Origin of the sequence: Laspinema palackyanum D2c (genome assembly GCF_025370875.1) — a bacterium.
GTDB classification, from domain to species: domain Bacteria; phylum Cyanobacteriota; class Cyanobacteriia; order Cyanobacteriales; family Laspinemataceae; genus Laspinema; species Laspinema palackyanum.
In genome coordinates this window covers 230,687-287,394 of sequence record NZ_JAMXFD010000005.1, presented here as the reverse complement: position 1 = coordinate 287,394, position 56,708 = coordinate 230,687, and the positions used below count along the sequence as shown (strand labels likewise).

General features: G+C 47.8%; 58 protein-coding genes and 1 riboswitch (1 of these 59 cut by a window edge). Of the genes, 26 read left to right on the top strand and 32 right to left on the bottom strand.

What is annotated here, in order from left to right; genetic code table 11:
* Positions 1-324 carry the 5' portion of a hypothetical protein gene (locus NG795_RS09430; protein ID WP_367288403.1) on the bottom strand. It extends 66 nt beyond the left edge of the window, so 324 of the gene's 390 nt are visible here — the first part of the coding sequence; it begins with the start codon at positions 322-324; the stop codon falls past the left edge of the window.
* 680 nt (positions 325-1,004) lie between these two features.
* Here NG795_RS09430 and queA point away from each other — a divergent pair.
* Positions 1,005-2,180, top strand: coding sequence for a tRNA preQ1(34) S-adenosylmethionine ribosyltransferase-isomerase QueA (gene queA / locus NG795_RS09425; protein WP_367288402.1), 1,176 nt, complete (start codon positions 1,005-1,007; stop codon positions 2,178-2,180).
* Between the two features lie 112 nt (positions 2,181-2,292).
* Here queA and rpmF read toward each other — a convergent pair whose 3' ends face one another.
* Positions 2,293-2,472: a 50S ribosomal protein L32 gene (gene rpmF / locus NG795_RS09420; RefSeq protein WP_015151487.1), complete on the bottom strand. Its 180-nt coding sequence runs from the start codon at positions 2,470-2,472 to the stop codon at positions 2,293-2,295.
* A gap of 138 nt (positions 2,473-2,610) precedes the next feature.
* Positions 2,611-3,450, bottom strand: a complete 840-nt coding sequence (locus tag NG795_RS09415; RefSeq protein ID WP_367288401.1) for an Npun_R2479 family HD domain-containing metalloprotein — start codon at positions 3,448-3,450, stop codon at positions 2,611-2,613.
* A 474-nt stretch (positions 3,451-3,924) separates the two neighbouring features.
* Between NG795_RS09415 and NG795_RS09410 the strand changes: the two genes are divergently transcribed.
* The 3 genes from NG795_RS09410 to NG795_RS09400 all read left to right on the top strand — a co-directional run bounded on the left by NG795_RS09410 (position 3,925) and on the right by NG795_RS09400 (position 5,487).
* Positions 3,925-4,125, top strand: coding sequence for a hypothetical protein (locus NG795_RS09410; protein WP_015151489.1), 201 nt, complete (start codon positions 3,925-3,927; stop codon positions 4,123-4,125).
* A 355-nt stretch (positions 4,126-4,480) separates the two neighbouring features.
* A complete protein-coding gene (gene psb28, locus NG795_RS09405; protein WP_367288400.1) occupies positions 4,481-4,936 on the top strand; it encodes a photosystem II reaction center protein Psb28 in 456 nt (151 codons plus the stop codon).
* A 212-nt stretch (positions 4,937-5,148) separates the two neighbouring features.
* A complete protein-coding gene (locus tag NG795_RS09400) occupies positions 5,149-5,487 on the top strand; it encodes a P-II family nitrogen regulator (protein WP_015151491.1) in 339 nt (112 codons plus the stop codon).
* A 90-nt stretch (positions 5,488-5,577) separates the two neighbouring features.
* Here the strand turns inward: NG795_RS09400 and rdgB are convergent, their stop codons facing one another.
* Complete coding sequence (gene rdgB / locus NG795_RS09395) at positions 5,578-6,183, bottom strand: RdgB/HAM1 family non-canonical purine NTP pyrophosphatase (protein ID WP_367288399.1); 606 nt, start codon at positions 6,181-6,183, stop codon at positions 5,578-5,580.
* A 133-nt stretch (positions 6,184-6,316) separates the two neighbouring features.
* Positions 6,317-7,789: a phosphoglucomutase/phosphomannomutase family protein gene (locus tag NG795_RS09390; protein WP_367288398.1), complete on the bottom strand. Its 1,473-nt coding sequence runs from the start codon at positions 7,787-7,789 to the stop codon at positions 6,317-6,319.
* A gap of 444 nt (positions 7,790-8,233) precedes the next feature.
* Between NG795_RS09390 and NG795_RS09385 the strand changes: the two genes are divergently transcribed.
* Entirely contained in the window at positions 8,234-9,406 is a 1,173-nt protein-coding gene (locus NG795_RS09385) for a calcium-binding protein (protein ID WP_367288397.1), read from the top strand.
* Between the two features lie 292 nt (positions 9,407-9,698).
* Here the strand turns inward: NG795_RS09385 and NG795_RS09380 are convergent, their stop codons facing one another.
* The gene (locus NG795_RS09380) at positions 9,699-10,046 is read right to left on the bottom strand and encodes a hypothetical protein (RefSeq protein WP_367288396.1); all 348 of its coding nucleotides are present in this window, start codon (positions 10,044-10,046) and stop codon (positions 9,699-9,701) included.
* Positions 10,047-10,517: 471 nt separating this feature from the next.
* Here NG795_RS09380 and NG795_RS09375 point away from each other — a divergent pair, with 471 nt between their 5' ends.
* Positions 10,518-10,673: a hypothetical protein gene (locus NG795_RS09375; RefSeq protein ID WP_367288395.1), complete on the top strand. Its 156-nt coding sequence runs from the start codon at positions 10,518-10,520 to the stop codon at positions 10,671-10,673.
* A 418-nt stretch (positions 10,674-11,091) separates the two neighbouring features.
* A complete protein-coding gene (locus NG795_RS09370) occupies positions 11,092-11,919 on the top strand; it encodes a photosystem II manganese-stabilizing polypeptide (protein WP_367288394.1) in 828 nt (275 codons plus the stop codon).
* A gap of 18 nt (positions 11,920-11,937) precedes the next feature.
* On the opposite strand, the gene NG795_RS09365 is transcribed toward NG795_RS09370, so the two are convergent.
* Complete coding sequence (locus NG795_RS09365) at positions 11,938-12,186, bottom strand: hypothetical protein (RefSeq protein ID WP_367288393.1); 249 nt, start codon at positions 12,184-12,186, stop codon at positions 11,938-11,940.
* 175 nt (positions 12,187-12,361) lie between these two features.
* Between NG795_RS09365 and NG795_RS09360 the strand changes: the two genes are divergently transcribed.
* From NG795_RS09360 to NG795_RS09340, 5 genes are all read left to right on the top strand, one after another.
* Positions 12,362-14,569 carry a protein kinase domain-containing protein gene (locus NG795_RS09360; protein ID WP_367288392.1) on the top strand — a complete coding sequence of 736 codons (2,208 nt, stop codon included), beginning with the start codon at positions 12,362-12,364 and terminating at the stop codon, positions 14,567-14,569.
* A gap of 215 nt (positions 14,570-14,784) precedes the next feature.
* Positions 14,785-15,438 (top strand): hypothetical protein, encoded by a 654-nt coding sequence (locus NG795_RS09355; protein ID WP_367288391.1) that lies wholly within the window; start codon positions 14,785-14,787, stop codon positions 15,436-15,438.
* Between the two features lie 57 nt (positions 15,439-15,495).
* Positions 15,496-16,107, top strand: a complete 612-nt coding sequence (locus NG795_RS09350) for a DUF1822 family protein (protein WP_367288390.1) — start codon at positions 15,496-15,498, stop codon at positions 16,105-16,107.
* A gap of 150 nt (positions 16,108-16,257) precedes the next feature.
* Positions 16,258-17,040, top strand: a complete 783-nt coding sequence (locus tag NG795_RS09345) for a TspO-related membrane protein (RefSeq protein ID WP_367288389.1) — start codon at positions 16,258-16,260, stop codon at positions 17,038-17,040.
* Between the two features lie 31 nt (positions 17,041-17,071).
* A complete protein-coding gene (locus NG795_RS09340) occupies positions 17,072-18,481 on the top strand; it encodes an MATE family efflux transporter (RefSeq protein WP_367288388.1) in 1,410 nt (469 codons plus the stop codon).
* Here the strand turns inward: NG795_RS09340 and NG795_RS09335 are convergent.
* On the bottom strand, positions 18,478-19,047 hold the full coding sequence (locus tag NG795_RS09335) for a Uma2 family endonuclease (RefSeq protein WP_367288387.1): 570 nt from the start codon (positions 19,045-19,047) through the stop codon (positions 18,478-18,480). The two genes, NG795_RS09340 and NG795_RS09335, sit on opposite strands and share 4 nt — an antisense overlap.
* Before the next feature lie 456 nt (positions 19,048-19,503).
* On the opposite strand from NG795_RS09335, the gene NG795_RS09330 reads away from it, so the two are divergent.
* Together NG795_RS09330 and NG795_RS09325 are read left to right on the top strand one after the other, a co-directional pair.
* Positions 19,504-19,728 carry a hypothetical protein gene (locus tag NG795_RS09330; protein ID WP_367288386.1) on the top strand — a complete coding sequence of 75 codons (225 nt, stop codon included), beginning with the start codon at positions 19,504-19,506 and terminating at the stop codon, positions 19,726-19,728.
* Positions 19,729-19,815: 87 nt separating this feature from the next.
* Positions 19,816-19,889, top strand: a riboswitch (Glutamine riboswitch).
* A gap of 32 nt (positions 19,890-19,921) precedes the next feature.
* Positions 19,922-20,128: a hypothetical protein gene (locus tag NG795_RS09325; RefSeq protein ID WP_367288385.1), complete on the top strand. Its 207-nt coding sequence runs from the start codon at positions 19,922-19,924 to the stop codon at positions 20,126-20,128.
* 245 nt (positions 20,129-20,373) lie between these two features.
* Here the strand turns inward: NG795_RS09325 and NG795_RS09320 are convergent, their stop codons facing one another.
* The 16 genes from NG795_RS09320 to trmD all read right to left on the bottom strand — a co-directional run bounded on the left by NG795_RS09320 (position 20,374) and on the right by trmD (position 35,567).
* Positions 20,374-22,020, bottom strand: a complete 1,647-nt coding sequence (locus NG795_RS09320; RefSeq protein ID WP_367288384.1) for a hypothetical protein — start codon at positions 22,018-22,020, stop codon at positions 20,374-20,376.
* Positions 22,017-22,391 carry a hypothetical protein gene (locus NG795_RS09315; RefSeq protein WP_367288383.1) on the bottom strand — a complete coding sequence of 125 codons (375 nt, stop codon included), beginning with the start codon at positions 22,389-22,391 and terminating at the stop codon, positions 22,017-22,019. Before NG795_RS09315 ends, NG795_RS09320 begins: the two co-directional genes overlap by 4 nt.
* A 59-nt stretch (positions 22,392-22,450) precedes the next feature.
* Entirely contained in the window at positions 22,451-22,852 is a 402-nt protein-coding gene (gene vapC / locus NG795_RS09310; protein WP_367288382.1) for a type II toxin-antitoxin system tRNA(fMet)-specific endonuclease VapC, read from the bottom strand.
* Positions 22,849-23,088 (bottom strand): hypothetical protein, encoded by a 240-nt coding sequence (locus NG795_RS09305; RefSeq protein ID WP_367288381.1) that lies wholly within the window; start codon positions 23,086-23,088, stop codon positions 22,849-22,851. Before NG795_RS09305 ends, vapC begins: the two co-directional genes overlap by 4 nt.
* 139 nt (positions 23,089-23,227) lie before the next feature.
* Positions 23,228-23,479 carry a UPF0175 family protein gene (locus tag NG795_RS09300; protein WP_006616897.1) on the bottom strand — a complete coding sequence of 84 codons (252 nt, stop codon included), beginning with the start codon at positions 23,477-23,479 and terminating at the stop codon, positions 23,228-23,230.
* A gap of 142 nt (positions 23,480-23,621) precedes the next feature.
* Positions 23,622-24,545, bottom strand: a complete 924-nt coding sequence (locus tag NG795_RS09295; RefSeq protein WP_367288380.1) for a DUF4435 domain-containing protein — start codon at positions 24,543-24,545, stop codon at positions 23,622-23,624.
* Between the two features lie 2 nt (positions 24,546-24,547).
* Positions 24,548-25,816: an AAA family ATPase gene (locus NG795_RS09290; RefSeq protein ID WP_367288379.1), complete on the bottom strand. Its 1,269-nt coding sequence runs from the start codon at positions 25,814-25,816 to the stop codon at positions 24,548-24,550.
* A gap of 47 nt (positions 25,817-25,863) precedes the next feature.
* Complete coding sequence (locus tag NG795_RS09285) at positions 25,864-29,655, bottom strand: CHAT domain-containing protein (protein ID WP_367288378.1); 3,792 nt, start codon at positions 29,653-29,655, stop codon at positions 25,864-25,866.
* 129 nt (positions 29,656-29,784) lie between these two features.
* Complete coding sequence (locus NG795_RS09280) at positions 29,785-29,985, bottom strand: PIN domain-containing protein (RefSeq protein WP_367288377.1); 201 nt, start codon at positions 29,983-29,985, stop codon at positions 29,785-29,787.
* Between the two features lie 168 nt (positions 29,986-30,153).
* The gene (locus tag NG795_RS09275) at positions 30,154-30,459 is read right to left on the bottom strand and encodes a helix-turn-helix domain-containing protein (RefSeq protein WP_367288376.1); all 306 of its coding nucleotides are present in this window, start codon (positions 30,457-30,459) and stop codon (positions 30,154-30,156) included.
* Between the two features lie 14 nt (positions 30,460-30,473).
* Complete coding sequence (locus NG795_RS09270; protein ID WP_367288375.1) at positions 30,474-30,767, bottom strand: type II toxin-antitoxin system HigB family toxin; 294 nt, start codon at positions 30,765-30,767, stop codon at positions 30,474-30,476.
* Between the two features lie 112 nt (positions 30,768-30,879).
* Positions 30,880-31,173, bottom strand: coding sequence for a hypothetical protein (locus NG795_RS09265; RefSeq protein WP_367288374.1), 294 nt, complete (start codon positions 31,171-31,173; stop codon positions 30,880-30,882).
* Positions 31,174-31,454: 281 nt separating this feature from the next.
* Complete coding sequence (locus NG795_RS09260) at positions 31,455-32,393, bottom strand: hypothetical protein (RefSeq protein WP_367288373.1); 939 nt, start codon at positions 32,391-32,393, stop codon at positions 31,455-31,457.
* Positions 32,394-32,562: 169 nt separating this feature from the next.
* The gene (locus NG795_RS09255; RefSeq protein ID WP_367288372.1) at positions 32,563-33,153 is read right to left on the bottom strand and encodes a DUF1517 domain-containing protein; all 591 of its coding nucleotides are present in this window, start codon (positions 33,151-33,153) and stop codon (positions 32,563-32,565) included.
* Positions 33,154-33,463: 310 nt separating this feature from the next.
* Complete coding sequence (locus tag NG795_RS09250) at positions 33,464-34,816, bottom strand: DUF1517 domain-containing protein (protein ID WP_367288371.1); 1,353 nt, start codon at positions 34,814-34,816, stop codon at positions 33,464-33,466.
* A gap of 28 nt (positions 34,817-34,844) precedes the next feature.
* A complete protein-coding gene (trmD, locus tag NG795_RS09245; protein WP_367288370.1) occupies positions 34,845-35,567 on the bottom strand; it encodes a tRNA (guanosine(37)-N1)-methyltransferase TrmD in 723 nt (240 codons plus the stop codon).
* A 514-nt stretch (positions 35,568-36,081) separates the two neighbouring features.
* Between trmD and NG795_RS09240 the strand changes: the two genes are divergently transcribed.
* From NG795_RS09240 to NG795_RS09210, 7 genes are all read left to right on the top strand, one after another.
* Positions 36,082-36,933, top strand: coding sequence for a cyanophycinase (locus tag NG795_RS09240; protein WP_367288369.1), 852 nt, complete (start codon positions 36,082-36,084; stop codon positions 36,931-36,933).
* Positions 36,934-37,217: 284 nt separating this feature from the next.
* Positions 37,218-39,911 carry a cyanophycin synthetase gene (cphA, locus tag NG795_RS09235; RefSeq protein ID WP_367288368.1) on the top strand — a complete coding sequence of 898 codons (2,694 nt, stop codon included), beginning with the start codon at positions 37,218-37,220 and terminating at the stop codon, positions 39,909-39,911.
* 172 nt (positions 39,912-40,083) lie between these two features.
* Positions 40,084-40,683, top strand: a complete 600-nt coding sequence (locus NG795_RS09230) for a hypothetical protein (protein WP_367288367.1) — start codon at positions 40,084-40,086, stop codon at positions 40,681-40,683.
* A gap of 266 nt (positions 40,684-40,949) precedes the next feature.
* Positions 40,950-41,687 (top strand): phycocyanobilin:ferredoxin oxidoreductase, encoded by a 738-nt coding sequence (locus tag NG795_RS09225; protein WP_367288366.1) that lies wholly within the window; start codon positions 40,950-40,952, stop codon positions 41,685-41,687.
* A gap of 6 nt (positions 41,688-41,693) precedes the next feature.
* Positions 41,694-41,975, top strand: coding sequence for an acylphosphatase (locus NG795_RS09220; protein WP_367288365.1), 282 nt, complete (start codon positions 41,694-41,696; stop codon positions 41,973-41,975).
* A gap of 145 nt (positions 41,976-42,120) precedes the next feature.
* Positions 42,121-42,360: a hypothetical protein gene (locus NG795_RS09215; RefSeq protein ID WP_367288364.1), complete on the top strand. Its 240-nt coding sequence runs from the start codon at positions 42,121-42,123 to the stop codon at positions 42,358-42,360.
* Positions 42,361-42,417: 57 nt separating this feature from the next.
* Positions 42,418-43,050 carry a Uma2 family endonuclease gene (locus NG795_RS09210; RefSeq protein ID WP_367288363.1) on the top strand — a complete coding sequence of 211 codons (633 nt, stop codon included), beginning with the start codon at positions 42,418-42,420 and terminating at the stop codon, positions 43,048-43,050.
* 81 nt (positions 43,051-43,131) lie between these two features.
* On the opposite strand, the gene NG795_RS09205 is transcribed toward NG795_RS09210, so the two are convergent.
* From NG795_RS09205 to NG795_RS09180, 6 genes are all read right to left on the bottom strand, one after another.
* On the bottom strand, positions 43,132-43,677 hold the full coding sequence (locus NG795_RS09205) for a DUF29 family protein (RefSeq protein WP_367288362.1): 546 nt from the start codon (positions 43,675-43,677) through the stop codon (positions 43,132-43,134).
* Positions 43,678-43,728: 51 nt separating this feature from the next.
* Positions 43,729-44,991 (bottom strand): SufS family cysteine desulfurase, encoded by a 1,263-nt coding sequence (locus tag NG795_RS09200; protein ID WP_367288361.1) that lies wholly within the window; start codon positions 44,989-44,991, stop codon positions 43,729-43,731.
* A 302-nt stretch (positions 44,992-45,293) separates the two neighbouring features.
* The gene (gene sufD, locus NG795_RS09195) at positions 45,294-46,667 is read right to left on the bottom strand and encodes a Fe-S cluster assembly protein SufD (RefSeq protein ID WP_367288360.1); all 1,374 of its coding nucleotides are present in this window, start codon (positions 46,665-46,667) and stop codon (positions 45,294-45,296) included.
* Complete coding sequence (sufC, locus tag NG795_RS09190) at positions 46,667-47,455, bottom strand: Fe-S cluster assembly ATPase SufC (RefSeq protein WP_367288359.1); 789 nt, start codon at positions 47,453-47,455, stop codon at positions 46,667-46,669. Before sufC ends, sufD begins: the two co-directional genes overlap by 1 nt.
* 106 nt (positions 47,456-47,561) lie before the next feature.
* Entirely contained in the window at positions 47,562-49,001 is a 1,440-nt protein-coding gene (gene sufB / locus NG795_RS09185) for a Fe-S cluster assembly protein SufB (protein WP_367288358.1), read from the bottom strand.
* Between the two features lie 227 nt (positions 49,002-49,228).
* A complete protein-coding gene (locus NG795_RS09180) occupies positions 49,229-49,591 on the bottom strand; it encodes a ferredoxin-thioredoxin reductase catalytic domain-containing protein (RefSeq protein WP_367288357.1) in 363 nt (120 codons plus the stop codon).
* A 360-nt stretch (positions 49,592-49,951) separates the two neighbouring features.
* On the opposite strand from NG795_RS09180, the gene sufR reads away from it, so the two are divergent.
* The 5 genes from sufR to NG795_RS09155 all read left to right on the top strand — a co-directional run bounded on the left by sufR (position 49,952) and on the right by NG795_RS09155 (position 54,845).
* Positions 49,952-50,629 carry an iron-sulfur cluster biosynthesis transcriptional regulator SufR gene (gene sufR, locus NG795_RS09175; protein ID WP_367288356.1) on the top strand — a complete coding sequence of 226 codons (678 nt, stop codon included), beginning with the start codon at positions 49,952-49,954 and terminating at the stop codon, positions 50,627-50,629.
* A 97-nt stretch (positions 50,630-50,726) separates the two neighbouring features.
* Positions 50,727-50,981 carry an NDH complex assembly factor CRR9 gene (locus tag NG795_RS09170; RefSeq protein ID WP_367288355.1) on the top strand — a complete coding sequence of 85 codons (255 nt, stop codon included), beginning with the start codon at positions 50,727-50,729 and terminating at the stop codon, positions 50,979-50,981.
* A 768-nt stretch (positions 50,982-51,749) separates the two neighbouring features.
* Positions 51,750-52,895 (top strand): Re/Si-specific NAD(P)(+) transhydrogenase subunit alpha, encoded by a 1,146-nt coding sequence (locus tag NG795_RS09165; RefSeq protein ID WP_367288354.1) that lies wholly within the window; start codon positions 51,750-51,752, stop codon positions 52,893-52,895.
* A 253-nt stretch (positions 52,896-53,148) separates the two neighbouring features.
* Complete coding sequence (locus NG795_RS09160) at positions 53,149-53,442, top strand: NAD(P) transhydrogenase subunit alpha part 2 (RefSeq protein WP_015151532.1); 294 nt, start codon at positions 53,149-53,151, stop codon at positions 53,440-53,442.
* Positions 53,439-54,845: an NAD(P)(+) transhydrogenase (Re/Si-specific) subunit beta gene (locus tag NG795_RS09155; RefSeq protein WP_367288353.1), complete on the top strand. Its 1,407-nt coding sequence runs from the start codon at positions 53,439-53,441 to the stop codon at positions 54,843-54,845. Before NG795_RS09160 ends, NG795_RS09155 begins: the two co-directional genes overlap by 4 nt.
* 84 nt (positions 54,846-54,929) lie before the next feature.
* Here NG795_RS09155 and NG795_RS09150 read toward each other — a convergent pair whose 3' ends face one another.
* On the bottom strand, positions 54,930-55,541 hold the full coding sequence (locus NG795_RS09150; RefSeq protein ID WP_367288352.1) for a hypothetical protein: 612 nt from the start codon (positions 55,539-55,541) through the stop codon (positions 54,930-54,932).
* Positions 55,538-56,692, bottom strand: a complete 1,155-nt coding sequence (locus NG795_RS09145; RefSeq protein ID WP_367288351.1) for an AAA family ATPase — start codon at positions 56,690-56,692, stop codon at positions 55,538-55,540. Before NG795_RS09145 ends, NG795_RS09150 begins: the two co-directional genes overlap by 4 nt.
* Positions 56,693-56,708 lie beyond the last annotated feature (16 nt).

The window sequence follows — 56,708 nt, the reverse complement described above, 5'->3', positions numbered from 1 at the left end:
ACTCAAATCAGGATGACCGTGAGACACAACCGCAATCTGATAGCGGCGCATCACCTCAATGGGAGACTGTTCATTTTCCAAGGCCCAGAGCGCCATTTGCAAGCGGATACTCGGTTGGCCGGGGATTCCTAATTCATTCATAAAGGCTCGAAAATCCCCATCCTGCTGCCGTTTGAGGGGCTGATTCATTTTCACCCGCACAATCCATCCATCGATTTGATGAATCACGCTCAGAAAGCGAACCGGCAGATTCGCGCTTGTGTTAAGATATTCCGCAACTCTTAGGGTTAGACTGGCATTCGCCAGGTGATAGAGGTAATCCATCTTCACCAATTTCCGTATTCTTGGACAATAATGAGTCATCTGGTTTGTCCGGTGGGTTAGTTGATTGCTTGTTGGCTCAGGAACCTAGTTTTCCCCATCCCTAGCAAAGCGTTAATAACTCTAGCCCTTGGACTTGGTAGCGCCAGGGAAAACTTGGCTACATGAGTTCAGGCCGTTGCCAGGAAAGGAATCCAGATGCTTTGCGTTCTCATGGAATTTAAAAGAGACCCAACTGAAGTAGGGAAGAATTGAACCTTCTGAGAGATGTGACTTTAGAGGAGGTCTTCGGTGGGAAAAATCCGGAGATTTTGCCAACTTTGTTTAGGGTTTGATCGGCTTTGATCCAATTCACCCCTGTCCTGTTCATCCTTCGATCTCATAACTATCAAAGCTCCATCTTCTATTGTGGCGATCGCCTGGTTTTTCTAACATGGGTAAGATCCCTCTGATGATATGGGGAAGTCTACCCAAGTTCTTACACTTACCCAGGGATTACCTTTCTTTAAACGTTTCTTAAGCTATCTTAGGTATTTATCCCCAGGTTTCTCTAATCCCTTCACTCCCCTTTTATTCAATTTAGCCAATTTTAAAAATAAAAGTTAAATTCGCCAAACTTTACATTATAATTTTCTATCTTAGCACAGATTCAACCGAATAAATCCCTTTTTGGGATGACAAGTATGTTCCCTAACGAAATCGATTCTGAGAGCCTAACAGCCCCGGTCAATACCCTCAACGGCCCAACCCACAGTAATACCGGGGGCGATCGCACCCTATCCGGATATGACTACGACCTGCCGTTCGACCGCATCGCTCAGAATCCGGTCACCCCTCGGGATAGTTCTCGGTTGCTCGTGGTGGATTCACCCACCAGTCACCAGCATCGGAGATTCCGAGACCTCCCAGAACTTCTAGAACCCGGTGACTTACTGGTTCTCAACAATACTCGGGTGATGCCCGCTAGACTCTACGGTTATAAATCCACGGGTACCCCTGTTGAGGTCCTGCTGTTAGAAGAACAAGAGGAGAACCAGTGGCTCGGATTAGTCAAACCGGGGCGGCGGTTAAAACCTGGGGCGCTGATTCAGTTTCCTGCGCCAGACCATCCAGAGGGCGAACCTCTCTCAAACTCCACATTGTCGGCTACTGTGTTAGCGACTGATGACGGGACTGGGGGGAGAATCTTACAATTTGAAGCGACACCGGGGACGTCCGTCCGGGAGTTACTGGAGTCTTATGGACAGGTGCCGTTACCGCCTTATATTACCCAATCTGTCGCTTCACCGGACCAATATCAAACGGTTTATGCCGAAGAGTCGGGATCCGCAGCCGCACCCACTGCGGGGTTGCACTTTACGGAAGAATTGCTCGATCGCCTGGAAGCCCAGGGAATAAATCGGGCCTTTGTTACCTTGCACGTCGGAGTTGGCACTTTTCGCCCGGTGGAAGTTGAGGATGTCACCCGCCATCAAATGCATGAAGAGTGGGTGCAAGTACCGCCGGAAACCGTGGAAAAAATCCGCGAGACGAAAGCGCGGGGGGGTCGAGTGATTGCGGTGGGGACCACCGGGGTGCGATCGCTGGAAGGTGCAGCAGTCTCCGGGGAATTGCAGCCGTTTTGTGGCAAGACGGATTTATTTATCTATCCGGGATATCAGTGGCGGGTCGTTGATGGATTGATTACCAATTTTCATCTACCGCGCTCAAGTTTGCTGATGTTGGTGAGTGCATTAATAGGGCGCGATCGCCTGTTGGGGTTGTATCGGGAGGCGATCGCGCAGGAGTATCGCTTTTATTCCTTTGGGGACGCGATGATCATTTTGCCTGCTGCCAAGACTGGCGTTTCAGCCTCCTAAAAAATTAAGCATCAAGCACTTGACAAATGACAATGCTTCATGCTTGATTTTTGCCCTGAACTGATAGCAAGACGCGATCGCCCGCGTCTTGACCATCAACGAACCCCTACCTTTAGGATTCTTCGTCCTCGTCATCTTCGTCAGAAGGATAGACAAAACCCGTAGAACGTCCGGTCAATACCGACTTGCCGAGGGACAGGGCTTTTTGAGCTTGCAAAGCTGCTTTGTTCTTCCAAGTCGCTTTGCGTTTATCGCGCTTGGATTTCGAGGTTTTCTTCTTGGGAACCGCCATAACCTGAATGACTCAAATTTTTGACAACCTTTCCATTTTAAGCCATAATCTTGACTCTGCGATCGCACCGCGAGTTGTTTGCTGCGTTCTGGGGTAAAAAATTTTCACACCCTACCCAGGTTTTCCACTGGATCCTCATCAGTGCAAATTTTCATGCTCGATCACAAACACATTGGCATAGAGATTGGCTAAAACCTGTTGTCCCTGTTGGGTCAACCCTAGGTAAGGTAGGGCCTCCTGAATGTAAGGATAAACGCTTTCCCAATAAACCCGAGGATATTTAGCCCGCAGATCCCCAGGGTTTTCGTACCCCAGTTTTGCATTCATGCCTATTTCTTCAAACTCATAGAACAGGGCACTAATTTTTTTCAAATATCTGGGATCGCTGAGTTGGCCGACTAGGGCCGCCGCCCGCACCAGTGCCGGATAAGTGCCAGATTCCTGAGAATCCTCAACGATCGGCATGGGAAACCGCGTCAGTTCAATATTCCGCTTGAGGGCTTCGGCATCAATCAGTTTATGACCGCCAAAGCGCTCTTGAATAAACAACTTATCGCGATCGACTCGATAGGGAGTCAAACTGGCAGAGGTCGCCCCTTCCGGGAGAGTTACCGTTTCGCCATTGCAACCCGTGGCATAGATCCCGGCAGCGGTTTGATCCTGTTTGCAAACCCCTTTGACATAGCCGATATCGTGGCAGACCAGAGAAATGATAAAGTGCAGCCAATCTTCACAAGAAACGCCCCCCTCACGGATGTGTTTCCCCCGCAAGATCTCTTGTCCCACTAACGTGATGTTAATGGTGTGTTCGATATTGTGGTACAAGGCATCGGTATTTGCCAGGTTCTCTAGGGCCATGTGGCCCGCCCAACCGATAATATCCGCATAGTCTGGTTTCAAACCCCCGTATGTCCGGGCATAGCCTGCTTTAAGCTGGCGCACGAAGTCATCAATCAAGATTTCCGTGGTATTAAACATATCCCCTTCTGCCTGTTATTATTTGCGCTTGGTTACCCTGGAGGGGCCAAAAACGCCGAGTAGACCGCCAACGTTGCTCCTGTCAATCATAAAAACTCGGATTTGTGAGCTTGAACCAGAGATAATGGTGCTTGTATTCAGTGTAGACAATTGGGAGACCTCAGCGGTGAAAATACAGACTCCCACTCCGACTCCGGTTCCCTTGGGAACGGGGGTTAGAGTGGGGTCCCACCTGGAGCGGGTGTAGAGACCCGAAATGAGGCGTCTCTGGCAACGGAAGACTGGCCTTCCCTAGCCGTTTTTTCAATATACGGTTTTCCGGTCTACTTCAATGACGGAGATCCTCGGGGGTCGCGATCTAGATCACACCCATCAGGCGGATGCGATCGCATCGTAGAAAAGCAGAATCGCTATGATCTATATCATATTGATCCTACGGATTTTCAGTGGAAATTATAGGTTTCCAAAAGAACAATGGAACTAACCGCAGCCATGTCTCAAGTCCCGCTGGAAGAATTATACGGTCAAGTCATGTTCTCTAATGTCGTGACTCGTGCCGATCGCCAACAGCTTAAAGCCGCTCTTTTAAAAGATTGCTTGAGCGAAGACGAACAAGCCATCATTGACCGAGTGCTTTATAACGTCCGCCGGGGATGGCTCCAGCTTATCGATTGAACTCCCTCCCCCTTATAAAAAAACCTGCTTCTAACTTTAAGCAGTGAGTACGGTATCTTTATTATTCATTTTGTCCGATTTGATATTTCGGATGCTGCCTATTGGGGTTTTTTTCTCAACCTGTCAGCATCCTTTGGCTTTTCATCTCTCCATTTATTTTTCCGGCCCCCAGAATCCTCGAAGGGAACAAAATCTCCATGAACGTCCCTCGGCTGTAGCGAGAATTGAGGGCCATTTTTTATGCTCATTTAGGGTTGGATACCAAATCGGGTTCAAACCCATTTTCTGTTGATCCCGCGCTTCTGGGGCTTTGTCCGCTTTCCGCCCCACCCTTGAGGGTGCGTGCGGGTTTTTAGTGCAAGAGAGAAGTCAAACCCTAGAGTGGGTAAATATTCAGAGCGATCGCCCCGATAAAAATGCTACGATAAGGGAGACGTTTAGGCGGGTGCGACTCGTGAGTGTCTCCATACAATTTATCAAGGGATTAGATGAGGAACTCGGCGGAATTAGTCTGCGAAAAGGCCGAAACTCGGGAACGAAAACCGTAGTATTGTTCTTTGAACGGGTTCAGGCTATGGAAAAAGGCCGAAGTTTTATTAATAAAATAGAAACCTTAAATTTGTATGATGAAGAAGGGGAAATTACAGTCATTCCCAATGGCATGAAATTTCAATTTGTGGATGATGACAATCTCTCCCAAGCTGAATGTTCGTTTGAGGTGACTTCGGATGAATCCTGGGAACGGGTGATGAGATTTTTGCACCGATATGCCGATGCGCATGGGTTTGAATTCCAAGAACCCAAAGTCTAGGCTTTCTTCTGGGGCGATCGCCAATCCGAGGGCGATTAGCTGGGATCAACTTAGTAGCTTGACCCCCGCAATTTTCCTGGGTCCCAACCTAACTGGCACCTTAATCCCGAATTTCTGTATCAAAAACTACAAAAACCCAGGACAGGGCGGTGATACTAAGGTACGATGCAGGTTACGCAATCAGCAGTTCAACAGCGTGAGGAGTCAGAAGCTTGAAAAAGGTAGAAGCCATTATTCGGCCATTTAAACTCGACGAAGTAAAAATCGCCTTAGTTAACGCAGGCGTAGTAGGGATGACTGTTTCAGAAGTCCGAGGGTTCGGACGGCAAAAAGGTCAAACTGAACGGTATCGCGGTTCTGAGTACACCGTAGAATTTTTGCAAAAACTCAAAGTGGAGATTGTCGTCGATGACGACATGGTGGATCTCGTGGTGGACAAAGTGGTTGCTGCCGCTAGAACTGGCGAAATTGGGGACGGTAAAATTTTCATCTCCTCTGTGGATGAAATCGTCCGGATTCGCACCGGAGAAAAGAACCTGGAAGCCATTTAGAACCTTGAGAAAGAATTAAGACTCCCCAATTGAGACTCAATTCTCCGTTCTTTTCAAATCTCCCCCCAACCTCAGTTGGAGGGGGATTTTTTATGAAAAATCTAGGGTAGCTAATTCAGGCAGGAGAATCTTAAAGGCCAGACCGCGATGACTCAGCCGTTTTTTAGTCTCGGGGTCCATTTCCGCAAAGGACTGACGCTGTTCGGGGTGGTAAAAAATTGGATCGTAACCAAACCCGTTATTTCCCCGGGGACGGTGGAGGATCCGGCCCGGACAAATGCCTTCAGCTTGTAAGGCAATGGAACCATCGGGACGGGCGATCGCGATTGCACAGACAAACTGGGCCTCTCGATTCAGTTCACTGCCTAACTCAAACAGCAGGCGCTCAATCCGCTCCTGATCCGTTGCACCATAGCGAGCGGAAAAAATTCCGGGACTGCCATCGAGAGCATCTACAGCCAACCCGGAATCATCAGCGATCGCCCATTGTCCCGTCGCGATCGCCACCTCCGACGCCTTAAGCACTGCATTCTCCATAAAGGTCTCGCCGGTCTCCTCCACGTCGATTTCCGGGGGTTTGAGCTGCAATTCCCAGCCCAAGTCTCCCAAATAGGCCTCCATTTCTTCCAGCTTACCGGGATTGCTCGTGGCAACCACCAAGGTTTTTTGCGTTTCAGGTTGTGATTCTAAAGTCATAGTCAAAACAGGGATACGGTAGCAACGGTTCCGAGGGGAGGGTTAGGGTACTGCACCTGATGGTCCCCTCCCCTGAGTCTTGGTCCGGGTTAGGGTGGGGTCCCCCTGAACGTAAAAAACTTACTCTTGTAAGCTAAACCCCCTCGGCCCATTGTTTGGCCCAAGCTAAGGTATCACGGACTTGGGCCAGGGTAGGCGCTTCGCAATAGAGTCGCAAAACGGGTTCAGTCCCACTAAACCGAATCAGCAGCCAACTGTCATCGCTTAAGCGGAATTTGTAGCCATCAATGGTTAGACAATCCACTACAGATTGACCGGCGATTTCCTTCAAGGTGGTGGTTTTGAGTTGTTCTCGCAGGCGATCGGCCACGGCCATACTACGCAGGGGTAAATCGATGCGGTCATAGCTGAAGTGATAGTCAGCTTGGTCCTGAGCGCGACGATAGAGGGTGCCTAATTCTAAGCCGGAGTGAACGATCGCCTCTAGGAGGTACAGGGAGGAAAGCAAGGCATCCCGTTCTGGGACATGGGTGCCATATCCAATGCCGCCAGACTCTTCGCCGCCAATCAGGACGCGATTTTCCAGCATCCGATCAGCGATATATTTGAAGCCGATCGGGGTTTCCATCAGGGGCCGGTCGTACAATTTGGCGACTCGGGGAATTAGGTCGGAACCGCTGACGGTTTTGATCACGGCCCCCATAAATCCGCGCCGTTTCGCCAGATGTTCGATTAAGACGGGGATCAAGATTTGGGAACTGAGGAAGGTGCCATCGCCATCGACGGCAGCAATGCGATCGGCATCGCCATCGAAGACAAATCCGACGGATAAACCAGGGTTGACCGATCGCCGGTGAGTTCGCATCTGGCGGAAGAGGGAGGAGAGGTAGCGCGGCAGGGGTTCTGGGGCACCGCCATCAAAGAGGGGGTCGCGATCGCTGTTGATTTCCTGTACGGGGACCTCCAGGATTTTACCCAATCCGGTCGCACCCGCCCCATGCATGGCATCAACAAATACCGTGAGTTGACCTTGGGCGACTGCCTCTTTAATCCGAGCAATATCCACCATTGAGCGCAGCATTTCGCAGTAACTCGGCCAGATATTGAACGTCTCTAATTTTCCTGGAGAAGGGGAAGCAGACCCTAGAGGGTTTTCTTTTGCCAGTTGCGCTTCGATCCGTTGGGTGACTTCCGGAGGGACTGAACCTCCAAATGCGCCCTTGACTTTTAAGCCGAGGTAGGCTGCTGGATTATGGGAAGCGGTTAAGACAATTGCGCCGAGGGCCTTGCGTTGGTGGGCTAACCAACTAAAGGCGGGGGTTGGGGCGTAGGTTTCCGAGAGCATGACGTCATACCCGACAGATTGGATGGACTCTGCCGCTGCTTGGGCAAAGGTTTCCGCCATAAAACGGCGATCGAACCCGACGATAATGGTTCGGCTTCCCGTGGAGGGTCCGTAAACTTCCTCTAAAACCTGGGCGGCGATCGCCGCCACCCGGACCACCCGCTCAAAGGTAAAATCAGCGGCAATCACACCACGCCAACCATCGGTCCCAAACTTAATCGGGCTACCATTCACCGGGAGAGAGATGGGTGCAGAACTCATAAAGAAAGTGCCTCAAACCACAATAATTGTTAAAGAAATATCGACTTAGCCAGGATCCTAATCGACCCTCAGAGAATCAGAGCAAAATATAGATTGACCCATAAGGTTTTGCACTCGGTGATTACCGAGTCATCTCTGTCCTAAGCGTTTAAGATTTTATCAAAAAACTGGAGAGATCAAACAAATTAAAACAGGTTAGTGAGCAAAAGTTACTCCCCTTTAAAGGAGAGATTTGTGAGAAATTTTAGACCTAGAGTTCATGAATCGACACAATTGCCAGCTTCACAGCGATCGGGTAGACCAATAATAGACCGAAGGTGCTTGTCTAAATGTAAATATTTGGTAATTTTTCAGGGACTGGGCCACCGGGCGCAATCCTTAAAACTGCTAAAATAATTGAGTTCGTTTTATTCTCTTGTAAATTCAGGAAACCCGTAATCGAATATGGCTAATATCATTGGCACAGATCAGGCTGAACTCATCTTGGGAACCATTGAATCCGATTCAATTTTGGGCTTAAAAGGTGAAGACACAATTGACGGAAGCTCAGGAAATAATACCCTCAACGGTAACCAGGGGGCAGATCTTATCATTGGCCGGGAAGGGGATGACTTCATGTTTGGGGGTCAAGGAAATGACGTCATTTATGGTGGCAGTGGGAATGACACCCTGTTTGGAAACTTAGACAATGACACTCTATTTGGGGAATCGGGAAACGATCTGCTATTAGGAGAGGCGGGACGGGATATCCTCTACGGGGGAGATGGAAATGATGTTTTACAGGGTGGGGATGATAACGACACCCTCCTTGGGGAAAATGGGGATGATACCCTATTTGGAGAAACAGGGGATGACGTCTTATTTGGCAATAAAGGCGACGATCTGGTCCTCGGGGGACTGGGAGACGATAGCCTCTATGGTGGACGCGATGACGATAGTCTGTTTGGAGAAGACGGAAATGACCTGGTATTTGGAGATTTAGGAAATGATATTTTAAACGGCAACCTGGGTAGCGATACCTTAGATGGGGGAGAAGGCGAAGATACCCTCTATGGTGGACGTGGGGATGATAGCCTTTTTGGAGGTGCAGGAAGTGATTGGCTCTTCGGTGGATTAGGTGCGGATACCTTGACTGGCAGCACTGGATCGGATTATTTTGTGTTGCAGTTAAATGCTGGGGTAGATCTGATTACTGACTATAACCCTCAAGAGGATTTCTTAACCTTAGAGGAGGGTTTAGAATTCGGAGATCTGGACTTTAAAAATATTACGAATGTTGGTCCAGATAATAGTCTCACCTCTAGTACCGCTATTTTGCTTAGAGATACGCAACGGATTGTGGCTCTGATATCGGGAGTGTCCGCCTCTGGTTTCACCGGGGCTGATTTTGTGGATAGTTCTGGAAAAGCGATTTCTATCGAACGTCCCCCAGTGGAAGATAATACGACTTCGACGACTCAGAATTCTACAGCGACTAATAATCTATTTGAGACGGGTTTGGCGAATTTATTTGCAACACCTGCACAAGACACTCTGGCATCCAATGTTAATCAGAATATCCGCAGTGGATCTGATTTTTTGGCCTTGGATAATACGGATACCCTGGCACTGATTTAACGAGAGGGATGCGGGAGTAGGGAAGAGGGAGTTGGAGAGACTGAAACTCTACAGCAGCAGTGAGTCAGGGTAGAGGAGATCGCCTCGGTGGATTGACCCGGCGATCGTCTCAATCCGGAGCAGGGACCCTCGTGAGGGTCGAGATCCGGATGGACCCAACCCTTCCTAAATCTTCCCAGAGGGCGAGCCGAGAAAACAGCTCAAAAACAGGCAATTTGAGGGGTTTTCAAGGTAAAAAGTTAGCCCGGTAAGGGTGGGAAGGGGAGGGTGAAAATCCCCCTCCCCAGAGTCGTCATTCTCCGTCAACCCTCCCCAAATCCTCAATATCCGGGGTATGATCCGCAGCAGCTTCTGATAAAACGTCCAGGAGCGATCGCAACTTGATCCGCTGGATGTAGGGCCACCCCCCAGAGGTTTCGATGTCTCGCAACAAGTTGTAAAGTGCCTGTCGGTTACTCGGTAGCGATTCCAAAAACAAACTTTCGCAAATTTCTCGATGAAGTTGCTCTAAAGTCCGGAGTAACTCCAAGAGTGCCAGACAATCCCCCTGATAATGATTGGCGACAAGACGCAAGTCTTCAATCGTACTGCTTAAATTGGGTAGTTTGCCGTCGGAGTCAAGATTTGTATTCAAGTCCATGTAGTTTTTTGCCTCAAGGTCGCGCGTAAACATTCCAATTCTTAAGCTGGGCTTTCACCGGCTTGTGCTGGGAGTCTAGAGCTATCAAATTTGATATTTTATCTAACTTTGTGCCGAGGGAGAGAAACGGGATCCGTTGAGGGTGGGTCAAAAATCAGGAGTTCCCGAGGCGATCGCCCCCCGACCCCCTCTATTCCTAGAGCATGGGGACCGGATGGGGTAGAAAGCGGGTTTCTTTAAAAACTCTCTGCCTGCGTTGCTACCAAATTAGGGCCAGAAACCTGGTTTCTTGTACCTTTTAATTCTGTAGCAACGCCCTAGCATCCATTCAGAGGTAAACCGGATCACACCATAGTTCTTAGTCAAACGCTTCGGTCCCGGTGGCGATCGCTCAGGAGGGTTACCCAGATGAACCCGGAGAGACTCCACCCACCAGTCTTTTCCCAACCGCCGGTTTAAGGATCCCGATAAATGGTGCATTCTGGCATTGATGAAAATACCATTGGATTCTTTGAAAATACAGTCTGGGGATCACACCCCTTGCATTCTTTCCCCTCTCCAAAAGAATTAAAAGCAACCTACGTTACGATGGGTGCTTATTTCGGTAAAATGCTCTATGGCATCTAAAAGCAACGTAAAATGCTTAAACCTCGACAGGAGAATTCCCGCTTCCCTGAGAAGTTGGAGTCGCCTTGTCGCCGTAGCAAGCTGAAACGGACCCAGGAGATCATCTCTTCCGGTCAGATTACCTAATCCAGGTGACTGACCTAGAAGCTACCTCCTCAATCCCGGATGGCCGAACAAAAACGCCCGCACTATTTTCCGAGGGTGCCACAACTGACAAAACCGATGGAGGATTTGGGTTGCTCGGTCGTTGTTTCTGCGGTAGGCATTTCGTTGTCATAGATTGAGTAAGTTTACTCATTAGTTCTGAATCGAACTTGCAAAGGCTTAACGGTTTGGGTTCGGTCGTCCGAACGAAGTTGAACCCAAACGGAAGATTAACCCCTGGTGGGATTGTCAAATTTTGAAATAAAGGTTGACCATGAGGTATCGCGCTTTAATTGTCGCATTTCTAGCAGTATGCTTGAGCGTGCTAACGGCTTGTAGTGAAGGGCCGACGGTGGGGAGTCAAGAACTCACCTATGATGATATCAGAAACACAGGTTTAGCAAATAGCTGTCCAGAATTGGCAGAAACCGCTCGGGGTGCAATTCCCATTGATGGCAGCCAATCTTATTTGCTGAGTGATCTGTGTTTGCAACCAACGGAATATTTCGTTCTGGAAGAAGGATCCAATAAACGGAAAGAAGCCGAATATATTCCCAGCAAACCGTTGACTCGTTATACCTCTTCCTTGACTCAAATCCAAGGACCCTTGACTTTGGGCAACGATGGCAGCTTCACCTTTGTGGAAAAAGATGGGATTGACTTCCAAGCAATCACCGTCATGCTTCCCGGTGGTGAAGAAGTTCCTTTCTTGTTCACCGTCAAAGGTCTCACGGCAAAAAGTCAGCCCGGACTTGATAGCATTAATACCTCGACTGACTTTGAAGGGGACTATACCGTTCCTTCCTATCGTTCTGCTTCTTTCCTTGATCCTAAAGGTCGTGGTGGAGCCACTGGATATGATAACGCGGTGGCGTTGCCTGCCAGTTCTGATGCAGCAGATTTGAATCGCTCTAACGTCAAGCGTGCACTACAGGGTAAAGGTCATATTTCCCTGAGTGTTTCTAAAGTCAATAGTGCCACTGGGGAAATTGCTGGTATTTTCGTCAGCGAACAGTCTTCGGATACTGATTTAGGTGCGAAAGAACCTGTAGAGGTGAAGATTCGCGGTCTATTTTACGGTCGCGTGGAACCAGACGCATAAGCGATCGGGTTGCACTCATCACCTGAAGAATCCGACTAAAGGGGCAATTGGCCCCTTTTTTTTGGAGATGGGGGAAATGGGGAAGTTTGTAGTAACGACTTCAGTCGTTTTCTTCACGTTCAACGTCCCGACTTCAGTCGTTTCCTCGTTACGAAAGCGATCGCTTTCGTAACGCCCCATGTCAAGCTCTGCCTCCAGTTCCCGAGCAGGTAGGTGGTAGACCCTGAGATTGCTGCTGTGATGGCGATCGCCATCACAGCAGAGCAACGACTGAAGTCGTTACTACAAACTTCCTCCCCATCTCCCCTATCTTCCCCATCTTCCCCATCCTCCCCATCTCCCCAGTCGTTTCTTGATCAAGACAATATGACCGAGGATAGTTGTTTTTTCCCGGGGAAAGTTAGGATAATCAAGGTATCCTCAATCGTTGGATAGAGTTGCTGTGAGTTATTGCCTCAATCCTAAATGCCCCAATCGGGCTGACCCCTTAAATGCACAGAACCGCATTTGTCGGCATTGTGGTTCGCTTTTGATTTTCCAAGGGCGCTATCGGATTGGGCGATTATTGGGGGAAGGGGGGTTTGGTCAAACCTTTGAGGTGAATGATGGGGGCATCCTGAAGGTTCTGAAGGTCCTGACTGATGATAACCCCAAGGCGATCGCCCTGTTTCAGCGGGAAGCTCAAGTTTTAAGCCATTTGAATCACCCCGGTATTCCCCGGGTGGAAGCAGAGGGTTACTTTACCGTCCTGCCCAGAAATAGCCAGCAGCCGTTACACTGTCTGGTGATGCAACGAATTGAGGGTCGGAATTTGGAGGTATGGATGGCCGATCGCCATCATCTACCGATTCCCCAGCATCAAGCCCTCAATTGGTTGAAACAGCTTGCAGAAATTTTACATATTGTCCATCAACAGCAGTTTTTCCACCGCGATATCAAACCCTCGAACATCATGCTTCAGCCAAATGGTCAACTGGCGTTGATTGACTTTGGCAGTGCGAGGGAGGTGACAGGAACCTATCTGGCAAAAGTGGGGGGAGGTCATCAAATTACGGGGATTGTTTCCCCCGGTTACACTCCCCCAGAACAGGCAAATGGAAAAGCGGTTCCCCAATCAGATTTTTTTGCCCTAGGACGAACCTTTGTGTTCCTGCTAACCGGAAAAGAACCCAATGCCTTTCCTGAAGATACTAGGACGGGTCAACTCTTGTGGCGATCGGATGGAAGTCGCCAAAGTCCCACGGCGGGATTCACCACGAATCCCTTGGCGGATTGTATTGATTACATGATGGCCCCTTTTCCGGGGAATCGGCCCCAAAATACTCAGGTAATTTTAAAGCGGTTGGAGGAAATCGAACAGGAGATGCAGCAACCGTGGGGTTCAACTCCTATGCCTGCGCGATCGCCTCAACCGATGGGTGGAATCCAACCTTATCAAGCAGCAGCAAGGATTCCCACTCGCCTGCTGCGATTAAATGGTGCCAGAAATTATAGTCGTCACAGTCGTCATAGTGGGCGATCGCGCTTTCATTACAAAAAAGCCCTGAAATCATCTCAAAAATTCCTAGTGGGTGGATTTTTCCTAGCCTTAGCGGGAACAGCCACTCACCTATTTGGCGGCTTTACAGTTCCCAATGTCTCCGCTTTACTCTGGTTGAACTATGGCAGTCCTGTGGTGATGCCCGAAGTTCCGGCTAACCCGGAGGAACCCTTCACTGGGATTTCTACGGTGTCGGCTCAACCCTTGGCAGCGAAACAGCCGATCACGTTAGCGAAAACCCTCGGGGGTCATCTGTGGGGGGTTAATTCTATTGCGCTGAGTCCCGATAGCCGCCTCCTAGTCAGTGGAAGTGTTGACAAAACGGTAAAGCTATGGGACCTAGAATCCGGTCAGGTCCGTCAGAGTTTATCCGGTCATTCCAATGAAATTTGGTCAGTGACTTTTAGTCCTGATGGTAGTAAGGTCGCCAGTAGCAGTGGCGATGGGACGATTAAAGTTTGGGAGACGAGTACGGGTAAGCTCTTACATACCCTGTCGGATCATGCGGCTTGGGTGATGTCGGTGACCTTTAGTCCCGATGGCAAGCAGTTAGCCTCTGGGGGTTTTGATAATACGATTAAGTTATGGAATGCAGAAACTGGGGAGTTGATTCGGTCGATCGCCGGTCATTCGGGTTGGGTGTTTTCCCTGGCTTATAGTCCCGATGGTCAACTCTTAGCCAGTGGCAGTTTTGATCGAACGATTAAAATCTGGCATACTCAAACCGGAGAGGTGGTCCGCACGTTAGAAGGGGGGTTGTATCGGTTTCGTTCGGTGGCTTTTAGCCCCAATGGTCAGTGGGTTGCCGGTGCCAGTGGGGACAGTTCGATTCTGATTTGGCAAGTGAGTAGTGGTCAGTTGGTCCGTTCACTATTCGGACATTCCGATGCCGTACACGCGATCGCCTTTAGTCCCGATGGTCAGACTTTGGTGAGTGGCGGAGGGTCTCTGGATAGTACCCTGAAACTTTGGAATATTGGGACGGGACAATTGTTACAAACCCTGAAGGGTCATTCGGATACGATTAATTCGGTTTCGATTAGTGCCGATGGCAAAATGCTGACAAGTGGCAGTCAAGATAATACAATTAAGGTGTGGCAATTACAGTAGAGCTCGTTCGCCCTCGGGCGACTGACTCAACTGTGCCCTTTCGCTGTTCAACCGGAGTGGGATTTCACTGCGAATCTCTATCGGGAGGGCGATCGCCCCTCTACTCAGTCGGTCACTTTTTACAGTAAGATCAGAATATATGCAGGAAAGGCGCTTTTCGGATGTAGGGGGAGTGTTTGCAAGCGATTGAAATCGAGCCGAAACTTAGGGAACTCATGGGGATAGCTTCCTCTGTGGATCCAGGGCTAGAGTACCGTTTGGAGGAAATCTGGCGTTGGATCAAAGATATGAGACCGGGTTTATTAATGCAGAAAAAATTTTTAATGGGGTTTCTGCTCGAAGTCATCAAGGATGCAGAATTTTGGTTAGCGCTCAAAGTTTTAACCGATGAGGAACGGGAATTATTTTTAAATCAGCTTACTCCCCCGGTCCGTTATTGGTATGAATTCCTGTTCCCCAAGTGGTTTAACGAAAAAGATAACAAATTTTACATTTGGAAACAAAAATTAAGATCCGGAGAATTCAATCAGGAGGATGCTCAACTGATTGACCTAATCGCACAAAAGATAAAGATTCGCGAAGGGAGCCTCGTCCAACGGTATGTGGCAGATTTTTCTATGGCAACAGATGCGATCGTCAGCAGCAACAAGGGCCGACCGCTTTGCGTCCAAGTGACTAGCATCTCTGATGATTTTTCCGAACACAAGTATGAAGAGTGGAAAAAAACCCTGAAAGACTGGAATATAGAGCGGGGGATTTTTGTGAGTTACAATCCGGGAAAAGAAGAATTCGTGAGTCAAGTGGTGAATTTGGTGTTGCATAACAGCAGCCATCTGGAAGAGTCAAAATATCTGAAATTCAGTTTTTAAGAAACTCGGTTTCTTAATAATTTCATTGGACAACAAACCTTTTTTAAGACTTTAGATATGGGTACGACAATCCAAACATCAAGTAAAGACCGCCTCGAAAAAGCATGGCAAGCCCTTCAATCGGCTCAAGATTTACAGGAGGACCGAATCAGGTTTGGTCTGGATCACGTTAATCTTTATGTCGAGGATGTAGAGGGGGATTGGATAGAAACCTGGGGAGAAGGGCAGGAATGGGAGAATCCGGTGAATTTGGGAAAGTGGTTTCAGCAGCGATTTGAACCGGGATGGCAGGCGATCGATGAGGTCTTTTGTCCGGAAGAAGATTCCCTGGCGTTAATCCGGGAAACCGCTGGAGTAAAACGGGCTAAAACGTTGCAATTAGGCCCTCAAAATAGCCAGCACCCGATCGCCTTGATTGTGACTATTAAGGCCGAATCTCACGGGGAAACAGGGGTATTAGTCCAGGTTTATCCCACCGGCGATCGCCCGGAATTACCCGCCGGGTTACAACTGAGTTTACTCTCTCACCACGGCGATCGCCTCCATGAGGTCGTCGCCCGCAATGCTGACTCCGGGCTACAAATGGAGTTAAGTGGACAACCGGGAGAACGCTATAGCATTCAGGTTACCTTAGAGCGCGATCGGGTCACAGAAGAGTTTGTGATTTAATTTGGGGGCAGTTGTAACACCGGGCGGGGGATAAATTTCCCGCCTCATAGCTAAAGTTGCAACTAACCCAGGGGAAATACCCTCACAGGAAGAGTGCAAAATCAGGGGCGATCGCCTAGGATAATCTTTAGAATCTAGGAGTCATTGCCCATGACACAGCTCTCTGAACGCTCTAACTCTGACCTATTCCGGTCGGTATCAACGTTGCTGGCGATTCTTGCTGCCTTTGTTACTAATATTATCGCCAATCTTTTCCCCTTTAATGGCCTCACCATTGGCGAAATTTCTAACCAAATGTTTCGGGATGTTTTAATTATTCCCGCTAACTACGCCTTTGCCATTTGGGGGCTAATTTATTTATCCCTGATTAGCTTTGGCATCTATCAAGTCTTACCGGCGCAACGCCATCATCCTCGGTTAAGGCGCATGAGTTACTTGCTGGTTCTCGCCAGTTTAGCCCAGATTGCTTGGGTATTTTTGTTTGAATATTTACAGTTTGGCTGGTCCGTTTTAGCCATGCTGATTATTTTAGGGTCTCTGATTCTCACTTATCTGCGCCTCCAGATAGGGAAAGAACGAATTCCCCCTCGGGAAAAATGGTTTATTAATATTCCCATAAGTATTTATTTGGCTTGGATTAGTGTCGCCACCGTAGTCAATATTGCTAGTACCCTCTATGCCTGGGGTTGGGATAACCCGAATACCTTTGTGTTTTGGACTGTAATCATGCTAGGTGTTTCCGCTGCGATCGCCGCTGTCGCCACCATTCAACGAGGGGATACCGCCTTTAATTTGGTGTTTGTTTGGGCTTATATTGCGATCGCCGTCCGTCAAAGCCAGTATGTGGTGATTGTCAGTACCGCTTTAGGATTGGCGATCGGGCTGATTCTCCTCCTCGGAGTTCCCTGGTTGAAGAAGCGCCGAAAAACTTGACGGAAATATCCCTTGCCCCGATACTATTTTAATGCACAGTCTGTCTCAGTCCAAAGTTTTCTCCGAAGTCAAAGCCACCCTGTACCTGGCAATTCCCCTGATTGCCGCCCAACTGGCGCAAGCCGCCACCGGATTTGTGGATACAGTCATGATGGGGTTACTCGGCAGTGAGACATTAGCCGCAGGGGGTTTAGGTGCGATTATCTTTTTCACCGTCATCCTCATTTCTACGGGGATGGTGTCCTCCGTTGGGGCGATCGCAGCCACCGCGCATGGTGCCGGAGAACTCCACCGAATCAGTCGCCTGACCATTCAGGGACTCTGGTTAACCCTAGCACTCTCCCTTCCGATGGGTTTCCTAATCTGGAACCTCAGTCCCCTGTTGCTGCGCTTCGGACAGGACCCGAAAGCCGTCGCCTTAGCGCAAACCTATCTACAGGCGCTAATTTGGGGATTTCCCGCTGCCGTAGGATTTGCCGTATTACGCAATATCCTTTCCGCCCTGAATTATACCCGCCCGATAATGGCGATCGTCGCCAGTTGCGTTCCCCTGAATATTGGCGGAAATTATGTTTTGATGTTTGGCAAATTTGGTTTACCTGCCTTGGGTTTAGCAGGAATTGGATGGTCCAGCACCCTATCTTTTTGGGTAATGTTTATCGCCGCTGCTAGTTTTCTAGCCCTGAGTCGCCGGTTAAAATCCTATCACATTTTTCGGACTTCTTATCAGTTTGATGCCCGAGAATTTTTGGCAATAGTCAAAATTGGCTGGCCGATCGCCGGACTCTTTGCCATAGAGACCGGACTTTTTGCCGTCACCACCTTTCTCATGGGAACCTTGGGAACCGTTACCTTAGCCGCCCATAACATCGCCTTACAAACCGCCAATATCACCTTTATGGTTCCCGTGGGATTGTCTCTTGCCACCACGGTGAGAGTTGGACAAGCAATCGGCAGACAAGATATGAGTAGTGCCAAACGTGCTGGATATGTCGGCATTGCGATCGGGGTAAGTTTCATGAGTCTCACCGGGTTATTTTTGTGGACCAACCCGGATAAAATTGTCGCCTTATATTTGGATATTCAAAATCCCGACAATCAACCTGTATTGGAATCAGCAATATCCTTGTTAGGCATCGCTGCCATGTTTCAAATTTTTGATGGAATGCAAGTGGTAGCCGCCGGTGCTTTGCGGGGCGTAAAAGATACCCGAATTCCCATGTTAATTGGATTTTTGGGCTATTGGTGTATTGGCCTCTTCAGTGGCTATATCCTCGGCTTACGCCTAAATTTTGGCGGCGTTGGCTTATGGTTAGGCTTAGTCCTCGGACTCGCTTTTTCCGGTTTATTGTTGACCTGTCGCTTCGCTTATTTACTAACCGGCAAAACAGATTTTATTAAAAAAAATAGCGATATACCTCCCGGGAATAAACAGGATTAAACGGCAAATACTTCATCATAAATTTCTGTCAAAGTCAAGGTTAAACCCACAGAATTTAATTCTAAACTATCATTCGGACCTAATCGTTCAACCTCCCAATTTCCCGACCCCTCGCGTCGATAAACCTCAACCTGCATCTGGTCTTGAGAAACCAACACATATTCCTGCAAACTCGCTAAACTTTGATAGTTAAGACGTTTTTCTCGGCGGTCTATGGTTTCCGTCGAAAGAGATAAAACCTCTACAACTAAACAGGGGTGAATTTTATAAAATTTTTCTCGGTCTTCTTTGTCACAAGTCACCATAACATCGGGATAGTAAAAAATATCTCCCGTCCCTTGGGCGACTTGGATTTTTACTTTCATATCCGAGATAAATGTTTTACAGCCACTCCCTCGTAAATGACTGATTAAATAGGTACAAAGGTTAGCAGCAATCCGATTATGTTCCTCACTGGCACCCGCCATTGCAAACAGTTGTCCCCCCAGATATTCATGGCGAACGGGGCTAGTTTCTTCCTGTTGGAAATAATCATCAACAGAAATAAAAGCAGTTGCTAAGTCCATAAATTTTCCTCCGGTTGTTAACCTTTAATTTACTAATACTTTAGCGCATCAGCACCTTGTTAAATCCCGGGGACAAGAAACCGGGTTTTTGGCCCAGATTGGGTGTTCTATTGCCAGAAATGGGGTGAAAAACCCCGGTTTCTAACCAATCCTGATCGACGTCCACGGTAGGGGAAACCTCAACCGATCGCCCAAAAGGAAGGGATAGATTATTCAACCCGGGCAAAAAAATGCTGCTTTTGACAGATGCGGTTGAGCGAGGATTGCCGCTAATCTGGATTCAGCTAAATCCAATCGCGCTATTAACCGGATATGCCGAATATAGCATCGATTTTTTTTACTAAAACATTATATCAGGGATTGCCCTCTAAAGCAGAGTTTTATAGAAAAAATTCTGGAACTAGAGAAGTGCGATCGCCTCCTTTCTTCTGTAAAATTCCCTAATTCAAAACAATCATGAACTATCTTACCATTGACCCTATCCCGCAAGGGATTTCAATTCCCGAACCCAATCCATTACCCCAACCGGAACCTCCCCCGAATCCCGAACCCCCGACACCGGAACCCGTCCCTCAACCGATTCCTCAAACTGTTCCAGCACCTGTACCGGAAGAAGTTCCGGCACCTATACCGCAAACCGTTCCTGCGCCAATTCCTCAAACCATTCCCGAACCCCAATAGAGGGAGAAATAAGGGACCTGATAATTTGTCTAGCTCAAGGGCTTGACAAGACTTCCAAAAAAGTTGTAAAACTGATTAAATAATCTAATCGTTCATTTTTCCCCAGGCGATCGCCCTATGGGGAAAAACGGAAGTAGGTATTCTAGCCGAAGGAACGCATTGCATCTTTCCATAAAGTATAGAGGTAGATACAATGATGCTTGTGCCTTCATTAATGTCCTTGGCGATCGCTTCCTTAGCGTTTTGTCTAAGTGTCAATACAACCGAAGAAATCGTCAAAGTAGCGACAATGGTCCTTGCTGCCTTTTGCCTGATTTTAAGCGTAATCTTTGCACCTTGGATTGTGAAACTCGCGCTGGTTGCGATTCCCTTCGTCAGTCAAAAACTCAATCCCGCTTAACCCCTGCCTTCAACCCTCCAGTCATAATAGCACAAAAGGCAATTTATTCACCCAATTGTGAGAAAAATCTGGAGGCAGATTGAGTGTAATCTCCCCAGATGGGATAACCGGAGGCAGAACCCAAGTTATTTCGCCTCATGGCCTAATTTTTATAAAAGTAGGTACAACGGGTTCTCACAAACCGGATTGCGGTCCCAAATTTTTCCCCAGAAACACAAATTTTGCCAGAAACTCGGTTTTTTGCCTTAAGGCGATCGCCTCTTTTTCCTGAACTTAATCAACGCGATCGCCAGGAGTGACGCTAACCCAGCAAAAGCGAAACTCAGCAGCAAGGCAAGAATAAACGGATGGGGGCGATCGCCGTGGGATGCTTCCCAGGGAAAAGTCATCGGTTCTTGCTGAAAGATTAACGCTGAGGTCGATGCCACAATCGCCCCCACCGCAATCCCCCACCCAGCGATTTGGATTTGATGTTCTAGGGTGCGATCGCGTTCCGCCTGGTCAATTTCCACCAAACCGCGAATCGTATTAATTGCCGTATCTAACAGCCGTTCCCCTTGTTGCAAATACACCAAATCCGCCTCAATTTGTCCCTGAAACGTCCCAAAAATCTGATTCGCCTTATCCCGCCAACCCGTCAAATCACCTTGACTTTTCACCTCCATCCGTGTCAAAGTATTCAGATAATTTTTCCGATTAATCTCAATCGTATTCTCGAACGTGACCAAACTCCGCATTCGTTGAGAATAGCGCAACGATAAATCCAACAAATTCTTGATTTTCTGCTTTAATGACCTTAACTCTTCCTCCGACAAATCCGGCGGCACAGTCGTCGCAATATTCGGCGGAAAAGTCCGAATCGTCTTCTCTATCGTTTCAATATCCTGATTCGCCTTTCTATATTCCTCACGACTGTCGAGGTAATTTTGATAAATCTTGCGTTCATAACAAAACAACTCGGTTAAAGACCACTGAAGCGCATTCAGTTTATTTTTACTCTCTTCTAAAAATATCAGCAAAATCAGAATCTGTCCGTAGGTATGGTGATTATAAACATCCTGATACTCATACAGAAATCCCCCTAAAAACTCTCGACTATCCCAGAAAGGAAGCGCGGATTCCAGGGAGTCAATTCCTAACAGGTTTTGTAATAACTGATTAGCTAATTGTTGACTCGCTTCCAGACTCGCTGCGGAAGAGTCGATAAAACCACTCAACAGAATCGTTGTCCCCCAAGAGGCTTGTTTGAGATGAGTTTGCAGGGGTTCATCTAAGGTTGACGAAGTTCCGGTAAAAAATGAATCAGGGGGTCGTAATTCCGCAATATCTGAGAATTTTATACCATCTTGTCCCAGTTTTTGGGGATGGAGCAATTGCAACAAAAAACTATAGCTATCATTGATGTATTGAGGACGGAAAGCTCCTCGAAATCTCTGGGATAAATTTAAGTGTTGGATGCCGATTTTTCCCGGATTATTAATAATTTTAAAAAATGGATTATTAGCAGCAGTTAGCCCTTCAAAGTCCGACCTAAATAGATAGTCGTGAATGACATCTTCTAGGGTATAGTTATAGTTATTCAGATAATTGTTTAAATTAACAAGAATTTCCAGCAAAATTATCCTCAGTTCAAGCCACCATAAAAACCTCCGAATTGTATTAATATACTGAAACCAATCATCAAGAATTGTCCAAGGGGATAACATCTCTTTTTGCAACTGTTTAATCAGCGAATCCACCAACCCATAATCCGCCAATAACTCCATATAATAAGCAATCATTAACCTCAAACCTAAATCCTTATCCGGTTCTTTAAGGCTTGTGGCTTTCAGGCGTTTTAAATGATAGGTAAATAACCGAATTTCTGGGGCATAAATGACGGGTTCTGTCATGATGATTGCTGCTGATGCTGCTCTTGAGATTGACTGATTGTTTCCTCCACAAATCTTAGAGATAAGTTAGGGATTCTCAGGATTTGGGTCTCAGTTTCGTCCTCGTCCGGGTCTTCGTCTTCAGAAAATGCATCACTTAGGACGGGTCGGAGAGCTTGGAGAATTGAACTATATTGGTGTTTTTGACACCAGGTTGTAATCCCTCGTGCTATGATTTTAATATCATCATTGGCTTGAGCGAGGCTGGCTTGCAGTTCCCCTAAAGTTTCCCAAGCCTTGGGGGGAATAATCGCACTCTCGGGTTTTTTGCTTTCTCGATGCAGAAGCAGTAAGAAAGCCCGCACAATTCGTTCTTTTTCAGATGTTGGCATGGTCTAACCTCATCATGGCTAACTGTTGTATTATAAGGCGATCGCCGTAAACGCAAATCCTACTCAACCCAATTCTCCAGATTCAAACCCTCAACTCGGCTGAACTCTTTAATATTATTAGTCACTAATATCAGTCCCCGATTGACCGCTTGAGAGGCAATCAGTAAATCATAACTGCCAATAGGTTGCCCTCGTTGCTCTAATGTGGCTCTAATTTCGCCAAACTTTTGAGCATCTTCTGGACAAAAGGCTACTATTTGAAACGGCAAACAAAAGCGAGTTAAGGTTTCTCGATTGCGCTGGGGGTTTTGGCTCTTGGCTGCTCCATATTCTAGCTCTGCCAACGTGATTATAGAAATTCCTATCTCTCCAGAATCAATCGTTTGCAATCGCTCCTTAACCCTCAGAGGTTTTTGTTTAATCACATAAATACAAATGTTAGTATCGAGTAAAAATCTCATTCAAACATATCCTCTCGTACCGGAAGTTGAGGTTGTTCTCGAACTTCTAAAAAGTCCGGGCTAAAATGAGATAAGTTATTCCACCAAGTTTCATCAAAACATGGTGTTTCCTGAGAGTCTTGTTCCTGAGTTGGGCGATCGTCAGCCCTAACCTGATTAACATAGGCTAAAACCCGATCAACTTGGGATTCCGGAAGGGTTTGAATGGCTTGAATCAGTTTTTCTCTGGCTGTCATCTGTTGTTCACCTCTATAATGTGGGCATGGTCTAACCTCATCATGGCTCACTGTATTATAAGGCGATCGCCGTCAAACCAAGTTTAATAATGATTAACAATAGCAAGATTGGAAACCGCAGAAGTATCGCTGACAACAATCATAACCAGCCGCGATCGCGCAGGTGCTGAACATCCTGTTCAAAATCTGCTACATCGTAGTGAACACAGATACCACGCTCTGCCAGCAGCTTTTGAAACTCCATAATCTCCATCGCCGCAATAGTGCTGGCACGGCTGAGAGAAACCCGCTCTTGTTCAAACAGGGCCACCGCAATTTCCCTAAGCCAGTCCTTCTGATTAAAGGTTTCAGTTTGGCTAAGGCTATCCGGTAGATTCAGTGTAATTTGCATCCGCTCACCCTCCCACACTCACATTAATTTTCTGGGTCAACTGTCAGAATGAGCCTTTTCCGGGCTCGCGTTCCTGACTCAATTATAATCCCGCCGCCGTAAACGCTGACCAATAAATAATTGGCTGAGGCGAAGGGGGCATTTATAAACTACCGAGTCGATTGGTTAGGTAATCTCTTAAATCTGAAGGACAGGGTAGACGAGGGGCCAGCAATTCAACGATATTGTTGATATTGATGGGCGATCTAATTTTTAGCTTAACTTTTCCGGTTTTGACCTCTTCTTCCAGTCGGTTCAAAAACTTAATGAAACACCAGAGTTCTTGTTTTCCCCGCAACCAAACTTTTGTCGGTAAGGCTTCCAATTCTCTGATGGTAGAGTCAATTGCCCTCGGATCAGGCTGGATCTTTACATTACAGACTCTTCCTAAGTGAGAAAAAATATCAGGTTGCCAGTTGAGCAGAATTTGATAATTTATATCGAGAGTCAGGATTGAAATGTTTATATTATTGGTGTTGGGTTTTTCGCCTAATCGCCGACTTGCTAAAAGCCACGCCATCCACGGTAAAAAAACTGAACGATAATCCTGTTGGAATTGATTAAATTTTTGGCAGGCGATCGCAATTGCCTCACTGGATGAATCCACCCCCCAAAAATCGGTTAATATCGCGGCAATGGCGGGTTCTGAAACCAGATAATTCTCAATGGAGTAGTGTTGGGTGACGAATAAGCCTTGCTGAGTTTTTGTTCCCCGAGTTTCACCGAGGAGGTCATCATGGTCTTTATCCACAAAAAACATGATTCTGGGGTTATTGGGAAATCGTTTACCTAGATAATCATAAGCATTCAACACTTCCTTTTTATTTCCCAATATAATGGTTTCCACCGATAAAGCCTTTTGTTCAGCAAATCGTTGAACATTAACTCGAATCAAGGAAGGATCATCGCGTCCCTCCAGAAAAATTGCGATCGCCTGACCCTGGGGTTGAAAACTGAGGAGAAATATATTTAATTTCGCTTGGGGTGTTTCCGGTGCAGCCTTCAAAGCATCCAAGAACGATGACATTGTTAAATCTCCTCAATAAACTCACTGATAGAATGTGCATATTCCGCCAGTGAATTTTCAAAAACAAAAGGAGAATGAGTCACCGCAATTAAACCGGAACACTTTTCCGTATCCTTCAAGTCTTGCAGAAACCGGCGTTGCCAAGGTACAGAGATGGATAATTCTGGTTCATCAATTACCACAAAATACTGCTTGTAGTCACTTAACAAGATATGGGAAAACAATGAAATGATTTGTTTCTCTCCCGAGGATAAACCCGGAATGGGCACTTCGGTCATCTCTTTGTTTTTGCGCTTAACAACAAGCTTGAATTCACTGGAGTTAAACTCCAACTTTTTGTTACTGAGATACTGATTAACCAAATCAACTAACTTTCGGATGGGGCGTTCTTTTTCCTGTTGACTTTTATGAATTTCGACCAACCGAGTCAAAAAATAAGCAGTCACCCGTTGTTCTTCTAATAAAACCTGGTTAGTTCTGACATCTTCAAGGATCTGTCCCAGTTTTTGGCGATCGCCTTCTGAAAGAATATCCCCAATCCGAGGAAGCATCACCTTGATTGTTTCCGTAAATTCCTCCGTAGACAGTTGAGATGCCTCAACATTTTTATAGTTATTACGAATAATATCCCCCAAGTAACTCCCAGTCAATCGATTCAGTTCCTGGCGGAAATTTTGCTCTAAGCCTGATAAAGTCGAGTCAAAGGCTTGAATTACATCTTCCATGCCAAACTCAACCAGTTCGACATAGCCAGATTGTGGCTTTTCCCGAGAACGATTTGCTTGAGAAAAAGGTAAGACATCATCAAAGTCTCTGTCCGGAAAAACATCGCTTAATTCTTTTTCAATTCGGCGATAAGTGGGTAAAAACAAGACTTGTTCTTCAGAGTTAGATTGGATAGCTTCAGCCAGTCCATCTGTAACCTGGCTTTCTTTATGCTCCTCTAAATAAGTAAGTTTTTGATGAAATTCAATCCCGTTCAAATACCAGTTATTTATTCTTGTAATTTGATTATTTTTTTTAAGAATGCGTAAATCTTCTCTAAAAATGGGATATTCTTGGACACCAATTGTAACGGTACAGGAATGAAAGGGAACCTCGGCTAGACGGTCCCATTGAGCCGTTAATGTGTAATATAATAAATTAATCAGTGTACTTTTACCCGAGCCGTTTTCACCCACTAGGATTAAAGTATTGTCTTGAATGGGGACATCCAAATTATAAGCGTCAAAGAGACGCTCTATCCGAATTCGCTTGAGGTCAATAGACATTTAATTTACCGCATCACGTTAGGAATCATCTTGACGGTCATCCCCCATTATAATCCCGCAGCCGTAAACGCTGACCAATAATAGGCATTAGCAAAGGGCGGGTTATCATCAAATAAACTCAAACGGTCTTCCACTTCCTCCACTTCCTCCTCCGTCGCCTTCTGCTCATGTTTGAGCCAGTCCAGAACATCAGCAGAAGATAACCCCCGTAACCAGGTTTGAGCCGCTTGCAGGGCAACTGTCACCGAGGGATAATCCGGTAAAATTTGATAGAGGCGCAGGGTCACCAGAGTCGCCGCCAGTTCATCCACATTCCAGAGACTGGCGACCACCGTTCGCGCTCCCGCGTAGAAAAAAGCGCTGGATAATCCCACATAGTCATCCGTGTGGGAGGTTTCCACCAAGCCGGTTTTGCAAGCGGACAGCACCAGCAGGCGACAGAGGGGTATATTCAGACCGTTGAAAATCTCCAGAAAGGTCAGCCTTTCCCCATTCGCCAATTTCAGATAGGCGTTGAGGGGGTTAGCCTCGTCAAATTCACCGTGACAGCCAAAATGGACGGCGTGACTCTGCTCAAGGAAGGTTTGGCTGTGGGGTGCGGTTAAATTCGCCCGGGTCGCTTGGTCGCGACGCAAGACTTGATGGGGACTGAATTGGCGCAGTAATAGTTCCACCCCCCACTCCGCAAAGGGGAGATTTTCCGGGTTAGTCGGGTTTTGAATGGCGAAGAAGGGGACGGTTTCCCGGTTGAGGGGGGGACGCTGCTGGAGGTTGTTGAGAATTTGACAACTGGGGGCATATTGCACGGGGAACCAGTCTTGCAGACATTGGCCCTCACTCCCAGAAGGGGAGGGGAGAGAGACGGGGAGAGCGTGGAGGGGGATGAGGTGCAGTTCCCGGTGGGGAATCAGGATGAGGTGTTGAATCTCGGATAATTCAGCCAGAAGGCGGGGGAGTTGCAGGGCGGCGCTGAGGGTTTCCAGGCGTTGGGGGAGTTGCTGATTCCAGGAGGGTTTTCCGTAGTCGCTGCGGTAGTCTTGGAGGGCTTGGTCCAGGTGTTGGCGGTCTTCGGCGCTGAAGTGGTGGGGGGTAATCTGGATTTGCTCGTCTCGGCGGGTGACGAGGAAGGCGTAAAACCCGGATTCCGCTTCCCTGGGGAGATACCACTCCATGAGGGCGGTTTGGGGCGGGAGGAGGCGGCGCAAGTCCGGGAGTTGGGCGGGGACTTGTTGGGTGAGGGTAAAGTTGGGGTCGTCGAGTTCCGTGAGCAGGTCTTGGAATTGCTGGTTAGCGGCTTGGAGTTGTTGGCGGATGAGGGTTTCGGGTGAGGGTTGGTTGGGGTGTTTTTCGGTGGTGGGGGTGAGGGTGTCCCTGGAGGTGTAGGCGAGTTGTTGTTGGTAGCTGGCGATTTGACGGCGCAGGTCGCTGATGCGTTGTTTTTGTGCGTCCGTGGCGTTTTTGGGGTAGAGGTTGGCGCTGTCGAGGAGTTCGAGGAGGGTGCGGGATTTACTGCGTTCGACGGTGAGCAAGGCTTGGGCGTAGTCTTGGTGGTTGATGCAGGCTTGCACCATTTTTTGATAGATATTGAGGGAGTTGGCGATGAGTTCCCGTTTGGTGGCTTCGGAGGTGGCCCAGTAGCGGCTTTGTTCGATGGCAAGGATGGCTTGGTTGTAGCCTTCGATGGCGATTTCCCAGTTTTGGAGGTTGTAGCCGAGGTCGCCGAGGTTGCGTCCGGTTGTGAGGCAGTTTAGGGGGAAGGCGGAGGGGGTAAAGACTTCGAGGGCAGCTTGGAAGCAGCGAATTGCCTCCTCGATATTGTCCGCTAGCTCTCCCCGGATGCGGTGTGAGTAGGCAATCGCCAAGTTATGTTGAGTCCCTGCCCAGTATTGGGGAAAGGCATCACGGGTCCTTACTTCTAAAGCGGCTTCATAGCAGGCGATCGCCCGCTCAATATTCTCCGCCCGCTCTCCCTGGATCCGTTGACAGTAGGCATTCCCCAAGTTATTTTGAGTCATCGCCCATTTTTCCGGATAGGCACTGGAGGTATAGACCTCTAAAGCCGCTTCTAAGCAGCCAATCGCCCGCTCCTGGTTCCCGGCTTCCTCTCCCCGGATGCGGTTACGGTAGGCTTCTCCCAAGTTATTTTGTGTCATCGCCCATTTTTCCGGATAGGCGCTGGGGGTATAGACCTCTAAAGCCGCTTCTAAGCAACCAATCGCCCGCTCCTGGTTCTCGGCTTCCTTTCCCCGGATCCGGTTAGAGTAGGCAATTGCCAAGTTATTTTTCGCTTCTGCCCATTGTTCGGGATAGGCGCTACTGGTTCTCACTTCCAAAGCGCCTTCAAATGAGCGAATTGCCCGCTCTAGGTTATCGGCTCGCTCTCCCCGGATGCGGTATAAGTAGGCAAGCCCCAAGTTATTTTGCGACATCGCCCATTTTTCCGGATAGGCGCTGGGGGTATAGACTTCAAAGGCTGCTTCGGAGTAGCGAATTGCCCGCTCGATGTTCTCCCCCCGCTCTCCTCGGATGCGCTTCCAGTAGGCAAGTCCCAAGTTATTTTGCGTGTCTGCCCAATCTTCGGGAAATGCGCTGCGAGTCCTCACTTCTAAAGCGGCTTCATAGCAGGCGATCGCCTGCTCTATGTTCTCAGATCGTTCTCCCCGGATGCGGTCGCTGTAGGCATTCCCCAAGTTATTTTGCGTCATGGCCCAATCTTCAGGATATGCACTGAGGGTATAAACTTCCAAAGCGGCTGCGTAGTGGCCAATCGCCTGATCCAGGTTCTCGGCTTGCTCTCCCTGGATGCGGTATAAGTAGGCATTTCCCAAGTTCATTTGGGTCATGGCCCATTGTTCGGGGTAGGCGCTGCGGGTCAAGACTTCTAAAGCGGCTTCGTAGTAGCCAATTGCCCGTTCTAGGTTTTCCCTTCGCCCTCCCCGGATGCGTTTCCAGTAGGCAAGTCCCAAGTTGTTTTGCGACATCGCCCATTGTTCGGGGTAGGCGCTGCGGGTTCTGACTTCTAAAGCGGCTTCGTAGTAGCCAATTGCCCGTTCTAGGTTCTCCCCTCGTTCTCCCCGGATGCGGTTACGATAGGCTTCTCCCAAGTTATTTTGTGTCATTGCCCATTCTTCGAGATAGGCACTGGGGGCATAGACTTCTAAGGCGGCTTGGTAGCCGCGAATCCCCTCCTCGATGTTCTCCGCCCGCTCTCCCTGTAGACGATATAAGTAGGCATTTCCCAAGATATTTTGAATGGTTGCCCAGGCAGTTCCGTTATTCTGACCATCAAAAAAATCGAGGGCTTTGGTGTAGATAGTAATAGCAATTTCTAGATTAATCGCCCGTTGACCCCGAGGAAATTGTTGAACTAAATTGGCAAAACTAAATAAAGTAGCAATGTTAGTGCTTGTGGCAAAGGCAGGAATCAGAGCAATCAGATCCTGATTCAGTTTGTCCCCGTGACTGTCTAGGAAAGGATAAACAACAGACGGACTAAAACCACTTTCTCTGGTCAAGCGCAGGGCTTCTTGCAAAAAGGTTTTATATTCTGCGGGTGTTATCTCGCTTTGGGATGGCTGCACTGCCCCCTGCGCTAAAAATGCCCCTATCCGTCGTGCCACATTTCGTACAAACTCTGCCTCCTCATTGTGTTCCGCTTCCTGAAACTGTGCTGCCGCCCACTCGCACACCTGCACAAAACCTTCATCCAGCAACTCCAGATGACTTTTGAGGATTTGCGGTTCCTCCCCACTGGGACAGTCGAGGAGTTCTTGAATCAGGGAGAGATAAGCCTGCACTCTGTGTTCATCCATCGCCACATACCGGGTAGGGGATACCACCCGGATTTTACCCCATCCCCGCCACTGAGAAACCGGGTTTCTTTGTTAAATCTTTGTGAAGAAACACCAGATGCTGCTAGAAACCCGGTTTCTTTTCCCCCACCCCAAATGCAGCTTTTTATCACTTTATCATTCCCCAGCAGCCGCTAAAACCTCTCTATATAAATTTGGCCCAATCCGAAAATTAGCGTCCAAGATTAAACCATCTATAATCGGTCTAATCTGAGTCATCAAACCCCGACGCTTTGCCACTAGCAAAATTCCTAATAATCCCGTAATCGACAACCCTAAATCAATCGCTTCCCTTCGTCCTAACCGTTCATCAATCAATAATTATTCTGCATTCCCTGACAATGCCAATGCGATCGCCTCTGATTCTCCTCGACTAGATGACGTTCAGTTTGTAGAACATTTACCAATGGTTGATTAATCGCCAAAGCATCAAAATCCTCTAAAACCCCCTCAGATTTCCCCGCTCATTTTTTCCTAAATTATCAATTATTCATTTTCAATTACCAATTCATTTAAAGCCTCTTGAATCACTTGCTCACTTACCCCGCGCCGCTTCAATCCATCAATAAAACTTAAAACAGGTGGCTGGCGACTTTCCAGATGGTATAAAATGGCCTCATAAGGGGATGGTAACTCAATCGGATGATGTTGTTCTTCATAGACTTCGATTAGGGTGGTCAGAACCTCAAGCCTATCCCCATCGGTCATATTTACAGGCGCATCAAATAACCGTTCAACCTCCGCTAAAGCTTGACGATAATCTGCCTCAGTTTTAATCGGTTTCAAATTCATATTATTTTACCTCTTTAAATCGTGGTTGCATCAATATTATCATATTCTTGATGTGTCCCAACAAAGCGAATAAAAACAATCCCAAGGTCATAACGAACATGAACAATTATCCGATAATTATTCCCCTTTATATTAAAAACTACACGATTATTGGGAAGAATACTCGCATTAGCATAAATCGCTTTAATATCTGCTGGACTTGTCCATTTCTGGTTACGGACATCCTGAAACCAAGCCTTTAACGGTTGTTCAGCATCCGCGTGTAGCTGCCAAAACTCTCGTAATGTACTGCGAGCAATAATCCTCACAACAACGTTTTCCCTCAATAATCAATTGCAACGCACCCGGTCAGGATAGCACCCCCATTTTACCCCATCCCCGCCACTGGTGAAACCCGGTGTCTTGTCTCTCCCCCCAGGTTCAGAAGTCACGGGAAAACCGAGCTAAAAGTTCCTCGCGGGATAGCTGCAAAATCAACTGAACTTGCTCCAATGGGGAAATTTCGATTAACGCCTCGATAATCGATGTTAATTCCGCATCCACGGCCCCAAATTTCACTTGCAGTAGGCTTTCCAGCAGCCGCTGCTGTCCTTGTTGGAAGCCTTGCTGGAAGCCTTGCTGGAAGCCTTGCTGGAAGCCTTGCTGGAAGCCTTGCTGGAAGCCTTCTTCCTTAACAGTTTGTAACCGTTGTAAATACAGGGGTGATAGTTTCATAATTAACTCCCTTGTCATTTGTCCTTGGTCATTTGTCCTTGGTCATTTGTCCTTGGTCATTTGTAGAAACCCGGTTTCTTGTCCCTTAACCTAGAGTTAGAAACCGGGTTTCTTACCTAAATTTTTGATGAAAATCAGAGATGTTGCTAGAAACCCGGTTTCTTGTCCCTTAACCTAGAGTTAGAAACCGGGTTTCTTACCTAAATTTTTGATGAGAACCAGAGATGTTGCTAGAAACCCGGTTTCTTTTCTTTCCTGGTTTCTTGTCTCTCCCCCCAAGTTCAGAAGTCACGGGAAAACCGAGCTAAAAGTTCCTCGCGGGATAGTTGCAAAATCAACTGAGCTTGCTCCAATGGGGGAATCTGAATTAACGCCTCGATAATCTGAGCTAATTCGGCATCCACGGCACCAAATTTCACTTGCAGCAGGCTTTCCACCAGCCTCCGCTGTCCTTGCTGTCCTTGCTGGATGCCTTGCTGGATGCCTTGCTGGATGCCTTGCTGGATGCCTTCTTCCTTAACAGTTTGTAACCGTTGTAAATACAGGGGTGATAGTTCCATAATTAACTCCCTCTCTTCTGGGGCTAAATTTTGCCGAGCTTCTAGAATTTCACGCAGGTTGTACAGTAATTCTAGCGTGGTTTCTCGCGTGGGATTATCTGGTGGGAGTTGATACAGTTCTTGCAGGGCTTGTTTTTGGACTTTGCCTGTGCCTAAAATCCGCAACCACAGGGTTTCTGGCGTCGGTGGGAGTTGGTGGAGGACGATAATCGCGCTTTGTAGTCCCTTGGGGAGAAAGTAAACGCCACTCATCCAGTTTTCCAAGTCTGAGATTGCGCCAAAATCTGCTAAAATGGCGGCGGATGCGGTGGGAGTCATAATCCATAACTGGGGTGATTCGGCGGGATTGAGCCGTCTTTTTTCCCGGATGGCTTGGCGTTCAAATTCTGCGTTGAGGTCTAAGAGTTTCAATAGACAACTGCGAATTTCTCTGGGTTTAACTGGATTGCTAAAGGGCTCAAACACTGCTGGGGTTGTCGCCAATCTTCCCAGTAAACCTAAGTGACTAGCATCGGCGATGTTTTCCGGGTTGGGTGTGAAAAATATGTCAATTTCTCGCCGTTCTGAAGCCATCGTTTTGCTGGTTTCAGTTTGACCTAATTGCTTTAACAGTTCCTGGATGTATTGTTTGGTGAATTGGTCGTAGATAAATCGGGTCATTGACTTGGGGTTTTAGTCGTTTGTCATTGGTCATTTGTTATTTGTAGAAACCCGGTTTCTTGTACCCCAGTCCAGGGTTAGAAACCGGGTTTCTTGACTAAATCTTGGGGAAGCAACACCAGATGCTGATAGAAACCCGGTTTCTTGTCCTCCACCGAGATGGGGGAGTTTATGCGATCGCCTTCATATTGCCATAGTAGGTTGCCATATCCTGCACCGATAGAGTATCGGTTTCAGCTTGCGGACTCCATAGCAATTCTAAGACGAGTAGATAGTCCGACGAGAGCGATCGCAATTGACTGAGCGCTGTTTTCATCCCACCGATCGTATCAATTGGGGCAAATAACGGCTGATCGTGTGCTGTCCCCAGCAATAACGTAATCACCACATAGGCCCCTTCTCCTCCGTTCTGAATCACTGCCGCTTTATCGGTTTGGGTAATTTTTCCCTCCACATTACTCAGGGTTTCCGCGCTAAATTTACCCCGTTCCTCAAGGGATAAGTTTTCAAATACCTCTTCTGCTGCTTCGCGACTCTCGAAAGTTTCCGAACTGCCTAAAAGATGAGTCCAATAGAGGGCGTTTTCGAGCAATTGTTCTACGGTAACTTCGAGTAATTTATATAATCCCTCCGGGGTTTTCGTGTCGGCTTTCAGGCTTAAGTTGGACAATTGAGATTGGATTGAACTCACTCCAGCACTGACGGCAATCTGGAGTTGGCTCACGGTGACGATATCGTTATCGAGTTCTGAATGTATCATTGATATTTATCCTAGGTAGACTGGGTTGAAGGTTATACAGGCACGGTTTTTAAAAGCCACAACCGCTGGGGGATAAATCCCCCAGCTAATAGCTAAAGTCGGTTAAAACCGACTGAAAACACCACTGTATAAGACTTGCAGTCGGTTTTAACCGACTTTAGCTGTTAGGCGAGGGTTTTAACCCACGCCGGTTGCTGAAAGCACCACGGGGCAAGATTTTTCGTGGTTTTTAACCGTCGGTGGAGGCGCTTCCCGAAGCGCCCCTACAGGCGAGGCGGTTGATTTATTCCCCGACGGGTGTTGCTGCTGCTTATCCAATTTGAACCATATCACTATACTGAGTTAGCAAGTCATCATAGCTCAAACTATCCGTGGCTTCCTGGGGACTCCAGAGTAACTCAAACACTAACAGATAATCTGGAGTGATGGCGGCAACTTGTTGGAGGGCCGATCGCAGTTCTTCCGCAGAATGGATGGGTCCGAATAGGGGCTGATCATCTTCCGTTCCCAGGAGGAGGGTCACCACGACATAAGAGGCGGGGTCTCCTTCGGATTGAGAGCGGGATTGTTTTTGCCGAATTTTACCCCCAACATTACTGAAGGTTTCTGCACTAAATTTACTGCGTTCTTGAATCGATAATTGCTCAAAAACTCGCCCCGCTTCTTCCCGACTTTTAACCGTTTCCGAATGGGTTTGAACATGAGTCCAATATTCCGGATGGCGGAGTAAGGATAAGGCGGATTCTTGTAAAAATTCCGTCAGTCCTTCGGGAGTATCGAGTTCGGCGCTGAGGCTTAAATCGGTGAGATGGGATTGAATCTCTCGGGCGGAAGCTAATAGGGCAACCTGCAATTTGGTGACGGTGACAATATCATTGTCGAGTTCTGAGACGGCAGGGGCTGCACGTTTAGAACGAATCCACCAGAGGGCAGCGATCGCCCCTCCGGTAATCAGTAAAAACAGTAAAAATTTCCAGGGAAAGCGATTATTCCGAGTAGCTTGGGTCCCGGCATAGCCCGATTGGGGAGACGGAGGTGCGCCTGGGACGGGTTGGCTGGTTGCCGGTGCAGTGGGACTGGGGATATAAGTTGGCGGTACGACTGGGGCGGGTTTGAGTCCGGTTCCAGCAGAATCCTGATACGGGCGATCGCTGTATTGGGGAGTTGGATAGTAGGGTTGAGGGACCGGAACAGGCACCGGGACCACTACTGTTCCTCCTCCGGATGGATAAGTGGTTTGGGGGGCCGGAGTAGGGGCCGGAGTGGGGGCTGGAGTGGGTTGCGCCTCGAAGGAACCGCCCCTTGTTCGTCCTCCCGTATTGCCGCGACTGGGAGTGGAATCTGTGGGCGGGGGATTGTTCGGGCGCGAGGGACGGTTGCTACTACCAGAGCCACTAGAACTCGGGGCAGAACGGCTGGGAGTAGGGTTGGTGGTACGAGAAGGGGAGGGAGTAGAACGGGAGGGTGTGGAACGGGAGGGAGTAGAACGGGAGGGGCTGGGGCGACTGAAAGACCCCCCCCGGCTTCGTCCTCCGGTGCGGGCTAAAGCAGTGGATTGAACCTCTATCCACTCTCCCATTGGGCGGGTTGTGGGGTTAATCTTGACTTCATTAAAAAGCAAGAGGCAAAGGAGAGTGGTTAAGGTGAGATTAAATTTATGCATGGCTGAAAACCCAGCTTTATTTATTTAGTCATAGCCCATCCCCGTCGGAATTGTCATCTTTTGCTGACAGATTATCAAGGTTTTGGAGGAGGTCTGGGCGGCGATCGCGAGTGCGTTGCAGTTGTTGTGCTTTGCGCCATTCCTCAATTTTACCGTGATGTCCCGAGAGTAACACCTCCGGTACTTTCCAGTCACGAAATTGAGCGGGTCGGGTGTAGTGGGGATAGTCAAGTAATCCGTCCTCAAAACTCTCAGCTTCTAAGGATTCAGCTTTACCCACAGTGCCTGGAAGCAGGCGGACAACTCCATCGACTAAGGCTAAGGCGGGAATTTCTCCCCCGGTTAAGACGAAATCCCCCAAAGAGACTTCGCGGGTTACGAGATTCATAACCCGTTCATCGATGCCTTCATAATGTCCGCAAATCAAGACAAGTTGATCGAAATTTTGGGCGAGTTCCCAGAACAGGTTACGATTCATCGGTTGCCCTTGGGGGCTGAGAAAAATCACCTCGCGGCGAGGCAGAACGGGTAAGGATTCGACTGCTGCAAATAAAGGTTCAGGTTTCATGACCATTCCGACTCCTCCGCCATAAGGTTCGTCATCGACTCGACGATGCTTATCCGTCGTAAAGTCGCGAGGATTAACGAGATTGACCGCAGCAATCTGGTTAGCAAGGGCTTTCCCAAGGAGGGAAGATTGCAGTGGGGTGGTAAAAAAATCGGGAAATAACGTGATAATATCTATTCGCACAGGGACAACAAGGGAGCGGACACAAGCTTTTATTATAAGTCCGACTATCCAAGCTACCCGAGGTTGGGAATCCTTCTCTGATCCGGTAGAGGCGATCGCAGCCAGCCTAATGCTTTACCCTGCTGTTATCTTTGCCACGAGCACGCCACTATTGAGGAAAAATACCAGGGGGTGATGTTTGAATTCTAAATATTTGTGGAAATTTTTGCCATTTTTGCCATATATATCGACTGAATAACCACCCGCGCTGACCCGGTAAAACTGGGTAGAAATCCAAAGGATCAAGCAAGCGGGCCGATCGCCTTCCCTGTCGAGGAATTCCGCAGGCACGGAAAAAAAAACCGTGGGATCGTAAAAAACGTGAGAAAATTAAACTCCCTGACCCTGGGTCCGCACTAGGGCGAAAGAAAAGCCCATCCGGTGATGCAAAAACGGACAAGAATGCCCTCTAAAGCCCTGCGCTTGGGGAAGGATCGAAACGTACAAAAAATAAGGGCCAATAGCAAGACCACCCATGCTACAGTTAGACACTCAATCCCTACAACAGAAGATGCCCCAAACACTTAAAAGCACTGTAATGGTGATTGGCGGTGCGGAAGACAAAGTTCATGGCCGCGAGATCCTGCATACGTTTTTTACTCGTGCTGGAGGAAGCGAGGCGAAAATTGCGATCGTCCCTTGTGCCTCGCGGGAACCCTCGGCGATCGGGGACCGATATAACAAAATCTTTACAGAGATGGGTGCCACCAGCATAGAATTGCTAGATATCCGCGAAAGGACCCAGGGAGAGGACCCGAAGTGGCAAGAGTACATGGAAGAATGTACGGGAGTCTTTATGACTGGCGGCGATCAACTCCGACTCTGCGCCTTAGTCGCGGATACGCCTTTGATGGAGAAGGTTAGGATGAAGGTGCGGGAAGGAAAAATTGTTTTGGCGGGAACCAGTGCCGGTGCCGCAGTGATGGGCCATCACATGATTGCCGGAGGAGGCAGTGGAGAATCGCCGAATCGCTCCTTAGTGGATATGGCAACGGGATTGGGAATTCTGCCCGATGTGATTGTGGATCAGCATTTCCATAACCGGAATCGGATGGCACGGCTACTCTCGGCGATCGCCTCTCATCCAGACCGCCTCGGCATCGGCATTGACGAAGATACTTGCGCCATGTTTCAAGGCGATGGCGTCATTGAAGTGATTGGCAAAGGCACCGTGACCATTGTTGATCCCGGTTCGACTTTCGCGACGAACGAGCAACAAGTGGGAGCCACAGACCCCTTGAGTTTGTACAATATGCGCTTACATATTCTGTGTCACGGCGATCGCTTTGAGTTACGTCAGCGCATCAGTCGTCCCACCCACCCCTAGGCTTTTATGGCAGCATACACCCTCGACTCCCTCGTTATGATTACCCTGCACAGAAGAGAATAGCCCAGTCCCGGTGAAACCTGAAAGTTCAAAGCCCAAACCTTAACGCATTCCACTTCACGCTTCACCTGAACCACCCACTCTCTGCTGATTCAGTTTGCACTTGTCCCTAACTGGACTCGATCAAGATGTTCAAAATGAACATATTGTAACGGCCTAAAGCCAGAAACTAGAACAAGTGCCTCTATTGCTTCCAAAACAAGAGCTTCATCCTCGCGCAGCTTATGAAAATACTTAAAATCCAGACATTACGGGGTCCGAACTACTGGAGCATTCGACGCCACAAGGTCATCGTGATGCGCCTCGACCTAGAAGACTTAGCACCCAAGCCGACGTCTTTGATCCCCGGCTTTTATCAAGGTCTCGTGGAGGCGCTACCGAGTTTGGTAGACCACTACTGCTCTCCCGGTTGTAGAGGAGGGTTCCTCAGCCGTGTCCAAGAGGGGACCTATATGGGTCATGTGGTGGAGCACGTTGCCTTAGAACTCCAGGAACTTGCGGGGATGATAGTTGGTTTTGGTCGCACCCGCGAAACCTCGACTCCAGGCACCTACCAAGTTGCCTTTGAATATATTGATGAACAAGCGGGTCGGTATGCCGCTAGAGCAGCAGTGCGCCTCTGTCGCAGTATTGTCGATACAGGTCGCTATCCGGTTTCCGAGTTGGAACAAGACATCCAAGACTTGAAAGATTTGGCGGCTAAAGCCTCCCTGGGTCCGAGTACCGAGACCCTGATTAAAGAAGCTGAAGCCCGCGATATTCCCTGGTTTCACTCTAGCGCTAGAGCCATGATCCAACTGGGAACCGGGATTTATCAAAAACGAGTCCAGGCAACCCTGACCGATCGCAGCAGTATTTTAGGCGTTGAACTCGCCTGCGACAAAGAAGGGACCAAAAAAACTCTGCGGGATGCCGGAGTGCCGGTTCCCCGAGGGACTTTGATTCACTATCTCGATGAACTCCAAGAGGCGATCGATGAAGTGGGAGGCTATCCCATCGTGATTAAACCCCTCGATGGCAACCACGGACGCGGGATTACCATTGATATCCACAGTTGGGAAGAGGCAGAAGAAGCCTACGACGCTGCCACAACAGCTTCCAAAACGCGATCGGTGATCGTCGAACGCTACTACAAAGGTCGGGACCACCGGGTTCTCGTGGTTAATGGTAAACTGATCGCCGTAGCGGAACGGGTTCCTGCTCATGCGATCGGTAATGGCAAATCCACCATCCAGGAACTCATCGAAGAAACCAATCGCGACCCCAACCGAGGCGACGGCCATGATAACGTCCTGACCCGGATCCAAGTAGACCGCATGAGTATGCAAATCTTGGAACGCAAAGGATACGACCTCAACACCGTACTCCAAGACGGCGAAATCTGCTATCTGCGTTATACCGCCAACCTCAGCACCGGCGGTATCGCTATCGATCGCACCGATGAAATCCACCCAGAAAATCTCTGGATGGCGGAAAGAATTGCCAAACTGATTGGCTTAGATATCTGTGGCATCGATGTCGTCACCGAGGATATTTCCCAACCCCTCCGGGAAAATGATGGGGTCATCGTCGAAGTCAATGCTGCTCCCGGTTTCCGGATGCACGTCTGTCCCAGCCAGGGCCTGCCCCGCAACGTCGCAGCCCCTGTCATGGAAATGCTCTTTCCTTCAGGCACTCCGTCGCGGATTCCCATTCTCGCCGTCACCGGCACTAATGGTAAAACGACCACCACCCGCCTCTTAGCCCATATTTATAAACAAACTGGCAAAACCATCGGTTACACCACCACCGATGGGACTTATATCGGCGATTTTATCGTTGAAAAAGGGGATAATACCGGACCCCAAAGTGCCGAACTGATTTTAAAAGACCCCACCGTTGAGGTGGCAGTCTTAGAAACGGCCCGAGGTGGTATTTTGCGATCGGGTTTAGCCTTCGATCGCTGCGATGTCGGGGTAGTTTTAAACGTTTCTGCGGATCATCTCGGCATTGGCGATATTGATACCATCGAACAAATGGCGACCCTCAAAAGCGTCCTCGCCGAATCCGTGGATGCCAAAGGTTATGCCATCCTGAATGCCGAAGACCCCCTCGTAGTCAAGATGGCAAAACGGGTCAAATCTCAAATTGCCTATTTCTCGATGGACCCCGAGAACGAAATTTTGCAAAATCATGTCCGCAATGGGGGACTCGCCGCCGTCTATGAAAATGGCTATCTCTCCATTATTAAAGGAGATTGGACCCTCCGGATTGAGCAAGCGGTTAACGTCCCGCTAACAATGGCAGGATTGGCTCCCTTTATGATTGCCAATGCCCTCGCTGCTGCCTTAGCTGCCTATAGCAATGGGGTTCCCATTGAGCAAATTCGCAGTGGATTGGCGACTTTTGAGGCATCGGTTGCCCAAACTCCGGGACGGATGAATCTGTTCAATATGGGGACCTATCATGCCTTGGTGGATTATGCCCATAATGCCGCCAGTTATGAAGCCTTGGGCGGGTTCGTGCGAAATTGGCCCGGAGAAACCATTGGCGTTATCGGGGGTCCTGGCGATCGCCGGGATGAGGATTTGTTCAACCTCGGCAAACTCTCCGCAGACATCTTCAATCGGATTATTGTCAAAGAAGATAATGATACCCGAGGTCGTCCCCGGGGAAATGCCGCCCACTTCATCTGTGAAGGGATCGCCCAAGCCAATGGTCCGGCGGCGTATCAAACCATCCTGAATGAAACAGAGGCGATCGAAACCGCCCTAGACGAGGCCCCCTCGGGCAGCTTAGTCGTGATTTTGCCTGAAAGCGTCAGTCGGGCGATTAACCTGATCGAGAAGCGCAAACCCCTAGAAGAACCGCGCATTCCCCTCAACGGTTCTAAGCCCGTAGAATCCTCCTCGGTTGAATATAGCGAGTCTTCTACATAATTCACCCCTGAACCTTTACAAAAGACTTGAAACGGATAACTCTCCATTTTCAAGTCTTTTTTTTATTCAAAAAAAACTCAATTCAAGCTAGATTCCAGATAACAATCAAATGGTGCTATAAATAAGCAAGAGCTATTTAAAGTCAGTTAATGTCTTAAAATTTTAGAAAGCTATGAGTGGCAATTGCAAGCAAACATCTGGCAAATTATGCGGTCATTCTCGTGATAGCAATACGACCCGTCAAAATCAACCAACTCTTGCTTATTGGGTGAATCATTATCTGGATCATGTCGGAACTTGTTATCAAGATCAAACCCAATGGTGGGGCGATCGCACACTTACTTGGGATGCAGCCTTGGAAAGAGCTTGGCTTTCTAGATTTGCCGATGGGAAAATGCACCCCCATCAGCGCCGAGTCTCCTCTAAATTAGCAGAAGGATTGAACGTATCTCGCCAAGATGGTCACCAAGCACAGCAGTTTAAAACCTTTGCAGAACTTCATCACTGGATAGAGTCAGTGACTGCTCGCGTTAAAGGATTAGGAGCAACCACAGCTTACGATGTGGCTCAACGCTTGGGAATGTGGCTAAATTTAGAACCCGATTTAGTGTATCTTCATGCGGGGACGGCTGAAGGGGCCGCCCTTTTTAAGATTACCGGAAAAACTACTTTTTTAAGTAATTTTCCTCCTGAAATTCAAAAACTCGGAGCAACTCACGCAGAAAACTTTTTGTGTATTTATAAAGACAACCTCAAGTCGTTATCTTTATAACTAAATGACTCTGTTTCAAAGTTTAATTTGGGGGGAAATTTCAAAATATTATGGTTGCAAAGAAGCGAAAAAATTCAGACAAGTCGTTATCTTATCTTCGTTCGTAGTAACGACTTCAGTCGTTATCTTATCTTCGTTCGTAGTAACGACTTCAGTCGTTATCCAACCTCCCTATAACAACACCCCAACATCCCACCCCCCTAAATAGGATAAAATAAACACCGCGCCCCGCGCAATATTGTTCCACCCTCATATAGGAAAAACCCGTGACATCAACCTCTAATCCATCCCTGCGAACCGAACAACATAGCCTGATCCAAAAACTCGCCGACTGCATCGAGGGAGTGTGGCAAGAACAATTAGAACTTTCCCCTTATCCCCTCCCAGAGGACCTGGGATATGTAGAAGGAAAATTAGAAGGGGAAAAACTCAGAATTGAAAATCGCTGCTATCAAACCCCAGAATTTCGGAAAATCCATTTAGAATTGGCAAAAGTTGGCACCACCCTAGATATTTTGCACTGCGTGATGTTTCCTAACCCCAACTATGATTTACCCATGTTTGGGACTGATTTAGTGGGAGCAAAAGGGAAAATTGGGGCAGCGATCGCCGACTTATCCCCCCTTCGTCAAAAAGTCCTCCCCCAACCCTATCAACAGCAACTTTCTGACTTACCGGCGATCGCATTTACCCATCCCCGAGACCTCCCCCCCTGGGGTCATATCTTCTCAGAATTCTGCTTGTTTGTGAGACCGGATAATCCCGAAGAAGAAACCCTATTTCTGAATCGCGTCAAAGCCTATATGCAAATTCACTGCCAACAAGCCAAAAACACCCCAGCAACCCCCGAACTCCACAGCGAAATCCTTGCCGGACAACGCAACTACTGCGATCATCAGCGCAAAAATGATAAAACTCGCCGGGTTTTAGAAAACGCCTTTGGCAACGAATGGGCCGAATATTATATGACCCAAGTCTTATTTGACCTGCCTGAAGAGGACTAAAAGACAATGACCGAAACAAAGTGCGCTCACGTCTTAATTTCCGGAATCGTTCAGGGAGTCGGGTATCGATTTAGTACCGTCCATCAAGCCCAAAAATTAGGCGTATCCGGTTGGGTGAGAAACTTAACCGATGGACGAGTCGAAGCCATCTTTGAAGGCACCCCCGAAACCCTCGATCGCATGATAGCCTGGTGTCACCAAGGACCTTCGTCCGCCCAAGTCACCGATGTCACCGTCACCTATCAACCCCCCCAAGGCATCACCGGATTCACCACTCGCTATAAATAACACCCTCTCGGGACAAGGCAATGCCTTGTCCTCCGTCCTCCCCCCTATCACATCATAAGTAAATCAGTTTTAAAACCGTTGTCTTTTTGGGGTCAATGACTTAAAGTAAAAGAGAGGAACAATGCCCGAAACCTTGTAATTATCTATGAATTCTATACCCGGGACTGTTATGAATACGCCACTGGTAAACACCCTATTTCAATTGATTCATTCCCTATCCCCAGAAGACCGGGCCGCCTTAGAAGAAAAACTGTTGTTCGACACTGCTTATCCCTTTACCCCCGAGGCAATTAACCTAACTTTGCAAAGCAGTAGCTTTGATTTTCTAAACGAAGAACCGGACCTCTATACCCTTGAAGACGGAGAACCCATTAGATCAAGTTGACTAAAAGCGATATTGTTTTAATTACCGATTTTCTGATAATTATTGAGGAAACTAGCTATGTATGCGGTGATTTCTCCCGAAGAAATTAAATTGCCAGCAGGCAGTGTGGTTCGGCTACCAGGCACCTGGCAGAACTACTGCCAACTCAGGGACAGTCGGGGAGACAGTTCTATTCCTCGCATCAAATTTCGTAACAGTGAGATTTTGCTCATGAGTCCTTTGCCAAAACACGGACGTGATGCCCATTTGATTGCGGCCATCATCACTACGGTACTGGATAGCCAGAACCGCAACTACGAGGCGTTTACACCCATTACGATGGATTTGCCAGAAGAGAGGGGAATTGAACCCGATTATTGTTTCTACATTGACAATTGGCAAACTGCCGTCGGCAAGGATCGCATTGATTGGCGCAACAATCCACCCCCAGACTTGGTAATTGAAATTGACGTGACTAGCTACACGGCGGTAGAGGATTATCTGCCCTACAAGGTTCCAGAAGTTTGGTTGTTTAGAAAAACAGGATTGCAAATTCATACTTTAGAAACAGGGGGTTATCAACAACAGCTTTTGAGCCGCTATTTCCCCAATTTGGACCTGCCCAAGTTAGTTGAGGAGGTGTTCCAAATGGCTTTAGAACAAGGAATGGGAATGGCGATTCGAGAGTTCCGTCGAACATGGATGAGCTAGGAGCAAGGGAGAGGGGGTGACGGGCTGAAAATCAATCTCCATCAATTCTCCCCATCTCCACTTTTTCCCCCTATTAAAAAGCTAATACTTAGGCCCAAATCCGCCCTCGGACAGCCGACCTTCTTTCCAGGTTTCTCCTCCGGGCAAATGGCTGAGTTTATCATCAACTTTTGCCGGTAATTCTAATGGGGAATTGTTATAAGTCAAAGTCAACAAATCTTGGGCAGTTGCGATAATTTCTTCCCGCTTAACCATGTTTGAGATTTGAAACGGGGAATAGGCCCCTTCTAACACTTCCACGCTGGCATCCCGAATGGCTACCTCGATCGCTTCTGTTAAAAGGCTCTCCCAGTCATCGGATTTGATATAGTAAGAGGTTTTATTTTCTTTTAAATTAAGGTCTTGGATTTCTAAAATAGAACCCCGAATGGAAGCCGCCCAAGAATTCGTGAGGCGCTGTTCTAGTTGATTTTTAATTAAATGCAATAGCATTCTAATCGCAAAAGATTTAATGGCTCTTAAAATGGCTTTTTTGCTCATGCCATCCAGTTCATCCAAGAGGGTCAAAGCATCTTGATACCGTCCCTCTAGGATACTGGTTCTTAAATCAGCTAATTCTTGCGTCATGATGACTCCCCCAATTTAAAGGGTGAGCAAATTGCCCACCCTTAAACTGATTTACCCAAATATGCCACCAAAAAACTCGATCGCCTCTTTTAATGCCACAACAAAGGTATCAATTTCTTCCGGCGTATTGTAGAAATACAAACTAGCTCGGGCGGTGGATTGTGCGCCAAGGACGCGGTGTAAGGGTTGGGTACAATGATGTCCGGCACGAATGGCTACCCCTGCCTGATCTAAAATGGTGGAAAGGTCATGGGGATGCACGCTTCCACTGGTAAATGAGGCTAATGCCGCTCGTCCTGAACCGTCTGCTTGGGGTTGGGGTCCGTAAATTTTTAGCTCAGAAATGGGGTTGAGTTGCTCAAACAAATAGGCAGTTAACTGTTTCTCATACTCATAGATTTTATCCATGCCAATGCTGCTGAGATAGTCTACTGCGGCACCCAACGCTACTGCTTCGCCGATCGCAGGCGTTCCCGCTTCAAATTTATGAGGCACATCCGCATAGGTGGAATGGTCCAAAAATACATCGGCAATCATCTCCCCTCCCCCTAAAAAGGGCGGCATCGATCGCAATACGGCCAATTTGCCATACAGGAACCCAATTCCCGTCGGCGCACACATTTTATGTCCCGATGCCACTAACCAATCGCAATCCATTTCCTGCACATCAATGGGCAGATGGGGCATACTTTGGCAAGCATCAATTAAGACTTTTGCTCCCTGTTCATGGGCAAGTTTGGTAATTTCGTTTACGGGATTAATACAACCCAAGGTATTAGAAATATGAACCACTGCCACTAACTTTGTTTTGTCCGAAAGCAGGGTTTTGTATTGCTCCATATCAAACTCTTGGGTGTCCGTGAGTTCGACAAACTTGAGAACCGCTCCGGTTTTTTGAGCTAAAATTTGCCAAGGAACTAAATTGCTGTGATGCTCCATGACGGTGAGGATGATTTCATCTCCCGCCCGAATATTGCTGACTCCCCAAGTATTGGCGACGAGGTTAATGCCTTCGCTGGCATTGCGGGTATAGATAATTTCCTGTTCCGATGCCGCATTCACAAATTTGGCAATTTTTTCTCGGGCCCCTTCATAAGCATCGGTAGCACGTCCACTGAGGGTATGAACTCCTCGATGGACGTTGGCATTGTCAAAATCATAATAACGGCGCAAAGCATCCAAAACCTGCACCGGCTTTTGGGAAGTGGCGGCGTTATCTAAATAAACTAATGGTTTGCCATGAATTTCTTGATTTAAAATCGGGAAATCAGGGCGAACTTTTTGAGCTAATGTCTTTTCTCGGGTAACTATCATGGTCCTGAATAAATAAAGGATGAATGGGTTGCAAATACGAAAAAATCAGTTAGAGAAAATTAATGCAAAATTATTCAAATTTCTCTATTAGCCTGCGGAGGCAGGCTTTGTCCGTATAGCCCCAGGCTTTAGCCTGCGGGTTATTTAAAGGTCATTTCACAGAAAAAATGGTTATCATAATTTTTTATAAGTTTGAGACCCTGGGTGTAGAGACGCAATAGTTCACGTCTCTACATCGATAAATTCCTCGATATTTATTTCACCGCTTCCCCCGTCATAAAAACTGCCGGGATTTGGAGAAATTAGATACTTTTACAAGCAACACATCGAGAAATTTTCGTTTGCAAGGCACCGGAGGGTAATTCTTGCAGAATTTCTCCGGCAAATCCATCAATCAGTAAGCTGCGACTCGTCTGCGGATCTAATCCGCGACTCCGCAAGTAGAAGAGTTCATCTTCTTCCAGTTGGCTGATGGTGGCACCGTGAGAACATTTGACGTTATCAGCGGTGATTTCCAGTTGGGGTTTTGTATCCACTCTTGCTTTGGGTGAGAGTAATAACGTGCGATTCAACTGGCTGGCATCGGTGAGTTGTGCCGGTTTGGGGACAAAAACTTTACCGTTAAAAACGCCTTGCGCTGCATCATCAATGATGCATTTGTGCAGTTGTTTGCTGGTGCCGTTGGGATGGTTGAGCACGATCGCACTGTGAGTATCGCTGACTTGTTTCCCAGCGGCGATCGCCAATCCGTTGAGGGTGGTATAGGTTCCTTCCCCCTGTTGGTACACCTCCAGATGATGCCGGGAGAGTAAACCGCCGGTGGAAACTGCGGTACAGGAATAATTGCTATCTTTCGCTTGGGCGATCGCAGTCTTGCCAATATGGAATGAGTTGGTACTCTCACGCTGGATTTTGGCATGAGTTAACTGAGCATTTTCGGCTACCCAGATTTCCGTGACAGCATTAGTAAAATAAGGTGCATTTCCCTTAAAATTGCCGCAGGAATCGTCATCGGCAACCACATATTCCTCGATCGCCGTGCAGGAACTTCCGCGTTCCGCCACGATTAAACAACGCGGTTGAACTAATCGGGGTTGATCTCCAGGAACTGCCATGAATAACAGATGAATCGGTTTAGTGACTGCTACATCTCTTGCCACCCACACCACTGCTGCATCCATTAATCCAGCGGTATTCAAAGAAGTAAAAACCTCTTTGTTTCCCTCAACATTTCCCAGGTATTTTGGCAACAGAGTCTGTAAAGATTCTGGCAATTGTCCCAGACTTCCGACAAATATCCCTTCCGGTAACCCAGAAACATGGGAAAGTTCAGCCGAATAACAGCCATTGACAAACACTAAGCGGCTGTCTAGCATTTCGGGTAACTCAAAAGGCGCGACTCCAGTCGTCGGAATTGCCTCCGGAGGTGCTGCCTGAAACGTCAATGCCTGCAACCCAGACAAATCCGTAACTCGCCATTCCTCATCTTTGCGAGTCGGCATTGCCAATTCTCGCACCCAGGTTGCTGCATTATCTCGCACCTGCTGCAATAACGCTGCTGTTGGAGGTGCAATGCCATATTCTGGATTTACCACCGGCGCAGGAGAGGCGACTGCCTGTTTCAACAATTCATCTAAATAAGACACTTGTGGTTTTTTAGAAACCTCTATCACCATTACACACCTGCCTTCACGCGATCGGCTTCTACCACCCAATCATATCCACGTTCTTCCAATTCCAGCGCCAAGTCTTTGGTTCCGGTGGTCAAAATCCGACCCCCTTCCATAACGTGAACATAATCCGGCACAATATAATTCAGCAAGCGCTGATAGTGGGTAATTGCTAACACTGCATTATCCGCCGAAGACAAATGATTAACTCCATTTGCCACAATTTTTAAGGCATCAATATCTAAGCCGGAATCCGTCTCATCCAAAATGGCTAATTTTGGCTCTAACAGCGCCATTTGCAGAATTTCGTTGCGCTTCTTTTCCCCGCCAGAAAATCCTTCATTCACACTGCGGTTGAGAAAGGCTGGATTCATTTTCACCACATCCAGCTTTTCTTCAATGATGTCTTCAAAATCAAAGGCATCGACTTCTTCTAACCCCAAATGCTTGCGGCGAGAATTGTAGGCGACTCTTAAAAAGTCAAGGTTACTCACCCCAGGAATTTCCAAGGGATATTGGAATGCTAAAAATACTCCCGCTAAAGAGCGTTCTTCCGGTGCCAACTCTAGGAGATTTTGACCCATGAAAATCACTTCTCCCCCGGTGACTTCGTAGGCAGGGTGACCCGATAGCACCTTGGAAAAGGTACTTTTTCCGGAACCATTTGGTCCCATAATCGCATGGATTTCTCCCGCTTTGATTTCGAGATTCAATCCTTTGAGAATGGGGGTATCATTCACATTCGCGGTTAAATCGCGAACGGATAAAATTACTGAACTACCTTCTTTAATCATTGCTCCTCAATACATTTCATGAAACAAACCTCGCGAAAAACTCGCTTGAAGAAGAACGATAAAGGATGAATTTTCCGCCTTCATCCTTTATCGTTCTTCCTTCCAATTACCCAACAGACCCTTCTAACTTCAAGCTCAATAGGCGATCGGCTTCCACTGCAAATTCCATCGGCAACTGATTAAACACATCCTTACAGAATCCGCTAATCATCATCGAAACCGCATCTTCTGGCGAAATTCCCCGTTGGGCAAAATAGAACAGTTGATCTTCCCCTATCTTAGAAGTAGAGGCTTCATGCTCGACTTTTGCCGTATCATTTTCTACCTGAATATAGGGGAAAGTATTCGCCTGAGCGTTGTCCCCAATCAGCATAGAATCGCACTGGGAATAGTTGCGTGCGCCTTGGGCTTTGGGTGAAACTTTCACCAATCCGCGATAGCTATTGGAAGAATTTCCCGCCGAAATTCCTTTAGAAATAATCGTGCTGCGGGTATTTTTGCCAATATGGATCATTTTGGTGCCGGTATCGGCTTGCTGTTTGTTGTTCGTGAGGGCAACGGAGTAAAATTCTCCCACAGAATTATCCCCCACTAACATACAACTGGGATATTTCCAAGTAATCGCTGAACCTGTTTCGACTTGAGTCCAAGAAATCTTAGAATTTTTTCCTTTGCAGAGTCCGCGCTTGGTGACGAAATTATAAATTCCGCCCTTGCCATTTTCATCTCCAGCGTACCAGTTTTGGACCGTGGAATATTTAATTTCGGCATCATCCAAGGCAACCAGTTCCACCACTGCGGCATGGAGTTGGTTGGTGTCAAACATGGGGGCGGTACAGCCTTCCAAATAGGAAACATGGCTACCTTCTTCGGCAATAATCAAGGTGCGCTCAAACTGCCCCGATTCGCCATTGTTAATCCGGAAATAGGTGGAGAGTTCCATCGGGCATTTGACACCTTTGGGAATATACACAAAGGAGCCATCGCTAAACGCTGCCGAGTTGAGGGCGGCGAAGTAATTATCAGCGATGGGGACGACACTGCCCAGATATTGTTTCACCAGTTCAGGATAGTCCTTGACGGCTTCAGAAATGGAGCAGAAAATCACCCCTTCTTCGGCCAATTTTTCTCTAAAGGTGGTGGCGATGGAAACGCTATCAAAAACGGCATCTACGGCAACGTTACTCAAGCGCTTTTGTTCGGAGAGGGGAATTCCCAGTTTCTCGAAAGTTTCGAGAATCGCAGGATCAACCTCATCCATGCTATTCAGTTTTTGCTTTTTCTTGGGAGCAGAATAGTAAATGATATCTTGATAATTAATTTGGGGATAGTTGACGTGCGCCCAAGTTGGATCGGCCATTTTTTGCCATTGCCGAAAGGCTCTGAGGCGGAATTCTAACATGAATTCCGGTTCTTCTTTTTTGGCCGAAATTAATCGGACGACATCTTCATTAATGCCGGGGGGTAAAGTGTCGGATTCAACGTCGGTGATGAATCCATATTTATAGGGTTGATTAACGAGGGTTTTTGCAGTAGTAGCAGTCATAGTCTTAGTTCAGTGTTCTCTCTAGGTTCGGATCCAGGGCAGGGGTGGAACTGAGTCAACAGGAGGGTTGAATGGGTTCCTAGAACGTCGGCTTAGGGTTAGATACGGGGGACAAGAAACCGGGTTTCTTCCCGCGATTGGGTACAATTGAGGGATACATTTTGTCAAGAAACCCGGTTTCTCAGGGGTGCCGATCGCCTTAGAAAATTTAAAGTGTTCGGAAAGGCTTAATATTGATTGGTCATTTCGCGAATTTCGTCAAACGAAATGTTCTGTTCTTTGCCCGCGAATGGATTATCTTCGGTCAGAAATAACATACAGTGACATTCTTTGCGCTCGCGCATGGGAATGCAGGGACAATTCCAGAAGGTGGCTTTGACTTCGGCTTCTTTGTCTTCGTAGTGCCGACAGGGACATAGGGGTGCACCCAACTCATCCTTGTTTTTCGCCAATCCTTCGATGACGACGGCAGTAACGCCCAAATCGGAGCAGAAGTAGGTCCCAGTGCGTTTGGCGTACTGCTCAGAAAAGTGCCGCATCGCTTCTAGGTTTTTGTCGGTGGCTTGTTGTGTAGGCGGTTGTAAAGTCATTATCCAGGTTGATATAACGAGCAAATTTGCGGGGTAGGATCCCCGATTTAGGGGAAGGTTGAGGTCGGATTCAGGCGATCGCCCATGAATGAGTCAATCGGTGAACTCTCAGCCAGGGACTGCGCCCTCTTTACTGGGGAGCAGTTTGCTGTTATCGTTCCCAATCACCAGTCCGTGATCTCCCGTCCTTTGGATTCTTTCTCTTTGCCTGGTTGGGCATCCTTGCCCTCCATCTATATATAATAGGGTTAAACAACACGCCGGTTGCTTAATTCTATTTTAGAATACTTTAGCAACAAGTGTGTTGTCAAAGTCGGCAATAGATTTTTTCGAGCGTTTTGGCGTTTGACTACAGGCAAGATGATGACGACTACTCAGCAACCTTCCACTAAAGAAGATATCCTGCAATACTTATTAAAGCAGGGTCTAGCCACGGCTCAAGAGTTAGCCGAAGTTTTAGATATCTCCCCCCAAGCGATTCGCCGCCATCTCAAGGACCTCGAAGCGGAGGAGTTGATTCGCCATAAGGCAGTACAGGCGGGGATGGGACGACCCCAACATCAATATGAACTCACCCACAAGGGGAAAGATTATTTTCCCAATCAATATGATGATTTTGCCGTCTCCCTCCTAGGGACCCTGGCAGAAACGATGGGGGAGGACCAGATGACCTCAATTTTGCGGAAGCAATGGGAACGCAAAGCCATCCATTACCGCGATCGCCTCGGAAATCAGCCGTTATCCGAACGGGTGGCGGGATTAGTCAGACTCCGCCAAGCGGAAGGCTATATGGCGGAGGTCCATCGGGTCGAACCGGAGGGGTCCCACAATGGCGACTGCTTTTTGCTCACGGAACATAACTGCGCCATTTCCACCGTGGCGGAGTCCTTTCCCAGCGTCTGTGGACATGAACTGGAAATGTTTGAAGCAATCCTCCCAGATTGCACCGTGGAACGGACCTACTGGATGATTGATGGCGAACACCGTTGTGGCTATTTGATTACTCTGCAATCGTCCAAGGCGCGATCGGCCCTTTAACCGTTCCCAGTATCCTCAACCTGTAACCTGAAGGGTTAAAATTGCTGCTGTTGTCGCAAACTGCGGCATCCATATTATGCTGTCTAAATAAAAAACTATGGCTTCTCCCGAACCCTCTGCCCAATTTTTAACCCCAGAAGAATCCTACGCCGTTGATGGCGCTCTCCTGGCGTCCCATGAAAAGTTTTTAACTCGCCTGACGATTTCTTCGTTGAAGTTACTCCGACATATCGCTACAGATTCGGGAGTGCCAATGGAGTCCCTCACCCATGAGGAGATCATTGCTTGGTTTGAGAAAGATGCCAAGTTGCGTTATGAGCAAGGTCCCGAAGCCGCTTTTTTGAAATGGTAAATGGGGCCCACACCCTTGAGGGCTTACAAGAGTTCACTGCACCTCCGGTCCCCTCCCCTTGCCAAGGGGAGGGGACCAGAAAACTAAAGGTTCTGAAGACCGATCGCACCGTAAACCGAGCGATCCCCATCAACTAATCGGATCCTTTCTCCAAAACATAAGTTTTTCTACAGATTTGTCAGCAAACAAAGATAAAGTTATCCGAATTTATATTAAAACTCCGAGATAAAGGGGAATTCAGCCGAACAAGGGCGAAAAAAAAACGCTAATATCGAGGGCAAAGGTTACGGATTCCCCCGGTTGACAGAGGAGGGATGACCCATCTAAACTCATCTCGAAGCAGGACGGTCGATGGCGATCGCACGCCTGCCGCTCCTTGAGACGGCGAACGCTTCTGTTTTTCTTGATAAATTTACCCAGAATAGATAAAAAATGGACAAGTGCGTGGGGATCGAATACGATGCAAAACGGCAAAAGCTCAACCCCAGTTTCTCAGCAATCAGTTGACGGATGTCATGGTTTCTCAACTTGAAGCGCACTCCCTAACCTGTAGAAAGTACCACGGATGTCTCTACCCTTGCTAATAGAAAGCACCATCCCTCCGGGATCAGCCACCCCCAAAAAAATTAGTAAACTTAACACCATTGAGAGAAGAGCGCTCAAAAAGCCCCGGTAGTCATCACTCACCCCCGAAGAGAGGCTACCCTACCCCCTGCCTTGTTCAGTCCCCCTCACTAATTTAATGGGTCTAACCCATAAGGAGAAACGATGAAAATAGCTGTAGCAAAAGAAATCGAAGTGGGAGAACGTCGCGTTGCCTTAATCCCAGATATGGTGGCGCGGTTAGTCAAAGCCGGACTCGAAATTTTCGTGGAAGCTGGCGCAGGAGAGCAATCGTTTTTTTACGATGACGCTTATGAATCTGCTGGCGCTAAGATTGTGGCCGATAGCGCTCAACTGTGGGGCGAAGCGGACTTATTGCTGAAAGTGGCGGCCCCTAGGGAAGAGGAAATTCACAAACTGCGCGAAGGCAGTGCACTGGTCAGTTTTCTGAATCCCCTGGGTAATCCAGTCATCGTCGATCGCCTCGCCCAAAGGGGAATCACCGCCTTCAGTATGGAAATGATCCCCCGGACCACTAAAGCCCAAAGCATGGATGCCCTTTCCTCCCAAGCGGCGATCGCCGGATATAAAGCGGTCCTGCTGGCGGCTGCCACTGCCCCGAAATTCTTCCCCATGTTAACCACCGCTGCCGGGACCATTCGACCGGCGAAAGTGTTGGTAATGGGTGCAGGGGTGGCCGGATTGCAGGCGATCGCCACTGCCCGTCGTCTCGGTGCCGTGGTGGAAGCCTTCGACATTCGCCCTGCGGTGAAAGAAGAAGTACAAAGCCTTGGGGCCAAATTCGTCGAGGTCAAACTTGATGAAGAAACCGTGGCAGAAGGGGGATATGCCCGCGAAATTTCCGAAGAATCCAAGCGACGCACCCAGGAAGTGCTTTCCGATACGGTGGCTGCTGCCGATATTGTGATTACCACAGCACAAGTTCCCGGCAAAAAAGCGCCGAGACTAATTACCGAGGAAATGTTTGCGCGGATGAAACCCGGGGCGGCGATCGTGGACTTAGCTGCGGAACAAGGGGGCAACTGCGCCTATACCGAAGCCGGAAAAGATATCGTTCGCAATGGTGTAACCATAGTCGGTCCGATTAACTTACCCGCTTCCATGCCCGTCCATGCGTCGCAAATGTACTCAAAAAATATCGCCACATTCATTCAGTACATGATCAAAGACAACGCCTTAAACCTAGATTTTTCTGACGAAATTATCGGCAGTACCTGCGTTGCCCACGGTCATGAAATTCGCAACTCCCGAGTGCGGGAAGCGTTAGAAGTTGTTGGGGGAAAAGTGTAATTTTGGGAAGGATGAAGGATGAAGGATGAAGGATGAAGGATGAAGGATGAAAATTCATCCTTTATCGGTCTTCCTCAAGCGGTTTTCTTCGCAACTGAGGTCAAGTCTGAATGTTGGATTATTAAGGAGTGCGAGCATCTTGCTCGCTAATGTTCATGTTTAGCGAGCAAGATGCTCGCACTTCTTAAAATTACATTCACCCGAATACCGCTATATTTTCCCAAGAACCAATCAACCGGAGTATTGAATCAAGATGCCCGAAGCCATCATTTCTGCTTTATTTGTGTTTGTTCTAGCTTCATTTGCTGGATTTGAAGTCATCAACAAAGTACCACCCACCCTGCATACCCCCTTAATGTCCGGGGCGAATGCGATTTCCGGGATTGCCCTTTTAGGTGCAATCATCGTTGCCGGAGACCGGGATTGGAGTGTTACGGTGATTTTAGGATTAATTGCCGTCGTGTTTTCCACCATTAATGTTGTCGGTGGATTTCTCGTGACCGATCGGATGTTGCAAATGTTCAAGAAAAAAGAGGTGAAAGCGTGAGCGAATTAATCCCAACTGGAATACAGTTAAGCTATTTAGTAGCATCATCCTTATTTTTCGTCGGTCTGAAACAGTTGAGTTCACCGGCGACGGCCCGCAACGGAAATTTATTAGCATCGGTGGGGATGTTATTGGCGATCGTGGCAACTCTACTCGATCGCCAAGTGCTCAATTACGAGATGATTTTGATTGGGATTGCGATCGGTTCCGTGATTGGAGTTGTCTCCGCCCAGAAAGTGGAAATGACCGCCATGCCGCAGATGGTCGGTCTCTTCAACGGATTTGGGGGTGCTGCCTCTGCCCTCATTGCCGTCGGTGAATTCTGGCGCTACTATCAAAAATTCCAGGAACCACCCCTGGATACCACCATCACCGCCTTACTCGGCATCTTAATCGGGGGGATTACCTTTACAGGTTCTCTCATGGCCTTTGCTAAATTGCAAGGACTCGTCACCGGCAGACCGATTACCTTTCCCTTGCAACAACCTGTCAACGCCCTCCTCTTCGGCGGTTTCCTCGTTGGCAGTGTATATTTAGCCTTCAATCCCTTAAATACCCCAGTATTTTTGGCCTTAACCGGCGTTTCCTTAGTCCTGGGTGTCATGTTCGTGATTCCCATTGGCGGCGGGGATATGCCCGTGGTGATTTCCCTGTTAAACTCTTTTTCGGGTTTAGCTGCATCCGCTGCCGGTTTCGTGGTCATGAATAATATGCTGATCGTCGCCGGTGCCTTAGTCGGTGCCTCGGGGATCATCCTGACCGTGATTATGTGTAAAGCGATGAACCGATCGCTGACCAACGTCCTGTTTGCCGCCTTCGGAACCGGGGAAGGTGGCGGAACTGCTGATGCTACTGGGGACATGGGCGATAAAACCGTCCGCTCCATCGACTCCGAAGAAAGTGCGATGATGTTAGGATATGCCCGTTCCGTCGTCATCGTTCCCGGATATGGCATGGCCGTCGCCCAAGCACAGCACGCAGTCCGAGAATTGGCCGATCAATTAGACCGATTAGGCGTAGAAGTCAAATATGCCATTCACCCCGTAGCGGGTCGGATGCCTGGACACATGAACGTCTTACTAGCGGAGGCCAATGTGCCTTACGAACAGTTGTATGACATGGAAGATATCAATGCCGAATTTGATCGCACTGATGTCGCCTTAGTGATTGGCGCGAACGATGTAGTCAATCCTGCCGCCCGAGACAATTCCGGCAGTCCCATCTACGGAATGCCAATTTTGGAAGTAGATAAAGCCAGTCATACCATTGTTATCAAACGCGGGATGAGTACCGGATTTGCCGGGATTGATAATGATTTGTTCTACAAAGATAAGACCATGATGCTGTTTGGTAGCGCCAAAGAGGTGATTAATAAATTGGTCTCAGAAGTCAAACAGTTGTAAGGGAATTAAGGCTTACACAGTCTGGCAGAATCTACCTTAAATGGAGGGGCGAGAAAACGAATCGCCCCTATATTTATTGATTACTCATGTTTCGTAGTTCGGCTGGAAGGTGAGCAGCGCCTTCATGGCACGTTCCAAACTGGAAGAGTTAGGAATTGCTGAGTCCACCTTCCAGATTTGCTTGACAAATGGAATCAGTTGACCATTGTAATTTCTCCCGATTTTAGCGGTGGTTTTAGAGTTGGGAACAATCCCTTCGCGGAGAGTTTTGTTCTTGGATTTTCTGGCTAAATTAATTAGTTTTTGTTTTGGATCGGCGATCGCATCGACATCTTGAGGAATTAAAGTGACTGAAATCCCCAGAAATTCTGCAAATGCCTCGCGATCAGCTAACAACCAGGCTTCTACTTCTCTAACTGCAACTCTAAAGATAAGATTGGGGTGTTTAGGTGTATCCAACCAATGAGAAATAATGGTGAGGGGACATTCATATTGATCTAAATCCGTTAAAACTAAATAAGGCATCCCCTGAGCCGCCTTATTTAATCCTGGAACAATTCTTTTGAGATAGCCATACCCTCCCCTATTTAAGCAATTTCCAATGGAAAAAGGTCGCTGAGATTGCTTCAGCATTTCCCGGAGCACTGCTTCACTCAAAACATCTTCAACCGCTAGGGTGATAGGAATATCGCTCATGTAAACAAATTCAGTTGCGCAACTTCCGGCGGAATTGTATGGGGTAAAGCTGCATCAGCAACACTCAAACCCGCATCTAATAAGGGTTTGATCTCTGCAATTGAGGACGCCTGTTGAACTTTAGTTCCGTCCGGAGTAGGAGTCATCAATAACACTTCTTCCCCTCCGATACTTTTATCGGCGAGTAAATCGGCACTATGACTGCTCAGAATGACTTGCCGTTTTTTTCGACTTTGAAGACGATAAATGAGAGCCGGAAGTTTACTAATAATCCCGGCATTTAAAGACAGTTCGGGTTCCTCTAGTAGCAATAAAGAATTTGTTTCCAAAAGTGCCCACAGTAACCCAATGAGACGTAAAGTGCCATCAGAAAACTGATCCTCCCGTTGTTTGCCTGCTTGAGGACGCCAATGTTCATAAACCGCTTCCAGATGAGGGACTCCCATTACATCTTTAGTATCCGTGAGATTTTTTAATTGGGGGACCGCAAATTGTAAAGCCGCTTCAATTTTTTTAAGTCGAGATTTTCGAGTTTTTTCCGGAGTTTTAGCTACTCGTTCTAAAAAGGTTCTGCCAAAAGGGTCTTCCGATAATCCCGGAATTCCAAATGCTTCGGGATGGCGAACAAGCTGAGGGATTAAATGTAGATAGAGAATCGTCTCCAGAAACTTAGAAATATCTCTAAATTCGGCATTGGCATTAATTTGTTCTAAATAAGTCTGAGTCAGCCTAAGTTCATCTTTTTCATCATCAAAATTGGGTCGATCAACGATTTGCTTATTGCCTTTCCAGACTCGTTCATAAGCAACAATTGGGTCATTTTGCCCCCCTTTTTTTTGTTTTATTCCAATTCCATAACGCCAAAGTATCTGTTCAGAACCCGATTCTGTTAAATGAATTTCTATCTCAACATCTGGATACCGACGGGCATACAAACTACGAATTTTAGACAGACCTCCCCGATCCCTGACTGCTTTCTGCAACCCCCCTCCATCTTTAGCCAAATCTCGCAAAAATCGCAAGGAATCCAAAAAATTTGATTTTCCGCAAGCATTAGGACCCACCAGAAATACTCGGTCTTGTAAATCAACGTCTACTAAGCGAAAATTACGCCAATTTTTTAGAACAATATGAGAAATAATCATAGTCATCACTAAATGATTTGCA

Excerpts from the sequence above, each read along its gene's own strand:
- rdgB (WP_367288399.1), bottom strand. The coding sequence starts at position 6,183 with ATGACTTTAGAATCACAACCTGAAACGCAAAAAACCTTGGTGGTTGCC.
- sufR (WP_367288356.1), top strand. The coding sequence starts at position 49,952 with ATGATGACGACTACTCAGCAACCTTCCACTAAAGAAGATATCCTGCAA.
- NG795_RS09335 (WP_367288387.1), bottom strand. The coding sequence starts at position 19,047 with ATGGACTTAGCAACTGCTTTTATTTCTGTTGATGATTATTTCCAACAG.
- NG795_RS09315 (WP_367288383.1), bottom strand. The coding sequence starts at position 22,391 with ATGCCAACATCTGAAAAAGAACGAATTGTGCGGGCTTTCTTACTGCTT.
- NG795_RS09160 (WP_015151532.1), top strand. The coding sequence starts at position 53,149 with ATGCCCGAAGCCATCATTTCTGCTTTATTTGTGTTTGTTCTAGCTTCA.
- NG795_RS09305 (WP_367288381.1), bottom strand. The coding sequence starts at position 23,088 with ATGACAGCCAGAGAAAAACTGATTCAAGCCATTCAAACCCTTCCGGAA.
- NG795_RS09145 (WP_367288351.1), bottom strand. The coding sequence starts at position 56,692 with ATGACTATGATTATTTCTCATATTGTTCTAAAAAATTGGCGTAATTTT.
- NG795_RS09345 (WP_367288389.1), top strand. The coding sequence starts at position 16,258 with ATGACACAGCTCTCTGAACGCTCTAACTCTGACCTATTCCGGTCGGTA.
- NG795_RS09255 (WP_367288372.1), bottom strand. The coding sequence starts at position 33,153 with ATGATACATTCAGAACTCGATAACGATATCGTCACCGTGAGCCAACTC.
- NG795_RS09355 (WP_367288391.1), top strand. The coding sequence starts at position 14,785 with ATGGGGATAGCTTCCTCTGTGGATCCAGGGCTAGAGTACCGTTTGGAG.
- NG795_RS09300 (WP_006616897.1), bottom strand. The coding sequence starts at position 23,479 with ATGCAAATTACACTGAATCTACCGGATAGCCTTAGCCAAACTGAAACC.
- sufB (WP_367288358.1), bottom strand. The coding sequence starts at position 49,001 with ATGACTGCTACTACTGCAAAAACCCTCGTTAATCAACCCTATAAATAT.
- NG795_RS09180 (WP_367288357.1), bottom strand. The coding sequence starts at position 49,591 with ATGACTTTACAACCGCCTACACAACAAGCCACCGACAAAAACCTAGAA.
- NG795_RS09205 (WP_367288362.1), bottom strand. The coding sequence starts at position 43,677 with ATGACGCAAGAATTAGCTGATTTAAGAACCAGTATCCTAGAGGGACGG.
- NG795_RS09210 (WP_367288363.1), top strand. The coding sequence starts at position 42,418 with ATGTATGCGGTGATTTCTCCCGAAGAAATTAAATTGCCAGCAGGCAGT.
- NG795_RS09320 (WP_367288384.1), bottom strand. The coding sequence starts at position 22,020 with ATGACAGAACCCGTCATTTATGCCCCAGAAATTCGGTTATTTACCTAT.
- NG795_RS09200 (WP_367288361.1), bottom strand. The coding sequence starts at position 44,991 with ATGATAGTTACCCGAGAAAAGACATTAGCTCAAAAAGTTCGCCCTGAT.
- NG795_RS09275 (WP_367288376.1), bottom strand. The coding sequence starts at position 30,459 with ATGAATTTGAAACCGATTAAAACTGAGGCAGATTATCGTCAAGCTTTA.
- queA (WP_367288402.1), top strand. The coding sequence starts at position 1,005 with ATGTTCCCTAACGAAATCGATTCTGAGAGCCTAACAGCCCCGGTCAAT.
- NG795_RS09330 (WP_367288386.1), top strand. The coding sequence starts at position 19,504 with ATGAACTATCTTACCATTGACCCTATCCCGCAAGGGATTTCAATTCCC.
- NG795_RS09230 (WP_367288367.1), top strand. The coding sequence starts at position 40,084 with ATGAGTGGCAATTGCAAGCAAACATCTGGCAAATTATGCGGTCATTCT.
- NG795_RS09150 (WP_367288352.1), bottom strand. The coding sequence starts at position 55,541 with ATGAGCGATATTCCTATCACCCTAGCGGTTGAAGATGTTTTGAGTGAA.
- NG795_RS09390 (WP_367288398.1), bottom strand. The coding sequence starts at position 7,789 with ATGAGTTCTGCACCCATCTCTCTCCCGGTGAATGGTAGCCCGATTAAG.
- NG795_RS09290 (WP_367288379.1), bottom strand. The coding sequence starts at position 25,816 with ATGTCTATTGACCTCAAGCGAATTCGGATAGAGCGTCTCTTTGACGCT.
- NG795_RS09220 (WP_367288365.1), top strand. The coding sequence starts at position 41,694 with ATGACCGAAACAAAGTGCGCTCACGTCTTAATTTCCGGAATCGTTCAG.
- NG795_RS09375 (WP_367288395.1), top strand. The coding sequence starts at position 10,518 with ATGGTGCATTCTGGCATTGATGAAAATACCATTGGATTCTTTGAAAAT.
- vapC (WP_367288382.1), bottom strand. The coding sequence starts at position 22,852 with ATGAGATTTTTACTCGATACTAACATTTGTATTTATGTGATTAAACAA.
- NG795_RS09165 (WP_367288354.1), top strand. The coding sequence starts at position 51,750 with ATGAAAATAGCTGTAGCAAAAGAAATCGAAGTGGGAGAACGTCGCGTT.
- sufC (WP_367288359.1), bottom strand. The coding sequence starts at position 47,455 with ATGATTAAAGAAGGTAGTTCAGTAATTTTATCCGTTCGCGATTTAACC.
- NG795_RS09250 (WP_367288371.1), bottom strand. The coding sequence starts at position 34,816 with ATGCATAAATTTAATCTCACCTTAACCACTCTCCTTTGCCTCTTGCTT.
- sufD (WP_367288360.1), bottom strand. The coding sequence starts at position 46,667 with ATGGTGATAGAGGTTTCTAAAAAACCACAAGTGTCTTATTTAGATGAA.
- NG795_RS09170 (WP_367288355.1), top strand. The coding sequence starts at position 50,727 with ATGGCTTCTCCCGAACCCTCTGCCCAATTTTTAACCCCAGAAGAATCC.
- NG795_RS09370 (WP_367288394.1), top strand. The coding sequence starts at position 11,092 with ATGAGGTATCGCGCTTTAATTGTCGCATTTCTAGCAGTATGCTTGAGC.
- NG795_RS09265 (WP_367288374.1), bottom strand. The coding sequence starts at position 31,173 with ATGAAACTATCACCCCTGTATTTACAACGGTTACAAACTGTTAAGGAA.
- rpmF (WP_015151487.1), bottom strand. The coding sequence starts at position 2,472 with ATGGCGGTTCCCAAGAAGAAAACCTCGAAATCCAAGCGCGATAAACGC.
- NG795_RS09410 (WP_015151489.1), top strand. The coding sequence starts at position 3,925 with ATGGAACTAACCGCAGCCATGTCTCAAGTCCCGCTGGAAGAATTATAC.
- NG795_RS09340 (WP_367288388.1), top strand. The coding sequence starts at position 17,072 with ATGCACAGTCTGTCTCAGTCCAAAGTTTTCTCCGAAGTCAAAGCCACC.
- NG795_RS09260 (WP_367288373.1), bottom strand. The coding sequence starts at position 32,393 with ATGACCCGATTTATCTACGACCAATTCACCAAACAATACATCCAGGAA.
- NG795_RS09295 (WP_367288380.1), bottom strand. The coding sequence starts at position 24,545 with ATGTCATCGTTCTTGGATGCTTTGAAGGCTGCACCGGAAACACCCCAA.
- NG795_RS09380 (WP_367288396.1), bottom strand. The coding sequence starts at position 10,046 with ATGGACTTGAATACAAATCTTGACTCCGACGGCAAACTACCCAATTTA.
- NG795_RS09415 (WP_367288401.1), bottom strand. The coding sequence starts at position 3,450 with ATGTTTAATACCACGGAAATCTTGATTGATGACTTCGTGCGCCAGCTT.
- NG795_RS09240 (WP_367288369.1), top strand. The coding sequence starts at position 36,082 with ATGCTACAGTTAGACACTCAATCCCTACAACAGAAGATGCCCCAAACA.
- NG795_RS09215 (WP_367288364.1), top strand. The coding sequence starts at position 42,121 with ATGAATTCTATACCCGGGACTGTTATGAATACGCCACTGGTAAACACC.
- cphA (WP_367288368.1), top strand. The coding sequence starts at position 37,218 with ATGAAAATACTTAAAATCCAGACATTACGGGGTCCGAACTACTGGAGC.
- NG795_RS09385 (WP_367288397.1), top strand. The coding sequence starts at position 8,234 with ATGGCTAATATCATTGGCACAGATCAGGCTGAACTCATCTTGGGAACC.
- NG795_RS09325 (WP_367288385.1), top strand. The coding sequence starts at position 19,922 with ATGATGCTTGTGCCTTCATTAATGTCCTTGGCGATCGCTTCCTTAGCG.
- NG795_RS09350 (WP_367288390.1), top strand. The coding sequence starts at position 15,496 with ATGGGTACGACAATCCAAACATCAAGTAAAGACCGCCTCGAAAAAGCA.